This is a genomic window from Laspinema sp. D2d, from assembly GCF_025370755.1.
In the GTDB taxonomy this organism is placed as follows: domain Bacteria; phylum Cyanobacteriota; class Cyanobacteriia; order Cyanobacteriales; family Laspinemataceae; genus Laspinema.
This window is the reverse complement of the sequence record NZ_JAMXFC010000042.1, coordinates 1-50,943: the sequence shown is the minus strand read 5'-3', so window position 1 is coordinate 50,943 and position 50,943 is coordinate 1. Positions and strand designations below refer to the sequence as shown.

The following is a 50,943-nucleotide window of genomic DNA, read 5'->3' as shown; positions in this document are numbered from 1 at the left end:
CCAAGGGGAGCCTAGATGCAAGTCGGGCTCCCCTCTTTATTGCTTTCGTGTCACTGGCTTAGTCTAAACTCCAGTTACGGAAGCAAAATTTACCCAGACTATTTTTAGTTTCTTAAAGTGCTAAAAGAGTGATAACTTGATTCAAGGCAAAAAATAGCCCGCTTGCGCGGGCATAGGTCAGGAAATTTGGCTATTGTTTAAAGCAGTTGGCTTAACGTCTCATGTAATCTCTTAAGCGACCCCGAATATTTCGTGCATCGCTGGAGTTATCGCTGGCAACTGCGATCGCAGCTACCAGTTCTCGTCCACTTTGAATGCACATAATTTTCGCTTCCAAGTCGCTGGTGTCGCCCTCGATTAATTCATTATCCTGGATTTCCACATTATTCAAGCCGGAGGATTTCATCGCTTCCACTGCTTGTCGCACACATCCATCCTGGTTTGTCTCATCCATGCTTACCCAAGTCAAGCGCAAATTTTGGTCTGCTAACGAGGGGGTAGACCAAAACAGGAGACTCAAGCCTACAGTCGTAGCGATGGTTTTTTGAAGGGGTTTCATCATAAAAGCTAAGGTTAAAGTGTCCAAGTAACTATAACGCTTTTTGGCCTTTTAAGTTCCTCCGAGGGGAGAAAAAAGACGGCGTGCCAGAAAATGTAATTCTGCCGTAAGGGGAGGTTTCCGTAGGGGGAATTTTAAAATCCCACAAATTAACAAGATTTAAGATTAGATTGCATCCCCAAGGGGGAATGAAAGCCTGGACAATTCAATCCAATAACTGCCCTCATTGAACCCGAGATTACTGGGGAATCAGGGGGCAGTCTAGTCATTGTTTTTTTTTAATCGTTCGGTCTGAAATTTCTACCGCTTTATGATAGGCGCGATCATAACAATCCCGGGCTTCTAAATAGCGATTTAATCTCGACCAAGCAATGCCTTCCATTTCCAGAATCTGAGGGGATCCCATGCTATTGGGACAAAGAGCAAGGGCTTGTTTATAGGCAAAGATTGATTCCTCATAACGTTCAAGGGTAAAGAACAATGCGCCTAAACCATTCCAGGCTTGATAACGGGCGATCGGATTAGCGCTAACTTCTAGGGCTTTGCGATAAGATGCGATCGCCTCTTCGTAGCGGTGTAAGCGTTTGAGGACTTCCCCCCGTTGTTGCCATGCATAGCAGGCTGTGGGTTTTTGGAGTAAAGCCGATTCATAAGCGGCGATCGCTTCGAGATAGGCTTTTGCTACCCGCAAGCGATCGCCTTCCTGCTTCCAATATTCATAGTTTTGTCCCCCCTCTTCATATTCCGTTGACACACTATCCTTTCGATTTAATGGGGTTTGATCACTGTTCAAGTTCGTGGGATTGATCTCAGGTAACTCATGAAACGGTCCTTCTTGCATTAGAATCTCCTCATCGATCAATTCCTGTAAAAGGGTCTTTTTTATCAGTGAAGACCTACTAAACCTCTTGCAAAAAAAGGATTGATTTCCCAACCCCCCTTAAAAACGCCAATCGGCTTTTGACAAGTTGGCAAGAAGTCTACTGAAAATCCCTTCGATAGCTACCGCAACATTTCCGGGTTGAGATAGAGTCGGTTTGCTAGACCTGTTGTTCCTTAAAATAACTCACTTTATGCTAATGTCAGGATTTCTTAGTAAAATTTTTATACTTGGTCCCATTTTTGTTAGATTACTTAACCTTAGTTCACCCTAATTCATGAACCTAGCTTCACAAACTCGACTCCTTTCCCCTCCATCGGAAGAATGACTCACTTCTGAATTCTTATCTAATTTCGATGACATCCAATCCGCAGATTTCCGCTAGAATAAGGAAACGGCTAGGGTTGCTCATGTCCAAACACTAGATGCCAAGCCGCCCGTCAGAGCGGCCAAAACCGAGGAAAGCTGCCGAGGCGATCGCCCCTCAAAGCTGGCTGGGCATTGAGATCACCGCCCTCTCAACCCGAACCAACCCCAGAACAGGCGATCGCCGCTAACCCAAAAACCCCGATTGTAAAGTGATGTTGCGAATCTTTCAAAAATCTTTAAAAATCTATTAAAACAGAGACAGCATATTACTCTGATCTTAAATCTATAGTTTTCGAGGAAACCCATTAATGAATAACCTGAAAAAATACCGATTGGTCTGCACCCTGACCTTTGGAGATATCTACGGACAAATCATCATTTGGTTGATTGTGATTTTCCTGAGTTTAGCCTCCGCCCTCGCCTTGTGGAGTACCGCCCGTCAAATCTTTGCCCTCGCTACAGTGGGTTTAATCGTCGTACTCTCCCTGCCCTTTCTCCTCTTTGCCTTCGTCACCACCTTGCTCAATCACATCGAACTGAACCCGGTCGAAACCTCTACAGAACCGGCGGAATCAAGTTCTAGAACTGCACCCAACTCGAACCCCGCCCAAGCAGCCAGTTAGCCTAACTGAGGGACAAGCCCACGGGTTAACCTTAAAATCTTTAATGCTGCCCTGTTCATCCTCAAACGCGAATCAGCCATCGACTGAGCGATTCTAAAAACTTCCCTACCTTTGAGGAGGGAATTTTTTTTGAGTGGGAAGATAGATCCAGAACCAATCCAGAACACCTTGAGATCCCATCAATCCAACGAGAGCTAAGAGAACCATGATAGAACATGACGTCATTATCGTCGGGGGCGGACTGGCCGGGTGTCGCGCCGCAGTGGAAATTGGGCGCATTAATCCCAGCATCAATGTCGCCGTAGTTGCCAAAACCCATCCGATTCGGTCCCATTCCGTTGCCGCCCAAGGGGGAATCGCCGCCACCCTCAAAAACGTCGATTCGACGGATAGCTGGGAGGCCCACGCCTTTGATACCGTCAAAGGGTCGGACTACTTAGCGGATCAAGATGCCGTAGAACTACTCACTAAAGAAGCCCCCGATGTGGTCATTGACCTTGAACACATGGGTGTACTCTTCTCCCGCTTACCCGATGGGCGAATTGCTCAAAGGGCTTTTGGGGGCCATTCCCATAACCGGACCTGCTACGCCGCAGATAAAACAGGTCATGCCATGTTGCACGAACTGGTGAATAATCTGCGCCGCTATGGAGTCCAGGTCTATGAAGAATGGTACGTCATGCGCTTGATTTTGGAAGAGGGACAAGCCAAAGGATTGGTCATGTACCATATTCTCGATGGTCGCCTGGAAGTGGTGCGCGCCAAAGTGGTGATGTTTGCCACTGGGGGATATGGACGGGTGTTTAATACCACCTCCAATGACTTTGCCTCTACCGGGGACGGGTTGGCAATGTCGGCAATGGCAGGGGTGCCGTTACAAGATATGGAGTTCGTCCAGTTCCATCCGACGGGGTTGTATCCGGTGGGGGTGTTGATTTCGGAGGCGGTGCGTGGGGAAGGGGCCTATTTAATTAACAGTGAGGGCGATCGCTTTATGGCAACCTATGCCCCCAGTCGCATGGAATTAGCCCCCCGTGACATTACTTCTCGGGCGATTACCCGGGAAATTCGCGCCGGACGAGGGGTCTATCCCGATGGTCGTCCCGGAGGGCCTTGTGTTTTCCTGGACCTGCGACACATGGGACAGGAAAAAATTATGAGCCGGATCCCCTTCTGTTGGGAAGAAGCCCACCGTTTGTTAGGGGTCGATGCCGTCTATGAACCGATGCCTGTGCGTCCCACAGGCCATTATTCAATGGGAGGCATTCCCGTTAATACCGAGGGCCAGGTCCGCAGCGGTCCTGATGGGTTGGTGGAAGGATTCTTTGCCGCAGGGGAATGTGCCTGTGTGTCCGTACATGGTGCCAATCGCCTGGGAAGTAATTCCCTACTGGAATGTGTCGTGTATGGGAAAATAACCGGCGCGGCGATCGCCCGCTATGTGGAAACCCGCAAGTTGCCAGACCTCGACGATCGCCCCTACCTCCAACAAGCTCAACAGGAACTGCAATCTCTCCTCGATCTGGCTGGAACTCACCGCATTGGTGCTGTTCGTCAGGGATTCCAGGATGCTATGAGTGACCACTGCGGCGTGTTTCGGACTGATGAACTGATGCGGGAAGGGTTAAAGCAGTTAGAATACTTCCAACAGCAATATCAGCAGATTTATTTAGATGATAAAGGCAAACTGTGGAACACAGAAATTATTGAAGCCTTAGAATTACGCAGTTTAATGGTGGTTGGACAATTGATTTTAGCCAGTGCACTCAACCGTCAGGAAAGCCGAGGCGCTCATTTCCGCGAAGATTATCCCGATCGCGATGATGAGCAGTTCCTCAAACACACCTTGTCCTATTATTCTCCTGCCGGTGTGGATATTCGCTATCGACCCGTAACCATTACTCAGTTCCAGCCCAAAGAACGGAAGTATTAAACGCTCAGGTTTGATGGATTCAGGAGTGCACGTTATAAGCTTCCCTTCCCTAAGCGATGAGAAACCGGGTTTCTTGACTTTATCTCTGGCAACAAAGCCACAAATTTGAGATAGAAACCCGGTTTTTTGTCTTATTTTTTTAATTAAATCAATCCTTAAATATCATGAATGATGGTAAATCTAGTTACATTTTTTAGTTAAAACTTGAAATAAAATTGAGATATATTTTCATAAAATCACTCCCAAGTATTAGGCTAATTCCAAGAAACAGCAAATGGATTACCTAGACGAAGAACAAGCCAAACAAGAGATATTCCGCAAGTACAAATACGCGCTCAAAGGACTGCGGGTAGACCTAGGCCGCCCGGATGTGGTAGAAGCGGTGGACCAATGTTTCGAGGATTTTGAAAGCATTCTGCAAGCCTTTATCCTGTGGGCAATCTATCGAGAACGAACCGATAACAAGCCCCTCGAATATCCGAGTGCTGGGCTGATTCAAGCGATTAAAGAACAATGGAAATGGCACCACCAAAACCCTTGGTCTGAGGAGATATTATCAGACCCGCGCTTTGAGAGTCCCGGTACAAAATGGTGGAAGGCGGCAGAAGACGGGCTGGGAGGCGATACCCGTAACCGGCTGATTGCCGATGTGGTCGAGGAAAACACCTCCTATGTCTTGTTCCGCAACGGTCTGACCCTAAGACTAGCAGTGGCGATGGACTGGGAGTGGGACCAAATCCGAGACTATGGCGAACGGGAGACGCGGCCACAAACTGGCTCCTTGACTCAAATCTTTTCTTAAGGGAGCTCATCCGATAGGCGTTTGGAAGTAAGAGTCCCTTTCTGGAAGACCACTATAAAAGCGATGAAACTCCTTACAAACAAAGCCCGCCTGCGGGGGCTAATTAGAGACAAAAGACTTGTTACAACCTGAGTTTGTATTACTCATTCTCCATAGAAATCAATAACCTGAATGTTGGCAATCTTTGCGCGATTTCGGCGGAGAAATTCTTGATGATTGGGATGGGGACCGTAGATATCTAAATCAGCATTTTGAGAGAGTTTAACATAGAGTCCCAGGTTATAATCTTTGAGATGAACATCGCGGTCATCTCGGGCTTTGGGTCCTAAAGAGACTTCTAAAACTCCGGGAATTGCACTGATTAACCGGCGGTTATCTTCAATCGTTTGTTCAATTTCTTCTGGGGTAACATCAGGCTGGAGTTTAATTAAGACAATATGATGAACCGGCGGTTCTGAGGGGGATGGAGGTTTGGGGTTACTAGCGATCGCCACTGTCGGGTTCATCTGACCCAGTTTAAACGCCACTAGAATGAATAATCCCCCAAATGGAGTTAAAGGAATTTTAGCCACTAAATTAACCTCGGGATTGCTTCCCTGGGAAAAGGGTAAAAAAGGAAGGGGCGACTAATGTTGCCCCTTCTCTAAATACTACTCAGCTTCTGGTGCTGGGGTAGAATCGCCTTCCGGTGCTGGGGTAGAATCAGTTTCCGGTGCTGGGGTAGAATCAGTTTCCGGTGCCGGTGTAGAATCAACTTCTGGGGCCGCTTCCGGTTGTGGGGTTGCTGGAACCGCTGGGGCGACTTGTTGCGCTTGTTGCTGAATTTGATCCCGATACTGAGGCGGTGCTAATTTAGCTGCCGTTTCAAATAGGGGTTTAGCCTCAGCCATTTTCCCTTGATTTTGCCAGACGATCGCCTTGGCATAGATGGGACGAAAATCTTCCGGTTCAGCTTTCATGGCTTCATCGTAAACCGCGATCGCCTCCTCATACCGCTGTTGGTCCGCATAGACTTGGCCCAAAATCACTTGGACGGAAACCACATCAATACTTCCCGGCTGAATTTGATTCGCTTGGGGAGCGGTTTTCAGGGTATCCTCAAGCAGCCCGATCGCCGCTTCGGGGCGGTTTTCCATCAGCAAAAGATTGACATAACCTTGGAGGGCATTAATATTACCCGGTTGGGTTTCCAAAATTGACCGATAGACCGTAGAAGCCCCATCGCGATCGCCGACTTGTTGTTTCCCTTGGGCCAACAGAACCGCATAATCGGTGCGTTCGGGATTCAGGGCCACTAATTTTTCCAAAGCGGCGATCGCCCCGGGGATATCTTGCAACTTGAGTCGAGTCTCCAACAGTCCGCGCAGGGCGGTCTCATTATTCGGTTCCCGTTGCACCACTAATTCATAACCCCGAGCTTGAGCTTCCAACTCCCCCTGCTGCGAATTTGGGGTTGTTGTTGGGGTTGCTGGTGTGTTAGACGAAGTGGTTTGTGCAGCTCCCATCACCCCATTGACAAGCGGCGTAATAATTGGTGCCAGACCAATTCCCACAAAGGCAACTAGCCCCAGTATCAAGACGTACAACTTCCATCGCCCCAGCTTTTCTGACACTATAAAACCTCTAACTCTATTCACATTTTAATCAACATCGGCTGTAACCGCAGAGATTCCTAAAAGAATGAACTCCTTTGAATCGGGGTGATGATTGTAGCGGAGTTTGCAGACACCGGGCAACCGAGAGTCCGGTTCTGATCCCAAAATCCTGATTCTATTGTGCAGAGGTGACCCTTAGACCCACAATCATTGCCAGACTCATTCAGGGGTCCGTAACCCTAAATTGAGACTGGGGATATTCACGAATGCGATGGAGTCGCGATCGCCCCTCTATCCACCAACCCAAAGCGAGAAAAGCCGACTCAATGCTATCTTGATCAGGAGTGCGTTTTAACGCCAATCCGCATTAAACAACCCTAGTTTCCGGCATTACGTCACGAGCAAGCATTGACAGAGCGTACCCCAGATCGACTAGATTTGACGGGTATGAATGCTCTGCGAGCCAGTAAAAAGCAGAAACCATGCGGATTTGGCCCTAGCATCCTTGCATTTTAGGTAAAATCAGCAGCCTGATGGAAAGCAAGCCCCTATCTTCGGATCAGGGGTGGGTTCCTCCCTTATGTTAAGTCAGGATGCAACGAGCTTAATTCTATAGAACCTGTCAAATTCAGGTTTAGAATCATAAAGCGTTTTTCAAGTTAGCTGTCACCGGATGTGTCTCCGCCGCCAGGAGGTTTTATGAATTCCTCTCCCAATCAATTCCCAAGCTCCGCTAATACTCCAGAAGCAGGCCAGCCCGATCCTAGCGTTCAGGCCACCCCGCCCGACTTCTCCCCTAGCCCTCCGACAAAATCACCGGAACCGAAATCGGTCACCGAATCCAATAAACTGCCCGATCGCGAGGCTGTACCCACTGATTCGGACGGCACAGTGATACGGCCTCATCCGATTCCCCTGCCTTCTGAACCGAAGCAATATCGGGCGATCGGATTGGTCGCCGGTCGCTATCAACCCTCGGAAGAACAATTCACCCGAGGCAATTTAATCACCCCAGAAGGAACCGCAATTGATGCGGTTTTACTGGGTAAAGTGATGAGTTTGGTCAAAAATCATCTGAGCGATGAAGAAGATCACCTCTGGGTGGTTTATCCGCGCACTAGACAGAAAGAAAAGACCTTGCACGTGCAAATTATGGGGGTATGGGAGCCGGAAAAACTAACCCCCGCCTCCTCCGAATCCCCAACCCAGACGACCGAAGCAACCGCGACAGTCACCGAAGGGTCATCTGCAACGCAAGAACCGAGCGAGTTAGAGATTCAAGATGGCTATTTTTCCATTCGTGGGGAGGTCATTTTTCAATCTCAGGACGAGCAGTATATCGTCGTTAAAATCAAGCAAAGCCCGAAAGATTCTGACACTAAACCTAAGTTTTTCAAGTTACAGCTTGAGGGGACTTTACCTGGAAAAGCCGTCGGTCATTTCTGGGACTTACACGTGAAGCGTCAGGAAAATTCTCTGCTGATTGAGCAGGGGAACGATATGGGATCAGTTGCACCTAAAAAGAAAAAGCCCTTTAAAGGGAAAGGGGGTAAACCGGGCGGCAGTAAGCGCCCCTACAAGAGCTCTGGACGCCCAGTCCCCAGCCCGACGGTTCAGCAAACCGCCGCACCCCGAACCGATCCGCTTCCCAAACCCGTTAAGCGTAATAAACCCCAAAATCAGGAATAAACCGTTGATTAGGGTTGGTTTTGAATTCCCTCAGCGGAATTTTTGACTCTGCACAACCCTCCAGGTGGATTATTCCAACCTGAGTTGAGACCCCCACAAATTTTGGGGTAAAAACGAGCGGTCCATCGCCAGAGGGATAACAGGTTCGGTTAGGGTAAACTCCCCAGATTCGATCCATTGCTTTAATTCCAAGGCAACTTGACGGGAAAAGAAGATACTGGCTAGAGGTGCCGTCCGCACGGGTTTGCCTTCCAGGGTAATCCGACCCGTTTTAAGCTGGGCGTAGCTGACTAAACCAAAGGTCGGACGAACCCTGCGGGGGATGGAGAAATCCACAATCGGGGCAACTATATCTTGGTCTTGCACCGCACAGTGCAGGACCACTTGCTCGTTGAGGATAGGTAACGGGACCCCGACGCCCAGCATTAAGGAGGGACCGTAATTGTGGAAGTAGCAACCCCGCACCCATCGGGGATTCATTTGTTTGGCATCTCCAATTAAAGCTAAGGTGGCCGCAGGGCCTATGGGCGTCTTATTCGGTAGGCGTTTTTGCTTGGGAAAGTGCTGAGTTCCTTCCCAAGCAACATACCCAATTCCACCCCCTAAAAAAATCCGGGTTCCCGGACCAATCAGGTCGAGTTCCGGGTCATTGAGCAGCGGGGAAATAGCGCCTGGGTTAGAATAGACAGCATTCCCGAGATGGGGTTGTAAGGGACCGAGATAGGTAAACAAAGGCCGATCGCCCCCATTCACTCCTACAATAAAATTTTGATATAAGTTTCTAGGGTTATATAAATAAAACTGGTTAATAGTGTCCTTGGTCAGGGTCGTTTCAAAGGAAGCCCGGGGATAGCAATCGGTGACTTGCCCAATCGCCCGCAGATGAATGGGTTTCCCTGCAATTAAATCGGCGATCGTATGCCCCCCACCCCGTTCTCGGATTTCCTCTCCATCTTGGGCTTCCGCGACTTCCGTCGCCCCCAAATACAAATCCACCGCCCCAAACCCCGAATAGGCGGGAACTCCATCTAACCAACAGCGCCGAATTTTAATCGGGGGGTCGGTATGACCCAGGTTCAGAATCGCCCCAGATGACTCCATCGGTTCAAAGGTGCCCGTTGTCACTACATCGACTTCCTTTGTCACTGCCGGGATGCCCTTTTCCAAAACCTGCGCTTTCAGTTCTTCTACAGTCCAGACAACTGCTTTCTTTTTGCTGATTTTGTCATTAATTTCGGCAATTGTTCGCATAGCTTGGGTTCTCTAATATCGGGATTTATGCGGATAAATTTTTGATTACTTTTAACGAATTCCTCCCCGATTTCGATTGGTGAGTAAATGCTATAAAGGCCAATTTTAAGACAATAATTTGGGTAAAAAACAACCGTTTAAGGGGATTTTGGTCTTATTCGGGTTGGGGTTCTTCCTGAAAGTCGCGTCCCGATTTGACCTCTGGGGGAATCAGTTTAGGATCGCTTCCCTGGGAGCGATCGTCCCAAGGGTCATAGTCTAGGATGGATAGATCTGGACTCGATGGCAACAACGGCACTGATTCGGTTTCAGCGGGGGTGTCAGCCGGGGTGGCCCCCAATCGTCTTGGGCGTCTCGTCGCAAAGGGTTTGCGCCATCGGTCTAATATATCTTTCACCAACGTTTCTTGAAGCCAAACCTGAAGCACTAAGGTTAAGGGCAGGGCTAAAAATAACCCTAAAAAGCCAAAGATAGAGGCAAAAAAGACTTGGGCGATTAAGGTGACGGCAGGCAGTAAAAAAATCTGCTCGGCCATCACATAAGGAGTTAAAACATTGCTTTCTAATTGCTGGATGAAAATATATAAAGCCAGCACCGCTAGGGATTTCCACGGGGCATCCAGCAGGGCGATCGCCATCGGTGGAATGGCACTTAAAGCTGGTCCAATATTGGGGATAAAGGTTAACAAACCTGCTAATACCCCATTTGCTAAAGCCAGGGGAACACCCAAAATTAAGAGACCAATCCAGCTTAATACCCCAATCACCATCATGTTAAACAGAATGCCAATCAGCCATCCGCCTAATGCCACATCGCAGCGATCGAGAATTCCATCAACTCGCCATCGATAAAACGAGGGAAAAATTCTCACGAAAGCACTTCGGTAAGCTTGAGGACTGCTCACCATCATTAAAGCTAGAACTAAGACTAATAAAAAGCTTAATAATCCCCCAAAAGTTCCGCCTACGACTGCCCCCGCACCTCCGACTAATTGATTAGCTAAAGGTTGGAGTTGTTGAATGATACTCTCAACATCAGGTAAATATTGCTTCAACTGGGGCGGGACTTGGGTTCTAACTTTATAAATTAAATCATTGATTTCTGCAAATCCCAAGGTCAGGAGTTGAGTGAGTTGCTGTAATTGAGTGGCAAAGGGAGGCACAATCAGCCAAAAAAAGCTCACCAATACCAGGAGTAACAGGAGAATGGAAACCATGACGGCCCAACCCCGTTTGATGCCAAACCATTGCAACCGGCGCGCGAGTCGATTTAAGGCCGTCGCTAGGACAACTGCGGCAAATAGCAGCAATAAAATTTCTCGAATTTGCCAGAGAATATAGAAAGAGATAAAAACGGCTAATAAGCCCAGCCATTGACCTAAATTCACTGCGATCGCTCCCTCCCATCTAAGCTATTTCCGCTGACCCCGCTTTGTTTCGACCGTAAATCCGGGGTTCCAATCTTCCGCAGATTGACCCCAGGGATTGTACTTGATACTCAATATAGCCTCAACTGGGTCTTGTCGCCTTAAAAGCGCTCAACTGCTTTGTTCAGTGGCGATCGCACCCCATACTCCCGTGCTGTAACTCAACCGGGCCAATGAAACCCCAGCCCCTTTAATTCTGTGGATCTTGGAAATACAGTCGCCAACTCAGGACCCCGAACATGATCGCGGTTGGTGTACAAACCAGGAATAAGGCGATCGCTGGGGTATTGGGAATCGCCAGCAGAGGCCCCCCGTATTTGATCGCAGCAGAAACCAGGGCTGAGGCAACCATCACCTTGACAATAAATAAAGTATTACTATCCATTGTTATTCATGACCCTTCCAAAAGTTAACCCAACCGTTTACACTTAATAACAAAATTTAGCAAAAGATAGACTTAAATTGATTTTTGGCCTATCTCTTAAGATATCAGTCAATCCTTGTCTTTCATCCTAAAAACTTTAAAACCCTAGCTAACAAAACTGGATATCAGCCCGTTCTTAATTTGTCACCGTTTTGATTTTAGCTGGAGTCGGTTACGGGTTCTTAAATTCGGCAGAACAAACCGCGCAAATCACCCCCACTGCTGCGATCGCCCCTCAAGCCGAGGCCCCCGGAACCTCCAGATCCAGCACTTCCACCTTGGCGATCGGCCCGGAAACCATTGACCTCATACGAAATCCGGTTATCAAAAGTCGTCTTAATTTCCTTTCCGGTCCCCTCCCCTTTGCAAGGGGAGGGTTAGGGTGGGGTCCCCTCCGTGGCGCTCCTTTTAACAGACCTATAACTACCGGATTCCGTATCACCCCTCAAAAACAGAAAACTATGCTTTATGGCCGCAATTAATGATTCCTACACACCCAGATAACGACTCAAGTCGTTACTACAACCATCGGATCACTTCAGTGAATGCTTCGATGTTCCTAGCAACGACTTGAATAGTTTATTTTGTTTCAAAGTCACGAAGTGAATCTAAAAAACGCGACCTTCACTAAATCCATTTTGAATATAGTGTTGAGTTGCTGCAACTACATCATTGCCAAAAGCCGACCTTAAATCCTCATAATTATTCAAGTAATTCACTGGATTAAACACATTGGTAACTCGCCCTTCCGAAGCCCCAAAGACAACAAAATGCTCGGTCGCTAACTGGGGATTAAACCCAATGACCTGAATTAAGTCCCCATAAGAAGCCAGATATCGCAGTTCATCAAAGGTATCCAAGGCTCGATTTTCTGCCATCCCGAAACTTTCATAATGTTGACTAGCAGCCGTTAAGTTATAGCCAAACGCTGTAATTAAATCGCGATGAGAAGCCAAATATTGAGCGGGGTTAAATTCCGTTTCTCCCGTAATCGTATCTCGGAATGTAGAAGGAGGTACAGTTGCTAACCCTTGAATATTTAAGCCAGTATTCCCCCCAATCATCCCTAGGCTACTGGCTTGACCATTGGTGAGGTTAATAGAATAAAGCATCGAGTTTGCAACCGCAAAAGCCGCATTTTCCCCGGCCATCCCTGAAACAATATCAAACCCTGCCAAATTACCAAAGTCCACCCCTAAATTCCCAACAGTAACGAGAGTTCCATCATTAGGAGGATTTTGCAGTAACAGGGTATTCAGTTGCGTATCAATATTGTAGAGTTGGGTTGCAGTGGTTCCGGCAAAGGAATTGGTATAACCCGAGGCACTAATAGTCGGATCAACGGCCCCGTTGGGGTCGCTTGCTGCAAATGCTAGAGTACCATCAACAAGGACTGCTCCAGTATCAACATTGATGCGGAAATTTTGATTATTTTCCCCTACTAATCGCAGGCGGTCCGGAACGGGATTAAAGTCAAATCCCGAAACTGTTCCCCCTTCAAAGGGTTGGGATAAGGTACTGACCAATGTAGCAGCCACGGTCGGCGGCGTCATGGTATTATTCAATGCTCCATTAGCATCAATAGTAAACCCTAAACTCTGGGGATTAATGGAGTAAATATTGTTGGTGGTTGTGATTCCATAAATCAAACCGTTAGCCGGTCGGGTATCAATCCCTAGTAAAGTCCCCTCAATTCCTGTAACTTGCACTGAGGCGGTCTGGGCCGGATTATTCGCGTTAAAAGCGACGAGAGTATTGTTGTCATTTAAAGCAATAAAAACGGTCATTATTTTTCCTTGTTGTTCTGGTTAATGGTCAGTACCTATTCGGTTTTATAGCCTAAAATGCCTGCATAAATTAGCAGATTATGACATCCCTTGAGACATCTCTAGGGTTTGGGTGCAACTTTTGATTCGGTTGTAGGTTGGCCTCCCTAAACAGAGTAATGAGCAGTCTGGGTGAGTCTCTTTAGTCGGAGGCGGTTAAAAAGTGAACTATTTATGTTAGAGTGATTTAAGTTACTTTCTGAAGATAAGAAAATTATCCAATTTTAGTCAACTTCAGTGAATTAACCGCTAGGGGAGAACACCTATCTAATTTTAGCACTATCTCAATGAACCCTGAGCGAAATGAGCCGGAACAGTAGCCAATTCATTGATTTTAATCTGAAAATTTTCTCTCCAGCTCTAGCTGGGGATTAGCAATTTCAAGGCTTCTGGAGACTCTAGGACGGGAACAGAGCAACGGAAAATTTACCGTGAAGAAGCCCTAAGATAAACTAGAATTTTCGTGATTTTTTAGGTATTTTAGGGCATTAAGTTGCTGATCCCCAACCCCTGAGTTCCAGTGTTTGAGTGCCCGGACTGAGGGTCTAAATTTAACCCGATCGCTGACCCATTGGCAGTTTTATTATCTCTTATAAGTGAGAATCAGGGTGAATTGAGTGATTCAAGTTTCCTCAGTTAAGTAGCTGTAGAGGTTGAATTGACCCGAAAAAAAACACGGAATCAAAGAATTCCGTGTTTGAAGTTTCACCCGATGTACAAGGTTGGGTTTAACGACTAATGTAGTGAACCCAGAACTGTCCATCTGGAATACAAGTGCGGCGGATTAAGTTGTAAGAGTAGCGCAGATAGGCACCCTTCCCGTCATTTCGATAACCGTTTGGAAACCATTCGCCATAAGGGTCATGAACGATAAATCCGTTAGCGTCAAACCCGACTAATACAATAATGTGACCAAAGCTGGTGAAATAGCCGTGAATCACACAGGGATTGCCACCGCGCAAGTGTTGTTGACAGCGTTCGATGGTTCCCCACTTGGTAAAGTCATCTTTGCGTTTATAGTCTCGGACAACACGGGCTAAATCTTCAGGTTCATGGCGGGAATATCCGCGATCGAGACACCACCGATATAACTCATCTTCCATCTGGCGATAGCGACTATCGTAACGGGGTACGCCTAGATATTCCAAACACATGGCGATCGAGGTAACATTACAAGCACCGCTGGGATTGTAATAGTTATCCATCTGAGACTTAAAAGGCACATTTAATTGCACCGATGCTGCCGGTGGCTGGGGTTGGGTGAGGGTGCGGTTTCCTTCTATCAGTTGAACGTGCTCTTCAAAGGCATACCAGACTCGATTACCCCGAATCGCTTCTTGGAAGGTAACCCGGTAATGACCGCGATGGCCCGGTTCATAATTAGCTAAGGTAAAACTTTGACCAACTTCTACACTAAATTGCTCATTGGCAGTGAGTACAGAAGATTGCAGAGGTAAAGTTTTAAAAATCGTTTTCGTGATGATTTGTAGGGAAATTCGGGGGATCGATAAAGTTTGAACCTGAGCATTCATCAGGGCTGTAATTGTTTTGGGACCCAGGGCTTCTTGTTCTTCTTCAATCCCGTTGAGGTTCTGAAAGCGTTGATAGGCGGCATTGGTCAGTTCCCCAAATACACCATCAACGGGAGGAGTAAGTAATTGCAACTCGGTTAAGCGCTGCTGAATCTGACAGGTTAATGTGTGATTGTTAGCCACTTCCGAGAGTGGACAAATCTTGTCAATTTCCAGAAAAATGGAGTTCGGCTGGTCGTTAGTTACGGTCATAATCAAAGAATGGGGGGGCAAACTTCGGGGTACAAAGATGCTGTAAATCTCTTGTAGCACCTGTATTTTGATTGCGGATAAAATATCGGTTGGTCCGGAAATTGAACGCAACTTGAGCCAGGATTTAACCCTTGAGGGAGAAAAGACTCAGGAAAGGGTTAAATTCATTCCGGCAAGATGTGATTCTCATGGGTTCAATTCGGCCCGATCGCCCCACGCTGGCCGATCGCCCTGCTATCGTGGAAAAGACTATCTTGTTAACCGACGCGATCGCGCACTTGTATGACAAAAAAAGCACGAATTTGTATCCTAGGCGGCGGATTTGGCGGTCTGTATGCCGCTTTGCGCTTGAGCGAGTTACCCTGGAATCCGCCGGGAAACCCCGAAATTGTTTTAATTGATAACAACGATCGCTTTTTGTTCTCTCCCCTCCTCTACGAGTTGCTCACCGGAGAATTACAATCCTGGGAAATTGCACCCCCGTTTGCTGAACTCTTAGCAAATACCCGAGTACGGTTCCATCAAGGCACTGTGTCTGACATCAACCTCGAAAACAAACAGGTTCATTTAGAGGATGGAGTAGAATTCACTTACGATCGCGCAATTTTGGCCCTCGGTGGAGAAACCCCCTTAAATTTAGTCCCCGGATGTGCCGATTATGCCTTCCCCTTCCGCACCATTGCTGATGCCTATCGTTTGGAAGAACGACTGCGCCTCTTAGAAGCATCGGACAAAGACAAAATCCGCATCGCCGTCGTCGGTGGCGGTTATTCAGGGGTGGAATTGGCTTGTAAACTAGCCGATCGCCTCAAAACCCGAGGTCGTCTACGCCTCGTGGAAATGGGAACAGAAATTCTGCGAACCTCCACGGAATTTAATCGCGAAGCAGCCACCAAAGCCCTAGAAGAACGGGGAATTTGGATTGATTTAGAAACCAGCACCGAAGAAATTACCGCCGATACGATTTCTTTGTTATATCGAGGACAAGTAGACCCAATTCCAGTAGATTTGGTGGTTTGGACCGTGGGAACCCAAGTGGCAGCAGCGGTGCAATCCCTCCCGGTGAAACATACCCAACGGGGTCAAGTCGAAGTGACGCGGACCTTACAGGCGATTGATCATCCGGAACTCTTTGCGATCGGGGACCTCGCCTATTGTCTCGATGCCAGTGGACAACCAGTCCCCACCACGGCACAAGCGGCAATGCAGCAAGCGGATTATGCCGCCTGGAATGTCTGGGCCTCCCTGAGCGATCGCCCCCTTCTCCCCTTTGAATATCAAGGATTAGGAGAAATGATGACCTTGGGAATTGATAATGCCACCTTAACCGGATTAGGCGTCAAATTAGATGGTCAAATGGCCCACCTCTTACGGCGTTTAGCCTATCTCTATCGAATGCCCACATTTGACCATCAGCTTAAAGTCGGCTTAAATTGGATTACTCAGCCTGTGCGTGAGTTTTTATCTCAATCCGGTTCACCCCGTTAGCCTAACCTGATGTCCCAGCCTTCGGTAATTTTTTTCGATGCCGCCGGTACCCTTTTTGGAGTGCGGGGCAGTGTCGGCGCAGCTTATGGAAATTTTGCCCGTCGCTTTGGGGTGGAAGTGGACGATCGCCTGTTAAATCAGGCATTTTTTGATAGTTTTGCCGCCACAGAACAGGCGGCATTTCCGGGAGTTGCGGAAACCGAGATTCCCCGCCTGGAATTTCAGTGGTGGGAGGCGATCGCCTCGGATACCTTCAAACGCGCCGGAGTCTTCCATCAGTTTGCCGATTTTTCAGCCTTTTTTGAGCAACTGTACCATTACTTTGCCACCGCTGACCCTTGGTTCCTGTATCCCGATGTTCGCCCTACCCTCGAATCCTTGCACGCTCAAGGCATTCCACTCGGAGTATTGTCAAATTTTGACTCCCGACTTTACTCCGTCTTAGAGGCATTGGATCTGGCCCAATTTTTTGACTCCGTTACCATTTCTACCGTTGTAGGGTGCGCAAAACCAAACCCGCCGATTTTTGCGGCGGGTTTGGAAAAACATAGCTGTGCAGCATCTGACGCATGGCACATCGGCGATAGCTATCGAGATGATTATCAAGGAGCGATCGCCGCTGGTTTGCGTGGGATCTGGCTGCGGCGCAACCCCTAGAACAGCTTAATAAAGGGAGCAGGTGAGCTGCTGGGATTCCATTTGTAGCTGTTCAATCAAGTCTTCATTCCCCAGCATCCTTGCCGCTTGCATCCGGCGTTCTAAACTCCGACAAATGTTATTGCGGTGAAGTTTGGCAACCTCTTCCATGACTTTATCTCCCGGTTGAGCATCCATCAGGGGCCGTACCCGTCCACTTTTGGGCGTTACTTCTGCCATTGGGGGAGTGGCAGCTTCCCCCACCTGATAGTGAGCACCCCGGTAGGTTAACTCTTTTAAAGTGGCAGGGACTGGAATATGCCGGGGATAGCGCACTTGCCACTCATTCCCCCGATATTTTCCCCCAATTTCCGCCTCCATGAGATTAAAGCTTTGGGGTTCCGAATCGTAGCCAATTCCCCGATAAGTGAGTTTCATATCTTTGTTCCTGTTCTAAATTAAGTGAATTTACTAAAGTTGGGAGAGGGGGCGTTTTTTGCATTTCCCTCTATTTCTGTATTATATTTTACCGTTTTGAGGAAATAGGGGTTTTTTTAATAAAACTTAACAATTTGATATATTTTCTCGGTGATGCCACTTTGCCTAGTCGAGGGATAAGAAAGCCTTGATCCCTGACCTGCCCCACCAAAAAGGACTACCGGAGTAAGATTGGGGGGAAAGATAAGAAACGACCAAAATTGGGACGTTGAACCGGAGAAAAATTAAGTTTTTCGTTTGTAGTCACGACTTCAGTCATTTCTCGGGGGTTAACCTCCTGCATCAGGGTAAAGAGGCTGCCAACACCAACAGGCGATCGCCCTATAAAATAGGAAAAAAACAACTGAAGTCGGGACGTTGAACCGGGAAAAAATCAAGTTCTTCGGGTGTAGTAACGACTCAAATCGTTTCCGGGTATGACTTTGATGGATGAACAATAGACTGGGAGAACTCAAACAAGCGATCGCTCAAAGAAATAATTAACTCTGCATCAGCTAACCGTTGCCGCCATCGTTCTGGAATGCCCAATTCCCCATAAAATGCCCCGGCAATCTGTCCATAAATTGCCCCCGTGGTATCCGCATCATCCCCTAAATTAACCGCTAATAAACAGCCCTGTTCAAACGATTGACTGTGATAAAAAGCCCATAATGCTGCTTCTAAAGATTTCACCACATAACCCGTTCCTTGAATTTCTGGCGGTTGGCGGGTTTTGAAAGAACCCGCTGCAATTTCAGCTATTTCTGGAACGAGGGGATGTTTTTGCCAATATCCAGGAACGGGACTGTAGTGAGGAACCAGTAATTCTTCCTTACTGCTACCCTGGATTGCACCGATAATTAATCCAGCAAAATATCGGCAAGCATCGACGGCAGTTGCTGCGCCGTGGGTGGTGCGTGAACTATCTTTTGCTATGGCGATCGCCACCTCGGGATTGTTCGCATAAAATAGGGGAATAGGTGCTAACCGCATTAAAGATCCATTCCCCGCACTTCTGGCATCTGTTGCCCCACAATACGGTTGTCTCGTCTCCTGAAACCGCCCTAGGGCTTGTTGCACCGTATTCCCAATATCAAAACACTCTCCGGTACTGCTGAAATACCCGGTTTGCTCCCACATTAAATATTTTTCTAATTGGTTAACCGGATCAAACCCGCATTTTTCAATCAGACTTTCGGCTAAACATAAAGCCATTGAAGTATCATCAGTCCATTCTCCGGGTTTGAGGTGAAAAATCCCCCCGCCTACCATATCCGTGATGGGGGTAAAGGTCCCCGGTTTCTTAAATTCTAAGGTAGTGCCCACCGCATCACCCACGGCTAAACCGAGAAGACATCCCCGATATCGAGCGATTTTTTCCATTGGAATGATTAGGGTTTAGGAAAAATATTCATAAGGAGTCCCACCATTCTACCGTGATAAATCGCGCAAATAATAGAAGCGATCGCTCTGCCAGTCGCTGCCTTTGATTCTTCCTAAATATCCCGTGAGGGGAGAAGAAAGCTCGATTAAAATTTCGTGCATTTCTCTTAAGGGAATAAAATGATGAGGATGGGAAGTCACATATAAAGCATGGAGTGCTTCTACCCCAGCCAGTTCTAAGCGGGCATTCTCTAAGTGTCGTTTAACCAATTTGATAATGCGCGATCGCAATTCAATGGATTCTTTGACTTTATCGATATAACTATTCACTTTATCATCAGCCCATCCATACGGGTCTTGCCGCAAACACTGTTTTAATTTCAGCAAGTCTACGGACCCTTTATATTGAGCTTGCAAGTGCACTAAACTTTGCAAGGTTTCGGGACGGATGACATTCATCTGATTTTCAATTGCCACGTTCAGCCCATCCAAAGTTAACTCTTCAGCCGCGACGATCCATTTAATAGCTCGTTCGTATCGTTCGGTTCCGAGATGATTTGCAGCCCGGGTTAGGAGTTGAGCGGGATTGTCGGCGATCGCGGTTTTGGGGTTTTTAGCGTTACACTGTCCTACCATAAGATAAGGCGTTTCGCAATAAAAATCCCATCCTTCCTCGACAATCAGGGCGTTAGGAAGAAGTTCGGGACCGTTAAACCCTAATTTCAGCAACCCTTGGCGCACCAGTTTAACAAACCCCTGGGCGTCTTGAGAATTACCCACTGAGGCGATCGTCTTAATCCAGGTTAAATCCGGGTCCTCTGAAGGGACGGGAACCGGATTTCCAAACCCGAGAAACTGTTGCAAATCATCATCCAGGTTTTGTGCGGTAGGTTGAGAACGAGCAAGTTGGGCGATCGCCCGTTGCAAGGCATCTAATTCCGGATGCAGGGGGATGAGGAACTGTTCCAGTTGTGAACGGCGGTAGGCAAAGGTGCGATCGCTCAATACCGGCACAGAATCAGTTACCGCAAGGGTTACGGGTAAGGCGATCGGGGTTCCGATCCGGTCTTGGGTTGGCAGAGGACAAGCTAAGGCGATCGCCCCAGGAAGTCGATAAACCCGCAAATGAGCCAGAAAAATAGCACCCTGATTCTGGAGAATTTCCTCTAAGTCTTCTAGGTTCCACAAGGTTAATCGAGATAGGGTAGGCAAAGAATTTCTGTCTGTAATGGTTTGGCCTCCTTCACACCGGGCGATCGCCGCTATCTTCACGGTTTCTGAGACTTCCGTGGGTTGATCCGAGGACTCTGACGGCAGTTGGGGGCTAAAATCATTACGGAAATAGAGGGCAAATTCTTGTCCCGGATCCAAAACAATTTCTGCCACCGCAGCAATGGTAGCCCCTTGGATGAGCGCCTCAACATCCGGTGTACTTAAGCCTAAAGCAGTGGAAATTAAGACAGGTTGGTTCATGATGCCATGTCTCGGGGACCTAGTAGAACAGGGTGATATATTTTCTCAATTCACGGCTATGGGGAGTTGAGGAATCATCTAAATTGCTTTAAGACTGACGCATCCCTTGTTTTTCTAGTCGGCGATGCAGTAGCAGTCCATGAAAAACACAGAAGCTATCCGATGAAATCCTAAGATTTGCGTCAGTCTTGTCCGTTGTAATTATTCTCCCTCATCATCCTGACGCAAAGAAGACGCTTTGCCAGAATTATCTTTACCAAAAGAATTTTAGAACGGCGATCGCCCTAAAAAAAGAGTTGCCGAGGATCTTAAGCGATCGCCGACAACCGGAAAGGCCCTTAACCCTTGATGGATTAACCCGCCTCGATAGAAATTTCTGAACCTAAAATCGGGATGACTGGATTCGAACCAGCGGCCCCTTCGTCCCGAACGAAGTGCGCTACCAAGCTGCGCCACATCCCGTAATTTATGACCATTTATCACTCTATGTCCTACTTGCCCAACTTGTCAAGTAGTTTCTAGTCGATGATTGGAAAAAGCTTGCTGAGGGCGATCGCACCGGCGAGCGAGTTGAACCCTAGGCCAGTATCATAAAGAGGAAGTCTTCAAAAAAATTTTAGGGCGTAAGCGTGAGTGTAAAACCAGATTGGCTGCGGGTCAAAGCCCCGCAATGGGAGCGCGTCGGCAACGTTAAAGAAATATTGCGGGATTTAGCCCTCAATACCGTTTGTGAAGAGGCATCCTGTCCCAATATCGGAGAGTGCTTCCACAACGGGACCGCTACTTTCCTGATTATGGGGCCAGCCTGTACCCGTGCCTGCCCCTACTGCGATATTGATTTTGAGAAAAAACCCCAGGCCCTAGACCCCACGGAACCCGTGCGGTTAGCAGAGGCAGTACGGCGAATGCGCTTGAATCATGTGGTGATTACCTCTGTGAATCGAGATGATTTGCCCGATGGAGGGGCGGACCAATTCCGGCGCTGTATTGAGGAAGTTCGGGCCGCTTCCCCCGGCACAACCATCGAAGTGTTAATCCCGGACCTCTGTGGAAATTGGCAAGCCTTAGAGGTGATTTTACAAGCCGAACCGGAAGTTCTCAATCACAACACTGAAACCGTACCGCGTTTGTATCGCCGGGTACGTCCTCAAGGCAACTATGAGCGAAGTTTAGAATTATTGCGGCGATCGCGCCAACTGGCTCCCGGACTGTACACCAAATCGGGAATCATGCTCGGACTCGGGGAAACCGATGAGGAAATTCAACAGGTGCTGCGAGATTTACGCGCGGTGGAGTGCGACATTTTAACCTTGGGGCAATATATGCAACCCACCCCGAAACATCTGCCGGTGGTGAATTGGGTCACCCCAGAGCAATTTACCGCATGGCAGCAGCTTGGGGAGTCCTGGGGATTCTTACAAATGGTCGCCTCTCCCTTGACCCGTAGTTCCTATCATGCTGAACAAGTCCGGGCATTGATGGAACGGTATCCTCGGGGGAATAGCCGCAACCGGCAAATGGTGTCGGGGAAGGATTGAGGAAAACTGATGGATAATATGCCGACTTTCCCCGCCACGAAACCTCAGACCCTCGGAATTTTGGGGGCTGGGGTTTGGGGGCGGACTTTGGGACAGTTAGTGACCCAAAATGGTCATCAGGTGGAATATTGGTCTCGCAGTGGCGATCGCAGCTTAGAGGAGATTGTCACCGGCGCAAATATTCTCCTGTCTGCGGTATCCATGAAAGGCGTAGCTTCAGTTTTGTCCCAAGTTAAAGCCATTGGTCTTGCATCGGATACCATTATCGTCACGGCAACCAAAGGATTGGATCCGCAGACGACGGCAACGGCAGCCCAACTTTGGCAACAGGCATTTCCCGATCGCCCGGTGGTAGTTTTAGCGGGACCGAATCTCTCCAAGGAAATTCAACAGGGATTACCTGCCGCAACGGTGGTGGCGAGTCACGATGAAACTGCCGCTAGTTTGGTACAAGCCGTTTTTTCTTCCAGCAACTTTCGGGTTTATACCAATCCGGACCCCTTGGGAGTCGAACTCGGAGGGACCCTGAAAAATGTCATGGCGATCGCCTCTGGGGTGTGTGATGGTCTGCAACTAGGTACTAATGCTAAAGCCGCTTTACTCACCCGAGGACTGACTGAAATCATTCGCATTGGTACCCATTGGGGTGCCCAAATCGAAACCTTTTATGGATTGTCAGGACTTGGTGACTTACTAGCGACTTGTAACAGCCCCCTGAGCCGCAATTATCAAGTTGGCTATCAACTGGCGCAAGGCAAGACCCTGACTGAGATTCTCCCGAATTTAGAAGGGACGGCGGAAGGGGTGAATACGACTCAGGTGTTAATTCAACGGGCTAAAAGCTTGGAGATTTCCGTTCCAATTTCTTATCAGGTCCATCAGTTACTCGAAGGCCAAATTACCCCAAAAGATGCGGTTGAAGCCTTGATGCTGCGGGATATCAAGCCCGAGTAATGTCTCTGACTTTGAGTAATGGGCAACTTAATCGGCGATTTTGTGATCTCAATTCTAGCCCCCCGTGATCCGGAACGGTGGCGATCGGTGATGAAAATTAACGAAGGGGCTGATAGAAGTCACCTCAACTTGAGGTAATACTTTCTATACTTGCAAGTAGGGTTCAGGGAAAGGAATTTTTCTGTTTTCTCCAAAACCCTGCTGTTTGATGTAAAATATTGCGAATTCAGGAACGGTGAATTCACTGAACAGGGGCAGCCTTGTTCATGCAATTAAACCGTTAAATCCCTTAAGTAACTCACCTAATAACTGATAGTAACGTTATGTAACGGAACGGTCAGATGTGACAGGAAGTCTGATATCGAGGGAATATTGATAACAAAGCAGTCAAGAACCGCGAACCACCGATCACCTGGAGACGCTGAGAAGATCACCATGCCAGGAATTTCTCTTTACCCTAATACAGAAGACGATAATCCATTATTGCCCTCCGACTTCGAGCTTGATGCTCCCGAGGACAATGAGATAGACCTGAGCTCCGATCCGTTTGCAGTCGAACTGGAAATGGAGGAAGTGGACACCGTTGAAATCTCTCAAGCCCCCACTCGTCGTACCACTGACCTGGTTCGGTTATACCTCCAGGAAATTGGCCGCGTGCGGTTGCTGGGGCGAGAAGAAGAGGTTGTAGAAGCCCAGAAAGTGCAGCGCTATATGCAGATCAAAGAGATGCGTGATGCTGCCGCTACTGAGGAAAATCCAGAACTGCAACGGTATGTTCGCCTCGTGGACACCCGCGATCGCCTCGCCTCCCTCTTAGGACATCGACCGTCCTTAGAACGGTGGGCCGCAGAAGCCGGAGAGCAAGTCAGCGACCTTAAGCCGATTTTAGCGGTCGGGAAACGCCAATGGGCGGCCCTTGCCTCTATGACGGTGGAGCAACTGGAACGCACCCAATCTGAAGGAATTAGCGCCAAGGAACACATGATTGAGGCCAACCTTCGTTTGGTGGTTTCTGTGGCGAAGAAGTATCAAAACCGAGGGTTAGAGCTCTTGGATTTAGTCCAAGAAGGAACCTTGGGTTTAGAACGGGCAGTGGATAAGTTCGATCCAACCAAAGGGTATCGATTTAGCACCTATGCTTACTGGTGGATTCGTCAAGGGATTACCCGGGCGATCGCCACCCAAAGTCGCACCATTCGCTTGCCGGTTCATATTACCGAAAAGCTCAATAAAATTAAAAAAGCCCAGCGGAAGTTATCCCAAGAAAAAGGCCGAACGGCCAGCATTGAAGATGTTGCCCAGGAATTAGAAATGACTCCGGCACAAGTCCGGGAAGTGTTATTGCGCGTTCCTCGGTCTGTCTCTTTGGAAACGAAGGTGGGCAAGGAAAAAGATACGGAACTGGGAGATTTACTCGAAACCGATGATATCTCTCCCGAAGAAAAGTTGATGCAAGAAGCCTTGCATCGGGAATTACATCACCTCCTGGCAGATTTAACCAGTCGAGAACGGGATGTAATTGGAATGCGGTTTGGCTTGACGGATGGACATCCCTACTCCTTAGCAGAAATTGGTCGTGCTCTGGATCTGTCTCGGGAACGAGTCCGTCAAATTGAGTCCAAGGCCCTCCAAAAGTTGCGGCAGCCGAAGCGACGCAACCGCGTCCGAGATTACCTGGAATTGTTAAGTTAGAGGGAAACGCTCATCGCTTCAAAGGAGTTGTTCAACTCCAATCAGGCAATAGCGCGATCGCCTCATCGGTCAGGGTGGTTGGTGGATACTCAAACAACTTTATCCCCCGCGACTGCTATCCCAAGGGGGACTATCTACTGCATAAGATTGCGATCGCCTTTCATAAGTCTGGAAGGCGATTTTTGCGCCTAGGGGTACGCGGTTTAAAAATTGTTACAAAACTTAAAACTCTGACCGCTAAAAATTCGTAGACTGCCCTCAGAGTGGGGATTTTATACCCGGTGTCACCCCAATCCACCTGAGTGATTAACCAGGATTCCTCATTGCCCCTATTTACTTCAATAATACCAGAAGGGTTAGCCCTTATAGCCTTGAGCGATTCGAGAGAGCCTAAGTGAGTAGGTGCTAATAATTGTCAATAAGCCAGCTTTGTTGCAAATTCTCAATTTATTGTGTATCCTTCTCAATAAAGAGGGTTTCTTGAGAAGAGAAGAAGATTGCTATGTCTTTCTACACAGCGTCCTCGCTTAAAGCTGAATTAAACGAACGGGGTTGGCGCTTAACCCCGCAACGAGAAACGATTTTACAAGTGTTTCAAAACCTTCCGAAAGGTGAACATCTGAGTGCTGAAGACCTCTACGAACTGTTACAAGAGGAAGGAGAGGGAATCAGTTTATCTACCATCTATCGTACGGTCAAATTAATGGCGAGGATGGGAATTTTACGTGAATTAGAGTTAGCAGAAGGACATAAACATTACGAAATCAATCAACCCTATCCCCATCATCATCACCATTTAATTTGTGTGAGATGTAACAAAACCATTGAATTTAAAAGCGACTCCATCTTAAAAGTTGGGATTAAAACCACCACCAAAGAAGGATACCATTTGCTCGATTGTCAACTGACCATCCATGCGGTTTGTCCCACCTGCCAGCGCGCCTTGCTACCCGTTTAGGGGCAGAACTCAACCGTTCTACCCCCTCTGACTAATAACTAGAAATAAGCTACGCGAGTATCGATGAGTCCGCGTTGTTTTAAAATTTTAGCGCGGGTTTCAGCCACCTCCCGGCGCAGATAGGAACCAGCATGAATGTAATTCCCCAATCGGTTCTCAGCCTCAAATGCATCGGGAAAAATTTCCCGGACTGCGCTGAGGGAAAAATTACTGCGTTTAGGAACTACTACTATATAAAACTTGCGATCCAACGCTTGACGAGTGTCTGTACTAGCAACCCCAGTGGGAGGTAACCCAAAACTTAATTGAAACTGTTTGAGGGCTTCTTCCGTGCGGGGGCCGAAAGTACCATCGGCAGTCCCGATCGCATAGCCTGCGGTAATTAACCGTTCTTGAAGAGATTTCACCGCAATACCGCGATCGCCGAGCTTCAAATTTCCCGTCGCGATCGGGGTTACAGGTTGCCAGGATGGAGCCGCCGAAATCAACCCTAATTGTCGGTCTAAGACCCCACGAGTCGTCGGTCCCACCTGACCTGTCTGCTGGAGAGCAAATGCCTGTTGGAAGCGTAAAACCGCTTGTTGGGTCTCAAAATCAAACTGACCTGTAGCGCTACGATTCAAATACCCTAACTGTCGTAGCTCGTCCTGGAGGGCGCTCACCTGTAAACCCGAGTCTCCAAAACCGAGCACTTGATTGGTCGTTCCGACCTGGGTCACTTGACCAAAACTGGGAGCGGGTCGTAATAGTCGCTCGATCGCCGTTAACGTCTCAGGATCAACTCTCCCCGTCACCGGCAGGCTATTATCACGCTGAAAACTGTTCACCGCTTGCTCAGTTAGCTCACCATAAAACCCTGTTGGCTCCGTATTCAGATAGCCTAACTGTTGTAAGCGGACTTGGAGCGATCGCACCGCTTCACTCTCATCCCCTCGTTGGTAGGCCAAAACCTGGGTTGCCATGCTCAGGAGTGCCACAGTCACCGCCACAGAGAACCAGCGAATCAACCCAGCATTAGAGAATTTTTTCCCCTGGAATCCTGCAAAAAATTTTCTCAACCCGGGAACCAGAGGCTCTAAGGGAGCGGGAGGGGCATCATAGACGAGGGATAATTGAAGATAGGCAAAAGTTTCCATAGTGGTATCGTTCAGGTGGAGTCAAAATACATCTGCCACCGTTATAGCAGCTTTTATCCACCCCGGGTATTTTCCATACCCCATTCCAACCGGATTCCCGGGGTTCATGCCCGGAGATTTCTCCCTTTCCTACTCCAAATAGCCGTTAAGACCGATCGCCACCTTTCCCCTCTTTCTGATTCTTGAATCTTCTCTGGATCACAGATGTTAGATACCTGTAATGATCACCCTTGAATTTGCCCTGAAATTTGCCCTGAAATTGACACCCTAAGCTTAAGAAGGTTTAAGCAACCATCACCCCTGAATGGGGTCAATTTTTCCAAGCTGGTAAGCGTACACTAAAGACGCTCCCTTTGCCTAAGACTGACTTGACATCAATCGTTCCATTATGGGCTTCGGTAATTCGTTTACACAGGTGCAGACCCAAACCGCTTCCCGATCGCTTATGCTTACCGGGCAGAAATCTTTCAAACAAGCGCGTTTGATCCGCCTCACTAATCCCAGCACCATTATCGACCACCGCGATCGCAATCCAGTTGGGACCCCCGGAATTTTTACGAGTCTCATCTTCCGTGATGCGAATCTCGATCATGCCATTGTCCGTAAACTTAATCGCATTCCCCACTAAATTAGTCATGAGACGACGCAGTTCTAGGCGATCGCCTCGGACGAACCCCGAAGTTTTACCGGATCCATTGACCGCCGTCCCATACTTGATCTTGATTTCGGTTTCTTTTTCCTGGGCGATCGGCATCAGTTCATCAATAATTTCCTGAATCAATTGCGGCATATCCACCAACGAGAAATTCAGGTTTTTGCGATCGGCTTCGTAGCGATACACCTCCAGCAACGTATTCACCATTTTCAACAGATTTTGGTTACTGCGCACCATTGTGGTGAAGACTTCTTCCATCTGAGGGGTGATCGGTCCGAGGGCTTCTTGTTTAAGTAGATTCAACATTCGATCCGCCGCCACTAACGGAGTCCGCAAATCATGGGTCAGCCTAGATACGAAATCCTCGCGCTGACGGGCAATTTCATCCCGCTCATCTACACTATGCTTGAGGCGCAACAAACTCCGGACCCGCGCTAAGAGTTCATCGAGTTCCACAGGTTTGCGGATAAAATCATCGGCCCCGAGATCTAATCCTTCCACTACACTGGGTTGATCGTGAGCAGTGATCAGCAAAATGGGAATAAAGGGCAATTTTTTGTTATCGCGAATCCGCCGGGTGACTTCATAGCCATCCATTCCCGGCATCATAATATCCAGCAATACCAAGTCGGGGGGTGATTCATGAATTTGTGCTAAAGCGGCATAGCCACTTTCTGCCTGAGTGATGTCATATCCCTCTTCTTCCAAAATTGTCTTGACAAGCAAGACATTATCGGGAGAGTCATCGACAACTAGGATGCGGTCTGTTTTGGGGCTTTGAAGCAAGGAGGGATCGCTCATTTATTTATAAAAATTGGACTTGGCTCACAGAAGCAGTTTGGGTGGTAAGAAAATTCTCTCACCCTAACGCTTTTGATGGTCTCGCTCTTTAGACGGATTTTATCGGATTTTGCTTAGGGTATGGTGTTGCCTACCCGATATTTCTAGTGGTTGTCTTGGATTTTAAGCGGTTCGTAGTGGGATAAGAGGGGGGTAAACTGTTGCTACTTATAGTTCTACGTCTTATTAGAAATCTCAGAGTTGCACCCAGCGGGGTCTAAATTTCCAGGGGCACAGCGATCGCCGATTATCTCCTGTTTTTTTGATGGGGACCCCACCCCGAGAACCCCTCAGAATTTTCTCCGGCTAAAGCAATAAGCCGGTAAAGGGGCAACGTTGGGGTTTTGGAATCTCTGGGGATCAGGGAGCAACAATGTCGGCAATGAAACCCTAGCGATCGCTACGGGTTTTTCTATCCAATGAAATAATTTAGGGAAAAATTATAGCTGTGGGTTATTTCTGTAGATAGATGAAATAATTTTTCAGCTTTAAAACACAGTTTTCTTTTCAATGAAACCCAGTAAACCTCTGTCTAAAGATATAAAAATAATAAATTAATAAAACTGAAGTTCATCAAGAGACAGATTGACAGTTAACCTAAAGATTTGTAACACTGAGTTTAGTCCAACTTGATAGAAAAAAGAAAACTTCTTTATGACTGCTAATTTGACAGGAAAAAGCCAAATTCGTTCCCAAGATACTCAAAACATCGTTAATGATTTTGAAACATTGAGTACCGATGATAAATTGGCTGTGCTGTACTGGATTTACGAAAAAATGGGAGATTCCATTACTCCCGCAGCACCCGGGGCAGCAGAACCCAATATTGCACCCATGCTGATGGATGACTACTATGACCTCTCTGACGATGAGCAACTTCAGATTATGAGGGATATTGTAGAGCGGAAAGATACCGTTTATTCCCATGCTTATGGGGCTTTATCTGCTAATAATCAATTAGTCGTCTGGTATGCCTGGGCCGTAGGCATGGGCGATCGCATTGTAGATATGCCTTCCGATTATGAATCTACCCCAGAAACCGATCGCATTCTCGCTGAGATAGAACAGGCAGAATTCGAGGAGCAAATTTCGATTCTACGAGAAATTGCAGGCGGAATGGGCTATACGGTAGTTGGCTCCATCCCCACCCAAGCTGAAACGGGTGTAACCCCCAGCTTATAATTGGGAATGCTCGACCCTAACCCCATAAACTTTGTAGGGACGCACTGCGGTGCGTCCTTTAGTTTGTTGGTTTTTCTTAATAGAATTGTTATATGGAATCCGGGTGGGATAGGTCCTGTCAAAACCCCGCAGAATAAAGCCTGTGGGGTTTTATAGACCGATTAAATCATGAGTTTGATCAGCTTAAAGTATATACTTTTTTTAGGGGTTTGCTAGAGGAGAAGCTTGCTTAAAACTGATCAGTCTTAAGCAAAATTATCCTCCCCTCTTCAATGGTCTTTCTTTCATGTTTTATCTTAGCGATATCTCCAGAGATTGTAAGGAATGGATCGCCCTAATCAAAGTTTGAGATAGCGCAAGGGATTTGAAGCAAGAAAGTCGAACCTTCATTGAGCTGACTTTCTACCGAAATCGTTCCCTTCATGAGGCGAACTAAAGAGTCACAGAGGGCTAACCCTAAGCCCGTGCCAGAATATTCGCGAGTGGTGGTTTGATCGCCTTGGCGGAAGGCTTCAAAAATATGATTAAGCTGTTCGGGAGGGATGCCGATGCCGGTATCTTTGACTCCGATTTCCACCGCATCAGGGGAGGGACTGGAGAGGCACACTTCCACCCCGCCGGAGTTGGTAAATTTAATGGCATTGGAAATCAAATTGGTAACCACCTGGCGCAACCGTAAGCGATCGCCCACAACCCGGGGATTTTCCAACGTGGAATTAAACTGCAAGGTTAAATTCTTCCGTTGGGCAAAAATTCGCAATTCCTCACAAGTTGCACTCACTAATAAATCGACTTCAAACTCTTCTAGCTTCAGTTCAGAATGACCCGCTTCAATTTTAGACAAGTCGAGGATATCATCAATTAAAGCGAGTAAGTGCTTGCCATTATCCAGGATTCGTTCCACCATTTGTTTTTGCTGCGGCGGCAAGGGATGGCGGCGTCCACGCAATAGGACTTGAGAAAAGCCCAAAATTGAATTCATCGGAGTCCGCAGTTCGTGAGACATGGTAGCTAAAAACTCCGATTTGAGGCGAGATGCCTCCCGCAATTGGCAGTTCTGCCGTTCAATCTGCTGACGTTTGGCCTCTAGTTCCTGATTTTGACAAGCCAAGGTATGATTTTGAGCTTGTAACAGTTGATCGCGCTCCTCTAAAATTTCGATAGAGCGAGCATTGTTAATCGCGATCGCCGCTTGTTCGCCCACCGCCGTGACCATTTGACGCAGGTCCTCTACCTCAAAGGCGGCCAAATCTTCCCAATTGCCCACCGCAAGTACCCCCAAGCGCCCTGCTCGTGCCGATTCAATGGGCACCGCATACACACAAGCGGGTAACTCTCCGGGAAGAATTTGGGTCTCCGAATCCGAAGTCAGTCCATCGAGAGAATGGCATCGTAAAAGAGAGTGCCCCGTCTCAAACACTTGAGACAGTAAAGAATCCTTAGTTTTCAAGGGAATTCCGATGGGTAAATTTTGGGTACCTGCGCCCGCAGTTGCCATTAATTCCAGGCGGTTCAGTTGGCGATCGTGAAGGACGATCAGGCAAAACTGGGCCTTGGGAATGGCCTCGCAAACCGCTTCTACCATCAGTTGTAATAACCGGGGTAAATCCGCAATCCGCTGGTTGAGTAAATTTGCCAACTGTTGGAGGGTCCGCAACTGCCGTTGGCGTTCCCCTAAAATGCAAACCGTCTTCCGGAGGTTTTCTCCGGTTTCCCGAGCTTCCCGGTAGAGGAGGGCCTTTTCCAGGGTCATAGCACCCCGCCGTACCAAATCTTCTACCAGAGACAAATCGCTGGGACTATAGGTCGGTTCTTCTTCTAAACGCAGACGGCGAGAACTCGGTTGATTGCCGCGCACGAGGAGAATGGAGCCAAAGGTTCGATCGCCGAACCAGATGGGTAACCAGAGATACGCCTGACAATCGAGCGATCGCAACAGTTCCAGATGTTCGGGATCCTCAGCCACTGCGGCCAGTTCATCATCAGAAATACCAAAACAAAACTCCGCTCCATTCTGCCGTTCTCCCCAGTCTGAGCGCGACTGCGATCGCCGCATTTCGCTGATTCGTTGCAAATAGCTGTACCGACCATCCCCCTCAACGGGGTAACGATTTTGCAAGGCCCAAACCGTCGCTTGTTTCGAGGGGTCGAAACAAGCGACCGTCACACATTTATAGTCTCCTTTTGATGAGCCCAGGGGTCGAGTGTCCGTTTCCATGACATTAATGGCGCACCAATCGGCAAACCGAGGCACCAGCAATCGCGCCAAATTCTCTAGGGTGGTGTGGTAATCCAGGGAGGCGGTAAGTAGGGTCGTTGCTTCCGCTAGAAAGGAGCGGGATTCGGCAATGCGCTGGCGTTCCGTACTCAGGAGGGTCTTAGCTGCCTCCGCCACTTTGCGGGCCAACTGTTCGCGCAGGAGCAATTCATCTTTGAGTTGTCGTGCGTTTTCCAGTTCAAGACTTTGCTTGCGGACTAAGCGCTCTAGGTCATGATTGATCTGGGTAACTTTTTCTTCCTTCTCCTTGCGCGGGGTAATATCCCGGGAAACGGCAATCGCTTCGGATTCCCTTCCTAACCTGGGGTAATGGGCCGATCCCAGGGTCGTTTCCAACCAAATATAGACCCCATTTTTGCGCCGATGACGATAGGTCACGCGATCGCTGGGTGAATCTCCGGTTAAGCGCTCAAAGATGCGGTTGACGGTCATCACATCCTCGGGATGAACAAAGCCATAAATACTTTGTCCTACCAGTTCCTCCGGTTCATATCCCAACAGGGAACGACAGGCGCTAGAGGCATACAGATAGAGTCCTTCGGGACTATGGCGAGCGATTAAATCCTGGGACTGTTCAAGGATGAACTGATAGGTGGGGTCGTTGAGTTCCCTCGGATAGTCTGGAGCTTCTGTAAAATTGTCAATTTCCTGGAGGTAGACAATTACGGTACAGGGATAGCGCTCTTCTTGGTCAAAATCCGTATCAAATAAGGGCTGAAGGTTGAGGGATACCCAGGTGAGGGTATGGTCGGGTTTGCAAATCCCCACAATGGTATTCCATTGCGCTTCTCCGGTGGCAAAGGTCATCGCCACAGGATGGATTTCGCCTTCCACGGGTGAACCGTCGAGGAAGATGCTGGAGTAACCTGCATCTTGATACGAGCGTCCGATTAACTCCCGAACGCTTAAGCCTAAAATTCGTTCTGCACTGGGATTGCAGGTGGTGAGAATCCCCTCGGCATCATAAATGAGAACCCCTTCATCCCCAGGGGTGTGGTGAGACCCTTGGGGATCACCGGATCCCTCGCTGATGGTAGGTTCTGACTGTTGTCCTTTGGAACTACCCCGTTCCATCTCTGTGCGATAGTGAATGCTATCGTGAAGCCGATCGCGATCGCGACGTTGAGAGTTTTTCTGGACCCGGGGATTCTCCGGGACTGGGTTATCCTCGGGGTCGGGGGAGTGGTGGGGTGAGACGGAAGCTCCAAAATACGGTGAAAGACGTTCTGAACACTCGTCTGGGGTTCGTCTGCTGTTGTGGTTCAACGTGAGGGGTTCACTCCCATCCAGAAGGGGAAATTTTTCCATCTGGTTTTGGGGTTGTGAACCCTGAGTTGTTTTGAAAGGGCGGGATAAGCCGGAAGAAACAGACTCCCGGCGATCGCTGGATTTCTTCCCACTGGGGTGCTCAGATGCGGAGGCAGCGGAACGGCGATCGCGGTTGCCGAGGCTATGGCGATCGCTCTGTCTGGCTCCCGTTACCAGCTCTACAGTTGGCTTCTGATATGAGGGATCAAGGCGATCGCTGGGGGTATTTCCCGGACCGGCTGTTGAGTCGTCCCCGCAGTCTGGAGACAGCTGGTCCAGAGTTGCCAGGGTGTCTGAGGCTTGCTGAAGGATTCCTTCTAGCAAACCTAGCTCATAGCTATTCAAAGCCGATCGCCCTTCCGGGACTACAAATAGTAGTCCCCCCTTCTGAGCATCGCGCTTCCCGATCACCGGAAATACCAGTAGAGACCCTAACTCCGTGACTGGGACTTCACCGCCTTCCCTTTCTGGTAAAGCAATGGACCACAGCACCTCGTTCGAGGAAGGCGATCGTCTCGTCTGATCCGGTAAGGCTTTCAGGAGCAAACTTTCTAAGCGTTCCCACAAGGCATCAGCCAGGAGGCGATGACAATTCATCACCCCTTGCAATTCCCCGGACTGGTCCCAAAGAAGACCCGCGATATGATACGGACTAATTAAATCTAGGGTATGGAAGAGTTTGGCGAACTCCTCCTCATGTTCTATTCTCGGCAGTCTTTGAGCCTGAGACTCCTCAAAGGATTCCAGGGCCGTGATCTGGGGATCATGGGGGTGACTCAGGGACCCTCGGCGATCGCTCTCGGTCAGTTGAGCATTGAGCAGCCGAACTTCTTCCTGGGTTTCTGCGTAAAGGGTAAAACAAGCTTGTTCACGCTGTTTCCGTTTCGTAATATCCCGCATTAGGGTCACCGCCCCGACTTTGATGCCTCCCGGGTTAAAAATTGGATTACTATTCGCCAGCATGATCCGGGGTTTTCCCGTTTTAGGGGTGACCACTAATTCTTTTTCTGAGGGGGTTTCCGTTTGGAACGCTTCCCATAAAGGTAACGTTCCTGGGGAAGTGGGCCGGGGGTCTCCAGCCCCTGGGTTGCTGGGGGAATGACCCAGAGAAACCCCACCCTCTGAACGGGAGGGGTTCGGTGTCCCAGAGAGTTGCTCATCAGTTGGAGCAAATTCTGAGGGGTTTTGCGGGGGTTTCTGTTCTATTACTCCATATAATTCTTGGGCCGCCTGATTAAAAATTTGGATCGTTCCTGTGGTATCTCCAGCAATAATCGCCTCGGAGCAAGAAGCAATCAGATTTTCTAAAAATTCCTGTTTTTGTTGGAGTTGGAGTTGGGTTTGTTTTAGGCGATCGATATCTGTAAAAGTTCCCTGCCATCCCACCACTTCCCCTTGTTGATCCACGAGGGGAAGGGCTTGAACCAGCATCCATCGATAGATGCCATCGCGTCCTAACAAGCGCAGTTCCATTTCACAAACCGAAACCCCTAAGCGTTTTTGAGTCCGCTCAGTCGGAGTTTCTTGGGGGGATAATCCAAGGTGCCAAATGGGTCGATCTTCCGGGTGGATGGCTTGTAAAAACTCCCCAGCCAAGGAAACCTCAGAGTCTATCCCTGTATAGGTTTGCCAGATTGGGTTTAATTCAGTCACGGTCCCGATCGCATCTGCTTTCCACAGAATTTGTCCCCCCAGGCCAATCGCTGGATCTGCTTCCCGAGTGGGTAAATCGTTTACCGAGGGTTGCTGCAGTGAGGTGAAAGGCGTTAGATAGTGGCGAGGTCTTCGATTATTAAATTGAGGATTGGTAGGGTTATTCATCTGGGTTGACTCCATCCCGATAGTCATAAAATTGGGTAGTAATTTGTGGGTCTGTTGGAGCGTTTTTGTAAAAGCTTCATCGTAATTAGGCTATTGCTTTTCGGGGTTTTTCAGAATAAAAATCAGGGAAGTTATCGCACTTTAAATAAAAGGTCTTTCGTCCAGAGTAAACCTGGGCAAGAAGAGGGGAATATTGGACCGAAATTGGCTTCAAATTATTCCTACCGTATCAGGTAGTTTAAAGGTTTGACCTGTCCTGTAGGCCGATTTGATAAAATCTTAATAAAAATGTTATAATTGATAGAAACCTAATCCCAGACGGATTTTTGATGCCATTGACCCGCTGCACTCTAGGGGAAGAGGCATCGGGAACAGGGGGCAAGACCCGCTCAGACCGAGGGAAGTTCTGCCGCCACTGCTACTGAGGGAACCGGGGAATCCGAGTCCGAGGAAAGGGAAAAAGTGCGGTGGCGATCGCCCGGGGAGATGCTTACACCCTAGGCGGATGACATTGAACCCCCTGATGATCGCCACCGGCTCAAAAATAGGCATCTTTCTACCGAGGGATAGCACCGGGGTCTGTGGAAACCAACACTCCCTCCCTAATCGCGATCGGTTCGAGGGGCTGCCCCGGGGATAGGCATTGAGCCGTTACTCGGAATAGTTCAAGGGTCCAATTATCCAGCATCTTTAAGAAAGTTGATAAAATCATCAAATGTTAGAGACCTCCGTTGCGTTAATTCTGGAATCCTTTCTCCATTGAGGTTTAAATAATTCAATGGCGATACTTAACACCAAAAAGGACTCAATAACTGTAGTGTTAGATAATATAAATGTATCTGGATCAGGGATTACCCACCTCTATCAATAGGTGGAATTCGCTCTGGGAAACGAATTCATCCAGTCAAAATGTCACCGAGGTATCCCCTGATCCCGGTAAAGGAACCCTAGGGATGAACACTCAGGGATCACTCCCTTTTACCTTTCAATTTAGGGAGGCTACGGGCGTGTAACAGCAATAATTTGGAAACCCCATGTAGGCTTCCCCCGGGGCTGATCGGGATGGACAGACCCATAGCTTAGGCAGACGCAGAATTTTTGCAAGAATCAGGATGGGAAAATGACCGGGGAGGGAAAAGGTCCCCAGAGTGGGAAGCAGTTTGATAAACTGATTTGAGAGACCTCCTTTTTACGGGCATCGGATTGATTTTGGCCCTCTTGGTGATCACAAACGTAGGCCAAGATGGTTAAACTTTTGTTTTCCCTGATGGAAAGTTGTATCAAAAGTCAGCACCCCTGCCCCCGGGAAGGGGCTTCTGGTCATCATCCAGACTTAGATGCTGAAAAAAGCCAATCACCCCGTTACTCAGTACAGACTTGAAGAATAGCCCCTCGGATGCCGGTACAGGATTGGTTAGAAACCCAGTTTTTTAGAAAATCGGTCACCTGAAAAGGCCCAAAAACAATTCAAAAACCGGGTTTCGGGTCTCGGGGATCTATAACTGTAGTAATGGCCGAGTTTAGCGGCTATTGGAGTCGCGGTAGGTGAAGTGGCATCAATGGGTTTCGGAGGGTTCCCGGGATCAGATCCCTGAAAAAACGCTCTATTCTCTAACTTCTCGCTGTAAACGACGGGGTTCAGACCCTTTTTAATAGATGAGTGAAATTCGTGTTGCTTTAGTTGAAGACCATGACCTGACTCGGATAGGAATCCGAACCGCTTTGCAACAATCTGATGGAATCGTGGTGGTGGGCGATGCCGCCAACGGCACATCTGGATTGAAATTGCTGATGGATACAAAACCCGATATTGGGATTGTTGACATTGGGTTACCGGATATTGATGGAATTGAAGTGACCCAGCGACTGCAACAAGCACAAGCGGCCCAAGGACAGAATCCGAAAACCAAAATCTTGATCTTGACCTTTCAGGATAATGAAGATGCGGTTTTGGCGGCATTTGCTGCCGGTGCAGATTCTTACTGCATGAAAGATATTAGCTTTGAGGAATTGCTGGGGGTGGTTCGCCTCACCTATGAAGGTAACTCCTGGATTGATCCGGCGATCGCCGGAATTGTTCTCAAACAGGCCCGCACGACGAATACCCAACCCAGCTTAGGCTCTCAGAAGAAAGAAACGGTAACGATTAAGGCTCCGGAACCGGAATATAGCCAGATTATCGAAGCCTATCCTCTAACGGAACGAGAACTCGAAGTTTTAGAACTGATTGTCCAAGGATACAATAACGCCGAAATTTCCGAAAAGCTGTACATCACAGTGGGTACTGTGAAAACTCACGTTCGGAATATATTAAACAAGCTCTGTGCGAATGACCGGACCCAAGCCGCAGTCTTGGCGTTGCGCTCTGGATTAGTGGGATAAATGGGACGGTTGAGGGGTTGATAGGGAGGGAGTTGAGACTGAGGAAGGGGGAGTTTTTTGGCGATCGCACAGGCTCTTTGAGAACCGGCAGTTCCCCAATCGATCTACCTTCGGATAGAGGTATAACTCCCCAGAGGTCTAGTAAGGTAGAGATATTCATCAGTCAACAACTGAACAGTTTTAATCTTTGGAATATAGCGGTTCAACTGCCTCACGGTGGGCAGGGCGATCGCTGATGCCTTTGACGTCATACAAAATCTGGTTTTCAAAGGTCTATCAAAACCCACACTTTCAAGGGTGGGGCGATACTGACAAAACCTGCCGATGCAGCGTCAGAAAGATAACCGACTTTTGAAAACCGGATTTTGGATCAGAGGGTACTGGATTTATACCAAGCCTTGACTCTCCCCTTTCTAGGCCAAAGCTAACGAAGCGTGCTAATTGTCTGGAACAGTCCAGAAGCGTTTAAGAGCGAGTGTCAGACCCTAAAATTCGTAAATTTTTCTCGGTTCCGGAAGGGAGAAAACGGACAGTTAAGCGATCGCCAGGGGCGGAATTGCGGACTCTCAAACCCAACTCCCCCACCTCGGTAAATCGGTAAATCGTCTGGATTGATTAAAAGGGTTTAGTTAGCGATCGAGCTATCTAAGCCCTATTTTAATAAAACCCTATCCCACCTTGACTCAACCTTGCCCGATCGGGACCCATTTACCCGACAATGACCTCACATTTTGAACCCGGGTTTTCCGACGAAAACTCCTTTAAATTACAACTATCTTGAAAAATTTTTTAACCCCAACCCTGAAGAAAAATGGTAAAAATTAAGCAACTGTTTAGACTGTTAAAACTGGCGTTTTCCGAATGGCAAAACGATAATGCAGGGCGATTGGCTGCGGCCTTAGCCTATTATACTATTTTCTCTTTAGCGCCGATCTTAATTATTGCGATTTCCGTGGCCGGAGTGATCTTTGGTCAAGACGCCGCCCAAGGTGAAATTGTCCGACAACTGCAAGGGACGATCGGCACCGAAGGGGCAGAAGTCATCGAAACCATGATTGAGAATACCAGGCAAACTGAGGCAGGCACTTGGGCGACCCTGATTAGTGTCGGTCTCCTTCTGTTTGGGGCAACGGGACTTTTTAATGAACTCCAGGGTTCTCTCAATACCATTTGGAATGTGAAACCCAAACCCGGACGAGGGATCAAAGGAATTATTCAAGACCGCTTTTTATCCTTTGCCATGATTCTAACCATTGGGTTTTTATTGTTAGTCTCCCTGGTTTTGAGTGCCGCCTTAGCTGCCGTTGGAAACTTTTTTAGCCATCTGGTCCCGGATATGCTGATGGGGCTGTGGCAAGTGTTAGATTTCTTTCTCTCCTTTGGGGTGATTACGGTCTTGTTTGCCATGATTTATAAAGTCTTGCCCGATGTCAAAATTGCCTGGACTGATGTCTGGCTAGGGGCGATCGTGACCGCCTTACTGTTTGTGGTGGGTAAAACTTTAATAGGCTTGTATTTAGGGAATAGTTCGATTGGTTCGACCTACGGTGCAGCCGGTTCTTTAGTAGTTTTATTACTGTGGGTTAACTTCTCAGCCCAAATTTTATTTTTTGGGGCGGAGTTTACCCAGGTTTATGCCAATCGATATGGCTCGCGCATCGTTCCCACGAAAAATGCGATCGCCGTAGGGGAGGAACACCCAAATCCCAGTTAAAACGCCATAAGGGAGGAACAGCCGAATCCCAGTTTTAACCCTGACTCCTGAAATATTAAAGAGGTGTTTGGTAACGGCAATCTTCTCAAGGGATACAGGGAGAGGATTTTCTTAATCTCTCTATCAAGAGGAGTAGGAGCAAACTTACTCCCCTAGATAGTTTAATTCAGCGGGGTTCACCGGATAAGCTGAAAGAGACTCAATAAAAGAACGAGGAAATACTCATGGATAAACAAAAAATGGATAACAAAGAAACCGTTAACAAGAAAGCCACCGAACCCGTAGAAGGGCCGGTACATTATGACCGAGGAATCGTTCCGGCAGAAGTGGCAGCGCGCAAAGAGCGTGAGGGTGACAAGTTTATGAAAGCTCCCTCTAGCGCCGATGAACCCCACGAAAATCCGGATCATACCCGCGATGGCTTTACCGTAGACCAAGAAGGTTTGGTTAATAACTACGCGATCGAACCAGAAATGTATGTGAATGAGCCCGGTGACTTGCGCGAAAAAGAAGAAGCCCTGAAAGCGGAACGCTCTCGTGAATATGATGAAGTTCATCACAATGACGAGGACGGTAAGCTGACGATGGAAGGCGATCGCCGTGGAAAAGGTCCCGGCATCATTTAAGTTGCGATCGGGGAACACTCGTTTCCCCCCTTTTATACTCTGAACTTTTCAAAACCCCAGTAAATCAGTTTAATCATTAGAGGAATCAGAATGACAGCTACTCTTGGAATGTCTGCCCAAAGTCAAAATCCGATCAGCGTCAATATCGGGATTGATGAAAGCACCCGAGAACAAATTGCTCAAGGATTATCCCGTGTGTTGGCAGATAGCTATACCCTTTATCTAAAAACTCATAATTTTCACTGGAACGTTACGGGACCCCTATTTAGCACCCTGCATCTCATGTTTGAGGAGCAGTACCAAGAATTAGCTTTAGCGGTTGATGAAATTGCCGAGCGGATTCGGGCTTTGGGGTTTCCTGCTCCTGCTACTTATGGCAAGTTTTCCAGCCTAACTTCCATTGAAGAAAATGAGGGCATTCCCGAGGCGGAAGACATGATTCGCTTGTTAGTCCAAGGTCAAGAAACCGTGGTCCGCACTTCCCGAGAAATGCTGGCTCTTTTAGAAAAAGCAAATGATCAACCTACCTTAGATTTGCTGACCAAACGGATGCAAATTCATGAGAAAAATGCCTGGATGCTTCGCAGTATGTTAGCGGGTTAATGAGCCGCTCTTGAGCAGGTCAAAGGGGCGTTAAGCTATTGCGATCGCTGATCAAATGGCCTGACCTGCTCTCTCCCTCTTGGACATCGTTGCAGTATTAGGGAAGAAAACCGGGTTTCTGAACTGAGTTGGTGCGGGTTAAGCAACAAAAAAAGTGGAGAAACCCGGTTGTTTTTTTAGCAGATTTATTCTATAGGGTAGGGCAGTAGAGAGATTGCGCCCCATCAAATCAAGATTAATCTAGGGTGATCTATCAGGAACTCTACACTCAAATTTCCCAGCGATCGCACCCTTTTTAAAGACTGGACTTTTTAATCCATCAATTGTGGAGGTTTTTTATGAAGTTTACCCCCTTATTCAATCGCCAAAATCCCGGATTGTTAGGAGCAATGTTAAGTAGCCTTGTGCTAGGCGCAGTAGCCTTTCCGATCGCCAGTATTGCTCAGGATACTCCGAGTGAACCGAACGAATTACAGGCTCAGGCACAACCCATGCCCCTACCCCAGAGCGTGCAAATGCCCGTAGCTTATGTGCTGCCCGGAAATGCGCCGGTAGCGGTGGAAATCATCAATCGCACGAATACCTCAATTACCTACGAGGCGATCGGGGAGACTCGCGATCGCACCCTAGTTGGAGGTGAGGAAGCAATGCTGATGGACCTGCAAATTCCCTTAACCGTCACCTTTGAGCGACCCGATGGCGGACTGATTCAGGCCCGACCCGAAATTATAGCACCGGGAGAGATTCGGATTTATCTCGATGAAGCGAAAAATTTAGACTCGGACATCAGCAACATGAGGATTGAGCCTAACGGGAATATGTACCTGTATTAAACTCACAAATCGCCAAGAGCCGGACTGATACTGAATAAAAACTCTAGTCTTTATCTCCTGTGAGATTTCGGCCTCTTGGCGATCGGTCTGCTTGTGCGCTCACACTTTTCCCCCAAGGGAGAAAAACCCTACACCCGCCAGGGTGAGACTACAGGGACAAAGCCCGCCTATACGGGCTGATCCAGAAACCCGACTTTTAACAACCGAATGGGGTAAAATATATTTAATCCCTTAAGTATATTTTACCCAGATAATAAACAATAAAGATAAAACCAAAAAGTGCGTTTATCTCACTTTTTGATTTACATTGCCAATTCAATCCATCCTAGCCTAACTTTAGTATGTCTACCAACAACTCACAATCTACACCCAACATTGCTATCCTCATCGAAGAAGGATTTGAAGATTCGGAATTTAAAGTTCCTTATACAGCATTCCAACAAGCAGGGGCAAACGTCTCTGTACTCGGGTCCCGGATGAATCAAACCTATCAGGGTAAACAAGGGAAAGTTTCCATCCAACCCGATGGGACCACCACCGAAGCCCGCGCTCAACGGTTCGATGCAGTGATCATTCCGGGGGGTGGTGCGCCAGATAAAATGCGAACGAACCCCAACACGATCGCCTTCGTTCAAGAAGCCGCTGCCTTGGGCAAATTAATCGCTGCTGTCTGCCACGGACCCCAAGTCTTAATCGAAGCTGACTTACTGCGGGGACTTCGTGCCACCGGCTTTATCTCCATCCGCAAAGATATGGAAAATGCCGGTGCCACCTATATTGATGAAGCAGTAACCACCGATGGTAATCTGATTTGCTCTCGGCAACCGGGAGATTTACCCATTTTCACCAGCGCCATTCTCTCTAGGCTGAATTTAAGCATTCCGGACCAATCCCTGCCCGATCGCAACGATAATTCAGCAGAATGGTGGCAGCTTGCGGAGGCTTGGGGGGGATCAACCCGTCAAGAAATTGTCAATGGCTTGCTCAAGGCAATGGCGGGAGAACGCTATAGCCAAGAAGCTTTTAAACATTATGCAGAAATGACCACCGATAGCGCAACGCGAGCGGTACTCTTGGAGATTGGGGAAGAAAAAGTCAGTCATCTCGAACTGTTGGAAAGCCGCCTGCGCACTCTGGGAGAACAACTCTTTTTACCGGCTATGGCGGCGGGAGCCTTCGCTTCTTTAAGGAACATTTTACCCCCGGGAGATGAAATGACGATTTTGCGTCAAGCCTTGGGGGACATTCAAACCGGGGTGATCGACTGCTTCCAGTTGCAAGTCCAGTTTACAGACCCTGTATCCACTATGATTTTTAGTAGTATAGAACGGGACCTGGCTAAGGCAGAGCAGCGCTTGGCTCGTTTGTACCAAGAACGGATAGGCTTGAAGACCCCAGAACCAGCACAACCGACTACCTTGGTGGGAATTGTCTAAATTTCCAATCCAAACAAAAAGGTGAGCGATCCAGGCGATCGCTCACCTGATTTGTAGTTACCCCTTTAGGATAGATTCAATAGGTCTAAATCGGTTTTAATCCGAATGTTCCCAGAAGAGCAGGACCCGGAAGCGATTCAGACTTTACTCCGGGGGAGATTCCGGATTTTTTCCTAAAATCAGAACAGGTAAAACATAAAAAAAAACCTCAAAAATTGTCATAAAAACTGGAGATAAAACATGAAAACCGAACCTAATCCGCTGAAAACTGAACTCAAGGAACAAGGACAAGGCGTCAAATCCAAAAATTCAGCCTGCCAACAAGTGGGTACAGTTGTCGGAGATGTCCAAGAAAATATTAATAAAACTGCTTTAGAAGTCAGTAAAGTGGCGGTGGATAAAGTCGCAGAAACCATCGAATTCGTAGGGGCGATCGCTCAGGGAGACACTGGGGGAGTGGCTTTTGATGTGGCTTCTTTAAGCGCAAACGCCGTAGAAGCCGCTGGACAAGCCAGCCAGTGGGCCTCGGAAGCTGGAAAATCCGTCACTCAAAATGCCGCTAAGACTGCCGACACTGCGACCAAAGAATCGATGAAGTTGTTCGATCGCACCGCCCTAGAAACGGGAAAAGCCCTCTCCTTTATTGGCGAGAACCCGGTTGTTAAAAAATTCGCTGAAGTCTTTAAAGCCCAATGGCTGCTCAATTTAGTCGGACAAGTGGATATCGAGAAAGCGCAATCCCAAGTGCGCAAATTGCAGCAAGAGTATCCCCATGAAAGCCCCAATGAGATTGCCCATCGCATCATGGTAGAAAAATCCATCTATGCCGGGGGGATTGGATTGGTCAGTAGTATTGTGCCGGGACTGGCCCTCGCCCTGTTAGGGGTGGATGTGGTCGCAACGACGGCATTACAGGCCGAAATGGTGTATCAGATTGCCGGTGCCTATAACATGGATTTAAAAGATCCGGCGCGTCGCGGGGAAGTGTTAGCCATTTTTGGGTTGTCCCTGGGGGGTTCAGCCGCATTGAAAGGCGGATTAGGGGTGTTGCGGAACCTACCCGTGGCGGGGATGGCGATCGGGGCGAGTTCTAATGCAGTGATGTTGTATGGATTGGGATATGCAGCTTGTCGTTTCTATGAAGCGAAGACCAATCCCCTGACCGAAGAGGCGGCGACTCACGCCTTAGAAGAAGAGAATAAGGAGTATTTGGAACGGGCGATCGCCCAAAAAGATGTGATGGACCGGATTTTGATTCATCAGATTTTGGCCTCTCGTCCAGATACATCTTGGGCGGAGATTTTGCCGGAATTAAAGCAATTAAACTTTACCACCGAGTCCCTGAAGGCGATCGAGGCTGAGATTGAGCATCCGGCCCCCTTGCCGGAACTGCTGAATCTGCTGGATCGCGACTTTGCCTATCCGCTGTTAGCCCAATGTTACCGAATTGCTCAAATCGATGGGGTGATCACCGATCCAGAACAGCAGGTGATGGAGGCGATCGCTCACCATTTTCAAATTGACCTGCAAGAGGTTCAGGCGAGGATTAGCACACCGCCCCAAGAATGATGGGGGAGATGGGGAGGATGGGGGAGATGGGGAGGATGGGGAGGATGGGGGAGATGGGGAGGATGGGGGAGATGGGGAGGATTAGCGCACCGCCACACGAATAAACCCCAAGCGCCTGGGGGCTTGCCCATAAACCGGGAGCCGGATTTCACCGGAACTTTAAGTGGGAATCCGACTCAGTAGGCGGGGCAGTTGATGAACTGCCCCGACTCTCTAGGGAGGGTGACCCGAATAACCGAGTGTGGGCCTCCCTGTTAAACCCGAGAATAACCAGATGGGAGATTACTGGTCCTCGTAGACCATTTGGGGTAAACCCATGCTGTAGTTTTGAACCCGGCTATTGAGGTTATAAGAGAGTTCTCCCTCTTGAAGGAGCGATCGCAAATAATACTCCAGATCCGAACCAATGCGGCGTAAATTGTACTCCGTTAAATCTTCCCCGCTGTAAGAATCAACCAATTCATCAAACTTGCGATAAACCTTCTGTAACGTCGGTTCCGACCAGTTAAACTCATTGTCCGGATCCACATCAAGGGTTAATAAGTCTGGACTCGGAGCAAATTCGTTATCTTGCACCTCTGCCGTAAAAATCCGAATGTGACGGGTCGTTGACTTGAGCATCATAGCTAGTATGCCAGGGTAGTTAAAATCAATACAACATCAATTGTAAAGGGCTGTAAAGCCCCCGTTTAATCCAGCATCACCGCGAGAGTCAGGTAGACTCTCCCCGGATGGATACCAGAGAATTCCGGATTGAGGGGTTGACAAAGGGGTTTTTTTATAGCCAAAGTACAACCAAAGCCAATCCGGATCAGCCTTAGACAGTCTCCTGACTCAAAGGCGAGTTAGAACAGCCCTAAACGGTCAGAAAAAAGCTAAAATCGTACATTGGCACTTATGTTGAGCGATCTAGCTTAAACCAGGGGTGACCTACATAGGATACAACTATCATGGATCGAGTCATCAATATAATCCCCAAATGCTGCGCCCATAGTAAGGAGATAATATTGCCGACATTCGGCTGACTAAAAACAGCTTCCAGGCGCGAGGAATCCCCATGAACAAACCATCGGCCATAATCTACTGTCCCAACTTTACTTGTCAGTCTCCCAACCCGGAGACCCAAAAATTTTGTCAAAAATGCGGCACTCCCGTGCCGAAACGCTACTTATGGGCAGTGGGTGGAACGGGTTATCCTAGCTATCAAACCGGGGATATCTTAGCCGATCGCTATTGGGTTAAAGAGGACAAGATACTGGTCGATACCAAACCCGGGGTCTTGCCAGAGATGCCCGTTGAGATTCCTGGGGCGATTATCCCCTATCTCAAACTGTTTCCGCTGCGATTGCACGTTCCCCAGGTTTATGGTCGGTTGCCGTCGAAAGGGAAGGATCCGAATCAAGATATTTGGTTACTAGAGGAAACGGCAATTTATCCAGAAGGGATAACGGTGGCGGCCCGGAAAGGTCAACCTTCCGAAGTGGTCCATGCCCAACTAATGCCCTTACTAACGGACTGCTGGGCGGATGCCTCGCCGATGCGCCAGCTCAATTGGTTGTGGCAAATGGCTCAACTCTGGTATCCGTTTAAAAAGGAAGGGGTAGCCGGGAGTCTGCTGACTCCAGAATTGCTCCGGGTGGAAGGATCCTTGCTGCGCCTGTTGGAATTGCCTCGGGATCCGACAACGCCGGATTTATCTGAACTGGGTCAGTTGTGGTTGAGTTGGGTTAAGACGGCTCATCCGGCGATCGCCCCTTATCTGGAGCAACTCAGCCAGATGCTCAGGACCCGCGAAGTGCAAACCCCATCACAATTGATCGAGTTATTAGACCGGGGTTTAAGTCTGTGTGGGGAGCTTTACAAACGGACTTATTACATTGCCACAGGGACCGATCGCGGGCCAACTCGTCGCCGAAATGAAGATGCCTGCTATCCCCCTAGTGGGACGAGTTCTGCCACCTCAGATACCAGCGGATTAGCGATCGTCTGTGATGGGATTGGGGGACATGAAGGCGGAAATGTCGCCTCTAATTTGGCGATCGAAACCCTACAACAACACTTGGAATCCCTCGTCTCAGAAAATACCCAAAGCCATCCCAACCTCATCATTGATCAGATCGAACGGGCCGTGGGGATTGCCAACGATCGCATTGCCAGTCGCAATGACGAAGAACAGCGGCAAGCTCGCCAGCGCATGGGAACCACCTTGGTCATGGCCTTGACCCATCGCCATGAAATTTATATCAATCATATTGGAGATAGTCGCGCCTATTGGATTACCTCCACCGGATGCCGACAAGTCACCCTCGATGATGATGTCGCCTCTCGGGAGGTCCGTTTGGGTTACTCCCTTTATCGGGATGCCTTACAACAAGGAGCAGCCGGGTCTTTAATTCAAGCATTAGGCATGGGTGCATCTTCGGTCCTACATCCGACCGTCCAACGTTTTATCCTCGATGAAGATAGCGCCTTCTTGCTCTGTTCCGATGGGTTGAGCGACAATGACCGGGTGGAACAATACTGGGAAACAGAAATCCTCCCGATTTTATCCGGGGAATTCCCCGTGTTGCGATCGGTCACCAAGTTAATCGATATTGGTAATTTTCATAACGGTCACGATAACGTCACCGTCGGGCTGGTTTACTGCAAAGTAGAACCCATAAGATCTGCCGCACTCGACTCCCGCCTGTTGGTGGCTCAACTCCAATCCGTCCCCCCAGCCGACCCCCTAGAAGACTCTCAACCCACAGGTTTCCCCAAGAAAGATCCCGAGACTCTCAAACCCGAGGATGTCCCCACAAGGTTGATACCTCCTGAACCCCCACGACGTTCCAGCTTGCCGATTTTATTGGGAATCCTGTTGTTGGCAGGTCTGGGAGTAGGAGCAGGGGTACTTCTAACCCAGCCGGGATTACAGGATTGGATTGCCAATTTACCCGTTTCGGGACCCGAAAACCCCAACCCCACGGAACCCGAGACCGACCCTCTCCCGATTCCGGATATCACAGAACGGGCCACCATTGAACCGGGCCAGTACCTGCAATTGAGGAGTTCTTTCACCGAGCCAGCTTCCAAGGAGGGAGAGTTGGTCTTGTTGAGGCAGCAAGGGGAGGCCATTCCTGGAAATGAACTAGGGTTTATCCCCGGTGGTAGTGTTCTGTTGGTGATGGGCAAACTACCCGGGGCAAACAACACCGATGCTTGGGTTCAGCTCCAAGTTTGCTCAACCCCAGACCCTGTGGAATCCCCCGGGACTACACCGGCTCCTGTTTCTCCGGCTCCAGGAGCCTCTGAACCCGCCGGTGAGGATACCCCCGCACCGGCAACTCCACCCCGGGTCGGGGTCCGACCCAGTAATATTGGCTGGATTTCAGAGAAGTTGTTACTGCCGCAGGTCCTGCCTAATTTCGTCCCTACCCCTACAGAAGAAGGGGGATGTATTGATGAACCCAATCCTCAGTCCTTTTCGGTACCGTAGCGGGATTTTTGGGCCTAAATCGAAACCGGGGTGAGCCGGAATCCGGTTTTCAAAGGTCTCTAAGAACCCGCAGGCTGTTCGTGTAGCGTTTCGTAAGGAAAGACTGGGGCTACAGGGACAGAGCCTCTCCTGCACGGCAAGAGAAAATCGCCTTTTAGCCACCGGATTTGGTATGAGGAACCTCCAGGGAAAGCTTGGCGGTGGGTGCAATGGAATGGGGGTGAGTATTTCGTCCTTGAAGAGTAGGAAATGCGGGCTACCTCGGCGCTTTTCTTCTCAAGCCTATTCCCGTTATATAATCTATAAAATTGGGAAAACGGGAGAAAAGACCAACCCAATTTTTCTATGAACTCACATAAAATCTGTCGATTTAGAATTGAGACTGAGGCATATTAACCTAGAACCTGGGTTTTTTATTCAGGGCTGGGCTGCAAATGAGAGTTGATTCTTAAAACTTCGGTTTAAGCTGAAGTCGAGTTGAGTGGGAAAGGATGGAGAAGGACGGCGGGGAATGGACAAGCGAAAGAATTAGCCTATTCGGTTTAAAAATTGTGGATTTGGGTCTTCGTCCAAGGGTTCCCAAGGGGGGGAATAGCCTATTTAAAAGAATATGTTACGGTATAAAGTGCTGTGAAATTGCCCGCTTACTTGCCGAGTCAGGGAACCGTTTGGATCATCAGAATGTAGGGGTAAGCCAGGGAGCCAGATCCGTTAACAACAGCGCCGGGACTGGCACCCAGAGACCGTCAAATTGGGGAAGCATCAACCTGGGAGCCAAACTGTTACTACTGATTGTTTTGAATGAAGGCAATTCCACGGAGGCGATCGCCGGATGAGGGATAGGCTCAATCCTTCCCTTAACTTTCAACCGCGATCCCGACGGCGATCGCGGCTCAGAGTGGGGGATAAGGTGCAATGCAATCAAGAAGGGGATGGACAGACCAACCCCTAAAGCATTTACAGAAAACAGGACATTTTCAGGTGAACGAGAGGGGATGCTCATTCCCCAGTAAAACGATTCATAACGATTCATCAGATCGATGCTTTCGGGCGTCGAGAATTAGACATCGATGCCAAACATCAAGAGGCAACTATGCCAACAAAGCCGAAAATACCCTGGAGTCGCTATCTGCCTGCTGCCATCATCTTTGGAATGGGGGTTGGACTTTCTGTAATCGGATTCACGGTGGTATGGGAGTGGGAAAATCGGCGACGAGACTATGAATTAAATCGCAGCATTGACGGTCTAACGGGTCGATTGCAGCAGCAAATCGACGCTGATTTGGAAGTCATTCGCACGATTACGGACTTCTTTCAATCCTCCCAGACTGTGAATCTGAATTCTTTTGAGCAGTTTGTGGAACGTCCCCTATCAAACCCTTCTACCGTGTCTTTCATCGCTTGGGTTGAGCGGGTGCAGGATGGCGATCGCGAGGGTTACGAGGAGCGAATGGCGATTGAAGAGGACAGGAATTTTACGATTACCCAACCGATCGCGCCCGGTCGTTTTGTCCAGCGCGATCGCGTTGCTGAATACTTTCCCATTTCCTATATTGCCCCCCTCCAGGAAAATCCCAATATCTCTGGCTTTGATCTCACCGCCAATCCCACCTACCAAGTGGCCCTGAACCGAGCGGCACAGATGGGGAAATTGGTGGTGAGTGAGCGCCTTGAGTGGCAAGTCGGTTCGCGATCGCGACGGGGATTTTTAGCGGTTCACCCCGTCTATGAGCAGGGTCTCTCCCCTCGCTTTACCTTTGAAGATGACCCCCCGCCCAGTTCCGAAACGGTGAAACCCTTGCTGGGGTTTGTCGTGGGGTGGGTGGAAGTGGATAATCTGTTTCAACTGGCGGGAGCGAGAGGTAACCAGTTTAACTTGTATCTGTGCGATGAAACCCCAGGAACAGGGACTCCCCCGGATTCCCGTCAACCCTATCCCTTACTCACTTTAGTGGAATCCACGGAACTGGTCACGTCTAATAGTGCCACAGAACCTTTTGCCCTGGATGTGCCATCGGAATGCCCTCTCAAACCCCTGGAAAATCAGCGCAATCGCGTGCGGGCGGTGATGCTCGCCACCGGGAACGAACGTGCGATCCGGCGAGAAATTAAAGTGAATGGACGGATTTGGGCATTCTATATCTGGCCGACGGATGACTATCAGGCATCCCGAAGGCACTGGCGTTCTTGGGCGGTACTGATTATTGGCTTTCTGTGGACACATATTCCAGTTACTTATCTGCTGACTTCCGTCTCTCGGACTGCGGAAATTGAAGCTTTAGCCTTAGCCCGTGCAGAACAAGCGGCCCAGTTGCAGCAAGCCTTTAAGCAATTGGAGGTGGAACAAGCGAAGTCTGAGCGCCTATTGCTGAACGTTTTGCCCAAGGCGATCGCGGAACGTCTCAAGGAAGATACCCAAACTATTGCGGAAAGTTTTCCGGAAGTGACGGTCTTATTTGCCGATATTGTAGGCTTTACGAAGTTAGCGGCCCGGGTTTCTCCGACGGAATTGGTGCAATTACTCAATGAAATTTTTACGATATTTGACCGACTCGCAGAAAAACACGGGCTAGAGAAAATTAAGACAATTGGAGATGCGTATATGGTAGTGGGGGGTCTGCCGGTGCAGCGCCGCAATCATGCTTCTGCGATCGCAGAAATGGCCCTCGATATGCAAACAGAAATCCTGAATTTTAATCGGAAATGTCACGAATCTTTTGCCATGCGCATTGGCATTCATTCTGGACCGGCGATCGCTGGGGTGATCGGAACTCACAAGTTTATCTACGATCTCTGGGGAGATACGGTCAATATTGCCTCTCGCATGGAATCTCACGGGGTTTCTGGACGCATTCAGGTCTCTAGTACGACCTACGCTCTTTTACAGTCTAGCTACTGTTTTGAGTGCCGAGGCCCTATCCCCATCAAAGGAAAGGGGGAAATGCTCGTCTATCTACTCACTGGCAGAAAACAAGACGGCATCTGCACTCCCCTATATGATATGCCCTTCGTGGAAGAGGCTTGAAAAACGCTCCCGATTGGATGGGGGAGATGGGGGAGATGGGGTAGATGAGGGAGATGAGGGAGATGGGGGAGATGGGGGAGATGAGGTAGAAACGACTGAACTCGCTACTACAAAATTCTTACTCCTCCCCATCCTCCCCATCCTCCCCATCCTCCCCATCCTCCCCATCCTCCCCATCCTCCCCATCCTCCCCATCCTCCCCATCCTCCCCATCCTCCCCATCCTCCCCATCCTCCCCATCCTCCCCATCCTCCCCATCCTCCCCATCCTCCCCATCCTCCCCATCCTCCCCATCCT

General features: G+C 48.6%; 41 protein-coding genes, 1 tRNA gene and 1 pseudogene. 25 read left to right on the top strand and 18 right to left on the bottom strand.

Features of this window, described 5'->3' with window-relative positions:
* Positions 1 to 211: 211 nt before the first annotated feature.
* Entirely contained in the window at positions 212 to 562 is a 351-nt protein-coding gene (locus NG796_RS22510; RefSeq protein WP_261209383.1) for a hypothetical protein, read from the bottom strand.
* A gap of 262 nt (positions 563 to 824) precedes the next feature.
* On the bottom strand, positions 825 to 1,400 hold the full coding sequence (locus NG796_RS22505; RefSeq protein WP_261209382.1) for a tetratricopeptide repeat protein: 576 nt from the start codon (positions 1,398 to 1,400) through the stop codon (positions 825 to 827).
* A gap of 464 nt (positions 1,401 to 1,864) precedes the next feature.
* Between NG796_RS22505 and NG796_RS22500 the strand changes: the two genes are divergently transcribed.
* From NG796_RS22500 to NG796_RS22485, 4 genes are all read left to right on the top strand, one after another.
* Complete coding sequence (locus NG796_RS22500) at positions 1,865 to 1,996, top strand: hypothetical protein (RefSeq protein WP_261209381.1); 132 nt, start codon at positions 1,865 to 1,867, stop codon at positions 1,994 to 1,996.
* A gap of 120 nt (positions 1,997 to 2,116) precedes the next feature.
* Positions 2,117 to 2,431, top strand: coding sequence for a hypothetical protein (locus NG796_RS22495; RefSeq protein WP_261209380.1), 315 nt, complete (start codon positions 2,117 to 2,119; stop codon positions 2,429 to 2,431).
* Between the two features lie 205 nt (positions 2,432 to 2,636).
* Positions 2,637 to 4,364 carry a succinate dehydrogenase/fumarate reductase flavoprotein subunit gene (locus tag NG796_RS22490; RefSeq protein ID WP_261209379.1) on the top strand — a complete coding sequence of 576 codons (1,728 nt, stop codon included), beginning with the start codon at positions 2,637 to 2,639 and terminating at the stop codon, positions 4,362 to 4,364.
* Between the two features lie 274 nt (positions 4,365 to 4,638).
* Positions 4,639 to 5,166, top strand: a complete 528-nt coding sequence (locus NG796_RS22485) for a hypothetical protein (RefSeq protein WP_261209378.1) — start codon at positions 4,639 to 4,641, stop codon at positions 5,164 to 5,166.
* Between the two features lie 143 nt (positions 5,167 to 5,309).
* Here the strand turns inward: NG796_RS22485 and NG796_RS22480 are convergent, their stop codons facing one another.
* Entirely contained in the window at positions 5,310 to 5,738 is a 429-nt protein-coding gene (locus NG796_RS22480) for a Dabb family protein (protein ID WP_261209377.1), read from the bottom strand.
* 78 nt (positions 5,739 to 5,816) lie between these two features.
* Positions 5,817 to 6,779, bottom strand: a complete 963-nt coding sequence (locus tag NG796_RS22475; protein WP_261209376.1) for a tetratricopeptide repeat protein — start codon at positions 6,777 to 6,779, stop codon at positions 5,817 to 5,819.
* 681 nt (positions 6,780 to 7,460) lie between these two features.
* Here NG796_RS22475 and NG796_RS22470 point away from each other — a divergent pair.
* The gene (locus NG796_RS22470; RefSeq protein ID WP_261209375.1) at positions 7,461 to 8,450 is read left to right on the top strand and encodes a hypothetical protein; all 990 of its coding nucleotides are present in this window, start codon (positions 7,461 to 7,463) and stop codon (positions 8,448 to 8,450) included.
* A 69-nt stretch (positions 8,451 to 8,519) separates the two neighbouring features.
* Here NG796_RS22470 and NG796_RS22465 read toward each other — a convergent pair whose 3' ends face one another.
* The 5 genes from NG796_RS22465 to NG796_RS22445 form a co-directional block, all read right to left on the bottom strand.
* The gene (locus NG796_RS22465) at positions 8,520 to 9,701 is read right to left on the bottom strand and encodes a homocysteine biosynthesis protein (RefSeq protein ID WP_261209374.1); all 1,182 of its coding nucleotides are present in this window, start codon (positions 9,699 to 9,701) and stop codon (positions 8,520 to 8,522) included.
* Between the two features lie 154 nt (positions 9,702 to 9,855).
* Complete coding sequence (locus NG796_RS22460) at positions 9,856 to 11,088, bottom strand: AI-2E family transporter (RefSeq protein ID WP_261209373.1); 1,233 nt, start codon at positions 11,086 to 11,088, stop codon at positions 9,856 to 9,858.
* Between the two features lie 229 nt (positions 11,089 to 11,317).
* Positions 11,318 to 11,512 (bottom strand): hypothetical protein, encoded by a 195-nt coding sequence (locus NG796_RS22455; protein WP_261209372.1) that lies wholly within the window; start codon positions 11,510 to 11,512, stop codon positions 11,318 to 11,320.
* 647 nt (positions 11,513 to 12,159) lie between these two features.
* Positions 12,160 to 13,338: a DUF4394 domain-containing protein gene (locus tag NG796_RS22450; protein ID WP_261209371.1), complete on the bottom strand. Its 1,179-nt coding sequence runs from the start codon at positions 13,336 to 13,338 to the stop codon at positions 12,160 to 12,162.
* Positions 13,339 to 14,105: 767 nt separating this feature from the next.
* Positions 14,106 to 15,161, bottom strand: coding sequence for a C39 family peptidase (locus NG796_RS22445; RefSeq protein ID WP_261209370.1), 1,056 nt, complete (start codon positions 15,159 to 15,161; stop codon positions 14,106 to 14,108).
* A 282-nt stretch (positions 15,162 to 15,443) separates the two neighbouring features.
* On the opposite strand from NG796_RS22445, the gene NG796_RS22440 reads away from it, so the two are divergent.
* Positions 15,444 to 16,649 (top strand): NAD(P)/FAD-dependent oxidoreductase, encoded by a 1,206-nt coding sequence (locus tag NG796_RS22440; RefSeq protein ID WP_261209369.1) that lies wholly within the window; start codon positions 15,444 to 15,446, stop codon positions 16,647 to 16,649.
* A 9-nt stretch (positions 16,650 to 16,658) separates the two neighbouring features.
* Positions 16,659 to 17,306, top strand: a complete 648-nt coding sequence (locus NG796_RS22435) for an HAD-IA family hydrolase (RefSeq protein WP_261209368.1) — start codon at positions 16,659 to 16,661, stop codon at positions 17,304 to 17,306.
* Positions 17,307 to 17,312: 6 nt separating this feature from the next.
* Here NG796_RS22435 and NG796_RS22430 read toward each other — a convergent pair whose 3' ends face one another.
* The 3 genes from NG796_RS22430 to NG796_RS22420 all read right to left on the bottom strand — a co-directional run bounded on the left by NG796_RS22430 (position 17,313) and on the right by NG796_RS22420 (position 20,618).
* Positions 17,313 to 17,723 (bottom strand): DUF4278 domain-containing protein, encoded by a 411-nt coding sequence (locus NG796_RS22430; RefSeq protein ID WP_261209367.1) that lies wholly within the window; start codon positions 17,721 to 17,723, stop codon positions 17,313 to 17,315.
* A 459-nt stretch (positions 17,724 to 18,182) separates the two neighbouring features.
* A complete protein-coding gene (locus tag NG796_RS22425; RefSeq protein ID WP_261209366.1) occupies positions 18,183 to 19,145 on the bottom strand; it encodes an ADP-ribosylglycohydrolase family protein in 963 nt (320 codons plus the stop codon).
* Positions 19,146 to 19,193: 48 nt separating this feature from the next.
* On the bottom strand, positions 19,194 to 20,618 hold the full coding sequence (locus NG796_RS22420; protein WP_261209365.1) for a DUF1802 family protein: 1,425 nt from the start codon (positions 20,616 to 20,618) through the stop codon (positions 19,194 to 19,196).
* Between the two features lie 188 nt (positions 20,619 to 20,806).
* Here NG796_RS22420 and NG796_RS22415 point away from each other — a divergent pair, with 188 nt between their 5' ends.
* Entirely contained in the window at positions 20,807 to 20,998 is a 192-nt protein-coding gene (locus NG796_RS22415) for a hypothetical protein (RefSeq protein ID WP_261209364.1), read from the top strand.
* A gap of 8 nt (positions 20,999 to 21,006) precedes the next feature.
* Here NG796_RS22415 and NG796_RS22410 read toward each other — a convergent pair.
* A tRNA-Pro gene (locus tag NG796_RS22410) sits at positions 21,007 to 21,080 on the bottom strand.
* Between the two features lie 167 nt (positions 21,081 to 21,247).
* Between NG796_RS22410 and lipA the strand changes: the two genes are divergently transcribed.
* The 4 genes from lipA to NG796_RS22390 all read left to right on the top strand — a co-directional run bounded on the left by lipA (position 21,248) and on the right by NG796_RS22390 (position 25,760).
* Positions 21,248 to 22,156, top strand: coding sequence for a lipoyl synthase (gene lipA / locus NG796_RS22405; protein WP_261209363.1), 909 nt, complete (start codon positions 21,248 to 21,250; stop codon positions 22,154 to 22,156).
* 9 nt (positions 22,157 to 22,165) lie between these two features.
* Positions 22,166 to 23,110: an NAD(P)H-dependent glycerol-3-phosphate dehydrogenase gene (locus tag NG796_RS22400; RefSeq protein ID WP_261209362.1), complete on the top strand. Its 945-nt coding sequence runs from the start codon at positions 22,166 to 22,168 to the stop codon at positions 23,108 to 23,110.
* 435 nt (positions 23,111 to 23,545) lie between these two features.
* Positions 23,546 to 24,802, top strand: coding sequence for an RNA polymerase sigma factor SigC (sigC, locus tag NG796_RS22395; RefSeq protein ID WP_261209361.1), 1,257 nt, complete (start codon positions 23,546 to 23,548; stop codon positions 24,800 to 24,802).
* 502 nt (positions 24,803 to 25,304) lie between these two features.
* Entirely contained in the window at positions 25,305 to 25,760 is a 456-nt protein-coding gene (locus NG796_RS22390) for a Fur family transcriptional regulator (protein WP_261209360.1), read from the top strand.
* Positions 25,761 to 25,798: 38 nt separating this feature from the next.
* On the opposite strand, the gene NG796_RS22385 is transcribed toward NG796_RS22390, so the two are convergent.
* Entirely contained in the window at positions 25,799 to 26,896 is a 1,098-nt protein-coding gene (locus NG796_RS22385; RefSeq protein ID WP_261209359.1) for a peptidoglycan-binding domain-containing protein, read from the bottom strand.
* Between the two features lie 310 nt (positions 26,897 to 27,206).
* On the bottom strand, positions 27,207 to 28,352 hold the full coding sequence (locus tag NG796_RS22380) for a hybrid sensor histidine kinase/response regulator (RefSeq protein WP_261209358.1): 1,146 nt from the start codon (positions 28,350 to 28,352) through the stop codon (positions 27,207 to 27,209).
* Positions 28,353 to 29,045: 693 nt separating this feature from the next.
* Between NG796_RS22380 and NG796_RS22375 the strand changes: the two genes are divergently transcribed.
* Complete coding sequence (locus tag NG796_RS22375) at positions 29,046 to 29,573, top strand: orange carotenoid protein N-terminal domain-containing protein (RefSeq protein WP_261209357.1); 528 nt, start codon at positions 29,046 to 29,048, stop codon at positions 29,571 to 29,573.
* A gap of 334 nt (positions 29,574 to 29,907) precedes the next feature.
* On the opposite strand, the gene NG796_RS22370 is transcribed toward NG796_RS22375, so the two are convergent.
* Positions 29,908 to 34,980, bottom strand: a complete 5,073-nt coding sequence (locus NG796_RS22370; RefSeq protein ID WP_261209356.1) for a PAS domain S-box protein — start codon at positions 34,978 to 34,980, stop codon at positions 29,908 to 29,910.
* A 291-nt stretch (positions 34,981 to 35,271) separates the two neighbouring features.
* Positions 35,272 to 35,532 carry a hypothetical protein gene (locus NG796_RS22365; protein WP_261209355.1) on the bottom strand — a complete coding sequence of 87 codons (261 nt, stop codon included), beginning with the start codon at positions 35,530 to 35,532 and terminating at the stop codon, positions 35,272 to 35,274.
* A gap of 1,104 nt (positions 35,533 to 36,636) precedes the next feature.
* On the opposite strand from NG796_RS22365, the gene NG796_RS22360 reads away from it, so the two are divergent.
* The 8 genes from NG796_RS22360 (at position 36,637) to NG796_RS22325 (ending at position 44,143) form a co-directional block, all read left to right on the top strand.
* Positions 36,637 to 37,362, top strand: coding sequence for a response regulator transcription factor (locus NG796_RS22360; protein WP_261209354.1), 726 nt, complete (start codon positions 36,637 to 36,639; stop codon positions 37,360 to 37,362).
* Between the two features lie 475 nt (positions 37,363 to 37,837).
* Positions 37,838 to 37,963 (top strand): hypothetical protein, encoded by a 126-nt coding sequence (locus NG796_RS22355; protein WP_261209353.1) that lies wholly within the window; start codon positions 37,838 to 37,840, stop codon positions 37,961 to 37,963.
* Between the two features lie 210 nt (positions 37,964 to 38,173).
* Positions 38,174 to 39,076, top strand: coding sequence for a YihY/virulence factor BrkB family protein (locus NG796_RS22350; RefSeq protein WP_261209352.1), 903 nt, complete (start codon positions 38,174 to 38,176; stop codon positions 39,074 to 39,076).
* 224 nt (positions 39,077 to 39,300) lie between these two features.
* A complete protein-coding gene (locus tag NG796_RS22345; RefSeq protein ID WP_261209351.1) occupies positions 39,301 to 39,702 on the top strand; it encodes a hypothetical protein in 402 nt (133 codons plus the stop codon).
* 90 nt (positions 39,703 to 39,792) lie between these two features.
* Positions 39,793 to 40,305, top strand: a complete 513-nt coding sequence (locus NG796_RS22340; RefSeq protein WP_317619343.1) for a Dps family protein — start codon at positions 39,793 to 39,795, stop codon at positions 40,303 to 40,305.
* A gap of 338 nt (positions 40,306 to 40,643) precedes the next feature.
* Positions 40,644 to 41,138 carry a hypothetical protein gene (locus tag NG796_RS22335; protein WP_261209350.1) on the top strand — a complete coding sequence of 165 codons (495 nt, stop codon included), beginning with the start codon at positions 40,644 to 40,646 and terminating at the stop codon, positions 41,136 to 41,138.
* 341 nt (positions 41,139 to 41,479) lie between these two features.
* Positions 41,480 to 42,574 carry a DJ-1/PfpI/YhbO family deglycase/protease gene (locus NG796_RS22330; protein WP_261209349.1) on the top strand — a complete coding sequence of 365 codons (1,095 nt, stop codon included), beginning with the start codon at positions 41,480 to 41,482 and terminating at the stop codon, positions 42,572 to 42,574.
* Positions 42,575 to 42,814: 240 nt separating this feature from the next.
* On the top strand, positions 42,815 to 44,143 hold the full coding sequence (locus NG796_RS22325) for a hypothetical protein (RefSeq protein ID WP_261209348.1): 1,329 nt from the start codon (positions 42,815 to 42,817) through the stop codon (positions 44,141 to 44,143).
* Between the two features lie 282 nt (positions 44,144 to 44,425).
* Here NG796_RS22325 and NG796_RS22320 read toward each other — a convergent pair whose 3' ends face one another.
* Positions 44,426 to 44,767, bottom strand: coding sequence for an NAD(P)H-quinone oxidoreductase subunit M (locus NG796_RS22320; RefSeq protein ID WP_254566148.1), 342 nt, complete (start codon positions 44,765 to 44,767; stop codon positions 44,426 to 44,428).
* A gap of 433 nt (positions 44,768 to 45,200) precedes the next feature.
* Here NG796_RS22320 and NG796_RS22315 point away from each other — a divergent pair, with 433 nt between their 5' ends.
* From NG796_RS22315 to NG796_RS22300, 4 genes and pseudogenes are all read left to right on the top strand, one after another.
* Positions 45,201 to 47,621 (top strand): protein phosphatase 2C domain-containing protein, encoded by a 2,421-nt coding sequence (locus NG796_RS22315; RefSeq protein ID WP_261209347.1) that lies wholly within the window; start codon positions 45,201 to 45,203, stop codon positions 47,619 to 47,621.
* Positions 47,622 to 48,289: 668 nt separating this feature from the next.
* Entirely contained in the window at positions 48,290 to 48,457 is a 168-nt protein-coding gene (locus NG796_RS22310) for a hypothetical protein (RefSeq protein WP_261209346.1), read from the top strand.
* 257 nt (positions 48,458 to 48,714) lie between these two features.
* On the top strand, positions 48,715 to 50,646 hold the full coding sequence (locus NG796_RS22305) for an adenylate/guanylate cyclase domain-containing protein (protein WP_261209345.1): 1,932 nt from the start codon (positions 48,715 to 48,717) through the stop codon (positions 50,644 to 50,646).
* A 13-nt stretch (positions 50,647 to 50,659) separates the two neighbouring features.
* Positions 50,660 to 50,943 (top strand): annotated as a pseudogene (locus tag NG796_RS22300) (hypothetical protein); the annotation flags it as partial.

What these genes read in the sequence shown, in the direction of transcription:
- NG796_RS22510 (WP_261209383.1), bottom strand. Translation starts at nt 562, where the DNA reads ATGATGAAACCCCTTCAAAAAACCATCGCTACGACTGTAGGCTTGAGT.
- NG796_RS22505 (WP_261209382.1), bottom strand. Translation starts at nt 1,400, where the DNA reads ATGCAAGAAGGACCGTTTCATGAGTTACCTGAGATCAATCCCACGAAC.
- NG796_RS22500 (WP_261209381.1), top strand. Translation starts at nt 1,865, where the DNA reads ATGCCAAGCCGCCCGTCAGAGCGGCCAAAACCGAGGAAAGCTGCCGAG.
- NG796_RS22495 (WP_261209380.1), top strand. Translation starts at nt 2,117, where the DNA reads ATGAATAACCTGAAAAAATACCGATTGGTCTGCACCCTGACCTTTGGA.
- NG796_RS22490 (WP_261209379.1), top strand. Translation starts at nt 2,637, where the DNA reads ATGATAGAACATGACGTCATTATCGTCGGGGGCGGACTGGCCGGGTGT.
- NG796_RS22485 (WP_261209378.1), top strand. Translation starts at nt 4,639, where the DNA reads ATGGATTACCTAGACGAAGAACAAGCCAAACAAGAGATATTCCGCAAG.
- NG796_RS22470 (WP_261209375.1), top strand. Translation starts at nt 7,461, where the DNA reads ATGAATTCCTCTCCCAATCAATTCCCAAGCTCCGCTAATACTCCAGAA.
- NG796_RS22465 (WP_261209374.1), bottom strand. Translation starts at nt 9,701, where the DNA reads ATGCGAACAATTGCCGAAATTAATGACAAAATCAGCAAAAAGAAAGCA.
- NG796_RS22455 (WP_261209372.1), bottom strand. Translation starts at nt 11,512, where the DNA reads ATGGATAGTAATACTTTATTTATTGTCAAGGTGATGGTTGCCTCAGCC.
- NG796_RS22450 (WP_261209371.1), bottom strand. Translation starts at nt 13,338, where the DNA reads ATGACCGTTTTTATTGCTTTAAATGACAACAATACTCTCGTCGCTTTT.
- NG796_RS22445 (WP_261209370.1), bottom strand. Translation starts at nt 15,161, where the DNA reads ATGACCGTAACTAACGACCAGCCGAACTCCATTTTTCTGGAAATTGAC.
- NG796_RS22440 (WP_261209369.1), top strand. Translation starts at nt 15,444, where the DNA reads ATGACAAAAAAAGCACGAATTTGTATCCTAGGCGGCGGATTTGGCGGT.
- NG796_RS22435 (WP_261209368.1), top strand. Translation starts at nt 16,659, where the DNA reads ATGTCCCAGCCTTCGGTAATTTTTTTCGATGCCGCCGGTACCCTTTTT.
- NG796_RS22430 (WP_261209367.1), bottom strand. Translation starts at nt 17,723, where the DNA reads ATGAAACTCACTTATCGGGGAATTGGCTACGATTCGGAACCCCAAAGC.
- NG796_RS22425 (WP_261209366.1), bottom strand. Translation starts at nt 19,145, where the DNA reads ATGGAAAAAATCGCTCGATATCGGGGATGTCTTCTCGGTTTAGCCGTG.
- NG796_RS22420 (WP_261209365.1), bottom strand. Translation starts at nt 20,618, where the DNA reads ATGAACCAACCTGTCTTAATTTCCACTGCTTTAGGCTTAAGTACACCG.
- NG796_RS22400 (WP_261209362.1), top strand. Translation starts at nt 22,166, where the DNA reads ATGGATAATATGCCGACTTTCCCCGCCACGAAACCTCAGACCCTCGGA.
- sigC (WP_261209361.1), top strand. Translation starts at nt 23,546, where the DNA reads ATGCCAGGAATTTCTCTTTACCCTAATACAGAAGACGATAATCCATTA.
- NG796_RS22390 (WP_261209360.1), top strand. Translation starts at nt 25,305, where the DNA reads ATGTCTTTCTACACAGCGTCCTCGCTTAAAGCTGAATTAAACGAACGG.
- NG796_RS22385 (WP_261209359.1), bottom strand. Translation starts at nt 26,896, where the DNA reads ATGGAAACTTTTGCCTATCTTCAATTATCCCTCGTCTATGATGCCCCT.
- NG796_RS22380 (WP_261209358.1), bottom strand. Translation starts at nt 28,352, where the DNA reads ATGAGCGATCCCTCCTTGCTTCAAAGCCCCAAAACAGACCGCATCCTA.
- NG796_RS22375 (WP_261209357.1), top strand. Translation starts at nt 29,046, where the DNA reads ATGACTGCTAATTTGACAGGAAAAAGCCAAATTCGTTCCCAAGATACT.
- NG796_RS22370 (WP_261209356.1), bottom strand. Translation starts at nt 34,980, where the DNA reads ATGAATAACCCTACCAATCCTCAATTTAATAATCGAAGACCTCGCCAC.
- NG796_RS22365 (WP_261209355.1), bottom strand. Translation starts at nt 35,532, where the DNA reads ATGCCTATTTTTGAGCCGGTGGCGATCATCAGGGGGTTCAATGTCATC.
- NG796_RS22360 (WP_261209354.1), top strand. Translation starts at nt 36,637, where the DNA reads ATGAGTGAAATTCGTGTTGCTTTAGTTGAAGACCATGACCTGACTCGG.
- NG796_RS22350 (WP_261209352.1), top strand. Translation starts at nt 38,174, where the DNA reads ATGGTAAAAATTAAGCAACTGTTTAGACTGTTAAAACTGGCGTTTTCC.
- NG796_RS22345 (WP_261209351.1), top strand. Translation starts at nt 39,301, where the DNA reads ATGGATAAACAAAAAATGGATAACAAAGAAACCGTTAACAAGAAAGCC.
- NG796_RS22340 (WP_317619343.1), top strand. Translation starts at nt 39,793, where the DNA reads ATGACAGCTACTCTTGGAATGTCTGCCCAAAGTCAAAATCCGATCAGC.
- NG796_RS22335 (WP_261209350.1), top strand. Translation starts at nt 40,644, where the DNA reads ATGAAGTTTACCCCCTTATTCAATCGCCAAAATCCCGGATTGTTAGGA.
- NG796_RS22330 (WP_261209349.1), top strand. Translation starts at nt 41,480, where the DNA reads ATGTCTACCAACAACTCACAATCTACACCCAACATTGCTATCCTCATC.
- NG796_RS22325 (WP_261209348.1), top strand. Translation starts at nt 42,815, where the DNA reads ATGAAAACCGAACCTAATCCGCTGAAAACTGAACTCAAGGAACAAGGA.
- NG796_RS22320 (WP_254566148.1), bottom strand. Translation starts at nt 44,767, where the DNA reads ATGATGCTCAAGTCAACGACCCGTCACATTCGGATTTTTACGGCAGAG.
- NG796_RS22315 (WP_261209347.1), top strand. Translation starts at nt 45,201, where the DNA reads ATGAACAAACCATCGGCCATAATCTACTGTCCCAACTTTACTTGTCAG.
- NG796_RS22305 (WP_261209345.1), top strand. Translation starts at nt 48,715, where the DNA reads ATGCCAACAAAGCCGAAAATACCCTGGAGTCGCTATCTGCCTGCTGCC.